Here is a 56,991-nt window from a genome sequence, read left to right as displayed (position 1 = left end):
GCGGCAGGAGGAGGACGACCGAGGAGTTCTGGCCCCACTTCTGCTCCGAGGAGGAGATGAACTCGTCGATGATCGTGGCCGCGCCGTTGACGAAGTCACCGAACTGGGCCTCCCACAGCACGAGCGCGTCGGGACGCTCGACGGAGTAGCCGTACTCGAAGCCGAGGGCCGCGAACTCCGACAGCAGCGAGTCGTACACCCAGAAGCGGGCCTGGTCGCCACCGAGGTAGTTCAGCGGCGTCCACTCCTCACCGGTGTTCTTGTCGATGAGGACGGCGTGACGCTGGACGAAGGTGCCGCGCCGCGAGTCCTGACCGGCCAGACGCACCGGGGTGCCGTCCATGAGGAGCGAGCCGTAGGCGATCATCTCGCCGGTGCCCCAGTCGATCCCGCCCTCGCTGACCGAGGCGGCGCGCTTCTGCATCGCCTGCTGCAGCTTCGGGTGGATCGTGAAGTCGGCCGGGGGGGAGTCGAAGACGTCACCGATGTGCTTGAGGTCGGTCTCCGAGATCGCCGTGTCGACCGCCGAGTGCCTCGTGCGGTCGCTCGTCTGCGCTGCGGGACGCTCCAGGCCGGCGTTGTCGGGGACGTCGCTCGACCCGGACCCGGCCTGGTCGGCGGGGGAGTCGGGGCCCTGCTTGAGGGCCTCCTTGGTCTCGACGAAGACCCGCTCGAGCTGGGCCTGGTAGTCGCGCAGCGCGGCGTCGGCCTCCTCCGGCGTGATGTCCTTGCGGCCGATGAGGTTCTCCGTGTACAGCTTGCGGACCGAGCGCTTGGACTCGATGAGCTTGTACATGAGCGGCTGGGTCATCGACGGGTCGTCGCCCTCGTTGTGGCCGCGGCGGCGGTAGCAGACGACGTCGATGACGACGTCCTTGTGGAACCTCTGCCGGAACTCGAAGGCGAGCTCGGCGACCCGCACGCAGGCCTCCGGGTCGTCACCGTTGACGTGGAAGATCGGCGCCTGGATCATCCGCGCGACGTCGGTCGAGTAGACCGAGGAGCGGCTCGCCGAGGGCGAGGTGGTGAAGCCGACCTGGTTGTTGACGACGACGTGGATCGTGCCGCCGGTGCGGTAGCCGCGCAGCTGGCTCTGCTGCAGGGTCTCCGCGACGACGCCCTGACCGGCGAAGGCCGCGTCACCGTGCATGAGGATCGGCAGCACGGGGAAGTCCTCGCCGCCGTGGTTGAGCCGGTCCTGCTTGGCGCGCACGATGCCCTCGAGGACCGGGTTGACCGCCTCGAGGTGGCTCGGGTTGGCCGCGAGGTAGACCTTGGTCGTCTCGCCGTCCTCGCCGGTGAACTCACCCTCGGTGCCGAGGTGGTACTTGACGTCACCGGAGCCCTGGACGGACCTGGGGTCGAGCTGGCCCTCGAACTCGCGGAAGATCTGCGCGTAGGACTTGCCGGCGATGTTGGCCAGCACGTTGAGGCGGCCGCGGTGCGGCATGCCGATGCAGACCTCGTCCATGCCCTCGCTCGCGGCGCGGGTGAGGATGCGGTCGAGCACCGCGATGACGGACTCGCCGCCCTCCAGGGAGAAGCGCTTCTGCCCGACGAACTTCGTCTGCAGGAAGGTCTCGAAGGCCTCGGCAGCGTTGAGGCGGCGCAGGATCCGCAGCTGCTCGTCGCTCGTGGTCTTGGCGTAGCCGACCTCGACGCGCTCCTGCATCCAGCGACGCTGGTCGGGGTCCTGGATGTGCATGTACTCGATGCCGGTGGTGCGGCAGTAGGAGTCCCGCAGGATGCCCAGGATGTGGCGCAGCTTGAGGAAGGGCTCGCCGCCGAAGCCGCCGGTGGCGAAGTGGCGGTCGAGGTCCCACAGCGTCAGGCCGTGGCTCGTGATGTCGAGGTCCTCGTGGCGACGCTGCTTGTACTCCAGCGGGTCGATGTCGGCCATGAGGTGGCCGCGGACCCGGTAGGAGTGGATGAGCTCCTGCACACGAGCGACCTTGTTGATGTCGTCGTCGTGGGTCGTGGAGATGTCCTGGACCCAGCGCACCGGCTCGTAGGGGATGCGCAGGCTGGCGAAGATCTCGTCGTAGAAGTCCTCCGCGCCGAGGAGCAGCTGGTGCACGACCCGCAGGAACTCACCGGACTGCGCGCCCTGGATGATGCGGTGGTCGTACGTCGAGGTGAGCGTCACCAGCTTGGAGACCGCGTTGCGGTTGAGCGTCTCGGTGCTCGCGCCCTGCCACTCGGCCGGGTAGTCGAGGGCGCCGACGCCGATGATGGCGCCCTGGCCCTTCATGAGGCGGGGGATCGAGTGGACCGTGCCGATGCCGCCGGGGTTGGTCAGCGACATCGTCGTGCCCTGGAAGTCCTCGACGGCCAGCTTGCCGTCGCGGGCCTTCTTGACGACGGCCTCGTAGGCCCGCCAGAAGCCGGTGAAGTCCATCGTCTCCGCGGGCTTGACCGCGGGGACCATGAGCTGGCGGGAGCCGTCGTCCTTCTGCAGGTCGATGGCGATGCCCAGGCCGATGTGCGCGGGCTGGACGACGACGGGCTTGCCCTTCTCGTTCGTCGTGTAGCCGACGTTCATCTCCGGCATCATCCGCAGCGCCTTGATGAGCGCGTAGCCGATGAGGTGGGTGAAGGAGACCTTGCCGCCACGGCTGCGCCCGAGGTGGTTGTTGATGACGATGCGGTTGTCGATGAGCAGCTTCGCGGGGATCGCGCGCACGCTCGTCGCGACCGGGACCTCGAGCGAGGCCTCCATGTTGGTGACGACCCGGGCGGCAGCACCACGAAGGGGGGTGTGCACGTCCTCGGCGACCGGCGCCTCCGCCTTCGCGGGCTTCTGCTCCTCGCGAGGGGTGGGCTCGGCCTTCTTCGCCTCGGCCGGCTTGGGCTCGGCCTTCTTGGGCTCGGTCTTGGCGGGCTCGGCCTGCTTGACCTCAGCCTTCTTGGGCTCGGCCTTCTTGGGCTCGGCCTTGGCGGCGGGCGCGCTCGCGGCGGGGGCCTCCCCCTTCGCCGTGGTGCCGTTGGAGCTCCCGCCAGCCTGTCCCGGCGTGTAGTTCTCGAAGAACTCCCACCACGCCTTGTCTACGCTGTTCCGATCCTGCGTGAACTGCTGGTAGAGCTCGTCCACCAGCCACTCGTTGGGGCCGAAGTCGTCCATGGACACGGAGCCATCCTGGGGGTCAGGCACGGCGCATACGCCTCTTTCGTCACAGTCGCGATCAGGGCCCGAAGTCAGCGCGGACCCACCGGGTCAGCCTAACGTGACGAACACCATGCCCGGCCACCGGGCACACCAGACGAGACTCGGGCGATGGCCGCAATCCGCGAGGGATACGAGCCACCACCCGAGTCTCGGTCAGGGCGAAGGGGGAACCCCCTCAGCTGATGTCCTTGCGGTTGCTCAGGAACGAGCCGACGACCGTGAGTGCGGCCGCGTACCCGATGAGGATGAGCGCGCACACCCACCAGGTGAAGTACGGGCTCTCCGCGCCTGCGGTCATCGTGCCGTTGGTCGGGTCGCCCGTGACGAGCATCCCCGTCGTGAGGTTGCCCGGGATGAACTTGCTCGCGGTGGTCCACCCCAGCAGGCCGAAGGCGATGTTGAGGATCAGCTGGCCGAGGAAGCCGAAGGCCACCGCGAGCAGCACGGCCGCGATCTGGTTGCGCACGAGCATGCCGAAGCCGAAGCCGATGAGCGTCCAGACGATCGTCGCGACGACCGAGGTGCCGAGCGAGGAGAGCACCTCGCTGTTGCCGAGGAGCAGGGGAGCGCCGTCCTTGAAGAGGGTCAGCACGAGCGCGCCGCCGCCGACCGAGGCGATGACGTGGACGAGCCCGAGGACGGCACCGACGACGACGACCGCGAGGGTCTTGGCCACGGCGACGACCCACCGGCGCGGGGTGGCCAGGTAGGTCGCGGTCGCGGTCTTGTGCCGGTACTCCGTCGTGATGAGCAGGACACCGAGGGCCAGCGGGAAGAGCGCCGAGAGGCTGCCGAAGTTCCCCAGCAGGCCGGCGGTGTAGATCATCTGGCCCAGCGCCGGGGTCATCTCGTCGAAGCCGGCGCTGGAGCCGTCGGGGTTGGTCAGGCCGAGGAAGGAGGCGCCGGCCATCGACAGGAGGAAGGCGGCGACCGCCATCCCGATGCCCATGCCCCACCAGAGCTTGGTCGTGAAGATCTTGCGGATCTCGGAGGTGATGGAACCCAACATCAGCCGTTCACCCCTTCCTTGCCCTCGATCGTGGCGGCCGTGGCCGGGGCGGAGGGCCCCCCGGTGGCGAGATTGCGGTTGGTGCCCTCGGTGAGGGAGAAGAACAGCTGCTCGAGGTCGGCGCCGAGGGAGCGCAGCTCGTGCACCGGGACGCCGGCGCGCAGCGCGACGTCGCCGATGAGGCGCAGGTCCTCGGTCTGGGCGACGATGCCGCCGTCCTCCTGGCGGGAGGCGACGACGTCGGCGACCCGAAGGGCGCCGAGCAGGGAATCGGGGTCGGTCGTGCGCACGAGGGTGGTCGCGCCGCCGCGCAGGTCGTCGACCGTGCCCTCCTTCACGAGCTTGCCGTTGGCGAGGATGACGACGTCGTCGACGGTCTGCTCGATCTCCTGCAGCATGTGGCTGGAGATGAGGATCGTGCGCCCCTCGACGTCGGCGAGGTGGCGCAGGAACCCCCGCAGCCACCGGATGCCCTCGGGGTCGAGACCGTTGGCCGGCTCGTCGAGGACGAGCAGCCGGGGGTCGCCGAGCAGGGCCGCGGCCAGCCCGAGGCGTTGGCGCATGCCCATGCTGTAGCCGCCCGCGTTCTTGCGGGCGGCGGCCGGGATGCCGGTGAGCTCGAGGAGCTCGTCGACACGGCTGTTCGGCGCACCGATCGTCGCGGCGAGCACCCGCAGGTGGTCGCGGCCCGAGCGGCCGGGGTGGAAGTTGGTCGCCTCCAGCGCGGCACCGACGACCCGCAGCGGCTGGTCGAGCTCGCGGTAGGTCTTGCCGTCGATGGTCGCCGTGCCGTGGTTCTGGCGCACGAGGCCGAGCAGCATGCGCAGGGTCGTCGTCTTGCCGGCGCCGTTCGGGCCGAGGAAGCCGGTGACCCGGCCAGGCTCGACCGAGAAGGTCAGGTCGTCGACAGCGGTGAAGCTGCCGAACCTCTTGGTCAGGTTGCGCACCTCTACGCGCGCGCCCTCTTTCGTCATGGGGTCCCCCTTCGTCTGGAAATGCTGGCCCCATGCAACCACGCGGGCCGTGGTGCCCCCCAATAGGTTTCGTCCGCGTCCCCTCCCCACCGCTCCCTGAGGAGGTCGCAACCCCACCGCTCCCTGAGGAGGTCGCAACCCCACCGCTCCCTGAGGAGGTCGCGCAGCGACCGTCTCGAAGGGCGCCCACCCCACCGCTCCCTGAGGAGGCCCCACCCCACCGCTCCCTGAGGAGGTCGCGCAGCGACCGTCTCGAAGGGGGCCACCCCCACCGCTCCCTGAGGAGGTCGCGCAGCGACCGTCTCGAAGGGGGGCCACCCCCACCGCTCCCTGAGGAGGTCGCGCAGCGACCGTCTCGAAGGGCGCGCCGCCGCCGACAACTGTGGATAACTCCCTTCGTCCCCTCGCCGACCCTGCTGGGATCGAGCGATGGCACACGTCTACATGCTCAGGTGCGCCGACGGGAGCTACTACGTCGGCAGCACGCACCACCTGGAGTCGCGCTTGCGCCAGCACAGCGCAGGCAGGGGAGCGCAGTACACGAGTACCCGCACACCCGTGGAGCTCGTCTGGTCGCTGGAGACCGAGCGCGTCGTCGAGGCGTATGCGCTGGAGCGGAAGCTGCACGGCTGGTCGCGCGCGAAGAAGGAGGCGCTCATCCGGGGGGACTTCGGCGCGATCCAGGCGGCGGCCAGGCGGCGGAGCTGAGGTGGGCGCCCCCTTCGAGACGGTCGCTGCGCGACCTCCTCAGGGAGCGGTGGGGCGGGCGCCCCCTTCGAGACGGTCGCTGCGCGACCTCCTCAGGGAGCGGTGGGTGGAGCGTGCGCGGGGCCGGCGCCCCCTTCGAGACGGTCGCTGCGCGACCTCCTCAGGGAGCGCTGGGCGGGGAGTCTCAGGGAGCGGTGGGGGACGCCCCGTAGAATCCGACGGACCATGACCATCGGTCTCCTCGTCCTCGCCCTCGTCCTGACCCTCGGTACCGCCCTCTTCGTCGCCGCCGAGTTCTCGCTCGTGGCCCTCGACCGCCCCTCCGTGCAGCGGGCCGTCGACAACGGGGACACCGCGGCCAAGCCGGTCCTCACCTCCCTTCGCACCCTCTCCACGCTGCTGTCCGCGTGCCAGATCGGCATCACGGTCACCACGCTCGCCCTCGGTTTCATCGCGAACCCGGCGATCGGCGCGCTCATCTCGCCCGGGCTGGAGGCGGCCGGCATGTCCGAGGCCGTCGCCGGCTCCACGGCGTCCGGGCTCGCGCTGGTCATCGCCACCGCGTTCTCGATGATCCTCGGCGAGATGGTGCCCAAGACCCTCGCCGTCTCGGCGCCGCTCGCCACGGCCAAGGTCGTCGCGCTGCCGATGCGCATCATCGGTGTGCTCTTCAAGCCGCTGATCTTCATCCTCAACGGCAGCGCCAACTGGGTGCTCCACCGCCTGGGCGTCGAGCCGCAGGAGGAGCTGTCCGCCGCCCGCAGCCCCGCCGAGCTCGCCTCGCTCGTGCGCACCTCTGTCGAGGCCGGCACGCTCGACTCCGGGACGGCGCGCCTGGTGACCCGCTCGCTCGGCTTCGGCGACCAGACCGCCGCCGACGTCATGACTCCGCGCAACCGTGCCACCTCGATCGACCGCACCGCCTCCGCCGAGGACCTCGTCGCGCTCGCGCGCAGCACGGGCCACTCGCGCTTCCCCGTCACGGGTGAGGACTGGGACGACATCGACGGCGTCGTCCACGTCAAGCGCGCCATCGCTGTGCCGCACGAGCGTCGCGCGTCCGTGCCGATCTCCGCGCTGATGATCGACCCCGTCGTCGTCCCCGAGACCCTGCGCCTGGACCCGCTGCTCATCCAGCTGCGCGACTCGGGCCTGCAGATGGGCGTCGTCGTCGACGAGTACGGCGGCACCGCGGGCGTGGTGACGCTCGAGGACCTCGTCGAGGAGATCGTCGGCGAGGTCAACGACGAGCACGACAAGGCGCAGACGACCGGCCGCGCGCTCGGCGACGGTGTCTGGACCGTGCCCGGGCTGTGGCGCCCCGACGAGGTGCGTGACCGCATCGGCGCGCCCGTGCCCGAAGGCTCGTCCTACGAGACCGTCGGCGGCTGGGTCATGGCCGAGCTGGGCCGGGTGCCCGAGGTCGGCGACGTCGTCGAGCTCGAGGGCTGGCAGGTCACGGTGGCCGACATGGACACCCGTCGTGTGGACCGGTTGCGGTTCGTCGAGACGGACGCCACGAGCGACGAAGGGGGTGAGCCGGCATGACCACCGTGCTCATCACCGCGGCGCTCCTGCTGGCCAATGCCTTCTTCGTGGGCGCCGAGTTCGCCGCGATGTCCGCGCGGCGCTCGCAGCTCGAACCCCTCGCCGACGCCGGCAACAAGCGGGCGGCCATCGCCGTCGAGGCCCTGCAGCACACCGGCGTCCTGCTGGCCACCTGCCAGCTCGGCATCACCATCTGCTCGGTGCTCCTGGGTGCCATCTCCGAGGCGGCGCTGCACCACGCGCTGCACCCCGTCATGGAGCGCATCGGTGTGCCGGACGCCTTCACCGACGCGACCTCGCTCGTCCTGGCGATCCTCGTCGTCGTCTACCTGCACGTCGTGGTCGGCGAGATGGTCCCCAAGAACCTCGCGATCGCCGGCCCGGAGAAGTCGGCGACGATCCTCGTGCCCCCGCTCATGCAGGTCATGAAGGTCGCCAAGCCGATCATCCTCGCGATGGACTGGGTGTCCAAGGCCTTCGTCCGGGCGATGGGCATCGACCCCAAGGACGAGGTCGGTGCGGCCTTCACCGCCGAGGAGGTCCAGCACATCGTCAGGGAGTCCCACCGGGAGGGGCTCGTCGAGACCGAGAAGTACGGGCTCGTCGGCGCCGCCCTCGAGTTCTCCGACAAGGACGCCGCCGACGTGGGCGTGCCGGTCGCCGACCTCGTGACCGTCCCGCGCGACGCCACCCCGGACGACATCGAGCGGCTCGTCGCCAAGCACGGGTTCTCGCGCTACCCGACGGTCGACGAAGGGGGAGAGCTCACCGGCTACCTCCACCTCAAGGACGTCCTCTACGCCGACGAGACCGAGCGCAGCGAGCCGGTGCCCCGCAAACGCCTGCGCCGCATGGCCACGGTCCGCCCGAGCGACGAGGTCGAGGACGTGCTCGCGACCATGCAGCGCACGGGCACCCACCTGGCCCGGGTCAGCGACGAAGAGGGTGTCGTCCTCGGCGTCGTCTTCCTCGAGGACGTCATCGAGGAGCTCGTGGGAGAGGTGACGGACTCCACGCAGCGGGGGTGACCCCCTTCGCCCGCGCCCCGCGGACCCACCCCAACCCCGGTAGAGGGTCACGTCATGCACCAAGATCACGTTTTTTGTGCACGACGTGACCCTCTACGCGATGGGGGAAGGGGGGATGTGGAGAACTCAGCGGCCGCACCCCGTGAACTCGGCACCCTGTGGGGATGCCCAGACCCCTCGACCTGCCCGAGCCGTACACGGCCGGGACCTTCGCGGTGGCGGCCGCCACCCGTGACGGCGCCAAGATGAGCAGCCTGCGGGCGCTCCCCAACCCCTACCGCGGGGTGCGCAGCCACGTCCTGCCGACCACGCTGACGGAGCGGGCCGAGGCGCTGAGGCTCGTGCGCTCGGACGGGTTCGCGCTGTCGCACTGCTCGGCCGCGGTGCTGCACGGCCTGCCGGTGCCGCTGCAGTGCGGGCACGACGAGATCCACGTCATGAGCGCAGGGTCCAGGGTGCGCAGACCGGGACTGATCGGTCATCGCGGGCTCGAGCTGCGGGAGACCACCGAGGTCGGCGGACAGCGGGCCACCACCCTCGTCGACACCTGGCTCGACCTCGCCCCGCTCCTCACCCTCGACGAGCTGGTCGTCGTGGGGGACGCGGTGGCGCGACGACTCGAGTCGGTGGCGCCGCTGGTCGCGGGGTCGCCCCGGGCCAGGACCCACCGCCAACGGGTGCGTGAGGCCCTGCGCTGGGTCCGGGTCGGCTCGGCCTCGCCGATGGAGACGCGCTCGCGGGTCCTCTTCGTGCGTGGCGGGCTGCCGGAGCCGGAGCTCAATGTCCCGATCTTCGACGCCCGGGGCGGGTGGCTCGCCGAGGGTGACCTCGTGTGGCGCGAGGCCAGGACCGTGGGGGAGTACCAGGGGGCCGTCCACTTCCAGGGGTACCGGCGCGGCGACAAGGACCTCGTCCGCCGTCGCTCGCTCGAGGCGGAGGGCTGGGTGTACGTCGACTTCACCAAGGACGACTACTACCGCCGGGCCCGCCGCGTCCGGCTCGTCGAACGCATGGCTGCAGCCGTGGGGGTCCAGCCGACACGGGCGCAGCTGGCCGAGGTCGCGCGGGCGCCCGGGCTGTTGGGGCCCGCTCCCTCACGGTGCGCGACCGCCCGAGGTGGGTCACCTGATGCACCATGACCGAGGTTTTGCTGCACGACGTGACCCACCACGCAGGAGCGGGCCAGATAGGGGGACAGCACCGGGGTCCTGCGTCCCCTGCGGATGGGCCCCCGGTGCTGCTCCCACCAGCATCCGTCGTCGCGGCCCGGCACGCATCTGCTCGAGGAGGCGAAGGGGGGCCAGGCGATTAGCACGACGTGACAGGGGCGGTGGGATTCGTCATCGCGGATAATCAGCGCACCCGGTCACCCGGCCGGTGGAGGGCGTGAGGGAGGCGCGAGGGGATGGGCCAGGTCGACGAGCGGGTGCAGGGCACCGGCGAGCTGCTCGATCTCGTGGGTCTGGTGGACCTGGGGGAGCTCACGAGTGTGCTCATCGAACGGGTCGGTGAGGAGCTCGGCATCCACCCGCTGCCGGCGCGCCACCAGTGGCCCGGCGACGTGCACGAGCTCGCCCGCCGGTTCCTGCAGTACGTGGCGCAGGGACAGGTCGCGCGGATCAGCGAGCCGGGCAGCATCTGGGTGGGCGTCGGCGCCGAGTGCGCCCGGGCCGGTCTGGACTTCGAGACCCTGGCCGCGGGCATCCGCCTGTCGACGCGCCTGACGCACGGCCACGTGCACCGCTCGCTGCTCGCCCAGGGCCCGGGCGTGGACCACGAGGCCCTGCTCGACCTCCTCGACCGCATCTTCGTCGGGGGCGAAGAGGTCGTCGCGGCCGCACGCGCCGGGTACGCGACCGCCGGCACCCCGCCGAGCGCGGAGGACGAGGCCGCCCGCCGGCTCGGGGGAGTGCTCCTCCACGGTGACGACGGCGCGCTCGTCCTGGCCCACGAGTGCGGGTGGGACGACGACGCGGTCGTGTGCGCGATCATCACCTCGCCCGAGTCCGCGGCGCAGATCCGCCGCGAGTCCGAGTGCCAGGTCGCCTACTACCCGCGCAGCCGCGACGTCGTGCTGCTCCACCCGGTGGCCGAGGACCAGCTGGCGACCACCCTTCGTCCCCTCCTGCGCGGGCACCGGTGCGCCGTCGGACCCGCCGTGCCGATGCTCGACGCGGCCGCCTCGCTCGACCTGGCCTTCCGGGCGCAGCAGCTGGGCCTGGGCTCGGCGGAGGCGACCTTCGCCGACGACCTGATGCTCGAGATCGCCTGCAGCGCCGACCAGGTCGTCTGCGACTCGCTGCGGCGGACCCACCTCAGCGAGCTCGACGACCTCCCGAGCGACCAGCGGGCCATGCTCCTGGCGACGCTCCTGTCATGGCTGCGGCACTGGGGCCATCGGCCGAGCGTCGCCGAGGCCCTCGGCGTGCACCCGCAGACCGTGAGCCACCGGATCAACCGGCTCAAGGACCTGCTCGCCGACGAGCTCGATGAGCCGCACGTGCGTGCCGAGCTGCTCGTCCTGCTGACCGCGATGTCCGTGAGCGAGGCCTGGCAGGTCCCCTGAGGCGCGATCGGCGTGGCGCCCGCCACATCTGGCCGCGATGCTGGAGCATGCTGGGGTTCTCCGCATCGACCAGGAGTGTGAGCATGTCCAGCACAGAGACCACAGAGGTGAAGCCCAGAGAGGGCTTCTCATCACGCAGGGTCTTCATCTTCGCCGCGATCGGATCAGCCGTCGGGCTGGGCAACATCTGGCGCTTCCCCTACGTGGCCTACGAAGGGGGCGGCGGCGCCTTCATCATCCCGTACCTGTGCGCGCTGCTCTTCGCAGGCATCCCGCTGCTCTACCTCGACTACGCGATCGGCCACCGCTTCCGCGGGTCGGCCCCCCTCTCCCTTCGCCGGCTGCACCGTGGCGCGGAGTGGCTCGGTTGGTGGCAGGTGCTCATCTGCACCGTCATCGCCGTCTACTACGCCGCGATCCTCGCCTGGGCCGCGAAGTACACGCTGCTGTCCTTCACCAAGGGCTGGGGCGCCGACCCGGAGGCCTACTTCTTCGGTGACTACCTCCAGGCCGCGCCCGAGCCCGGGCCGACCTTCGACTTCGTCCCCGGCATCCTCATCACGATGGTGCTCGTCTGGGTCGTGACGATCGGCGTCCTCGCGCTGGGTGTCCAGACCGGCATCGGCCGCACCGCCGTCATCTTCATCCCCGTGCTCATCCTCGCCTTCATCGTGCTCGTCGCCCAGGCGCTCACGCTCGACGGGGCCATGGACGGGCTCAACGCCTTCTTCACCCCCGACTGGGGCGCGCTGACGCACGGCAGCGTGTGGATCTCGGCCGTCGGGCAGATCTTCTTCAGCCTCTCCGTCGGCTTCGGCATCATGATCACGTACTCCAGCTACGTCGACCGCAAGACCGACATGACCGGCTCCGGCGCGGTCGTCGGCTTCTCCAACTCCGGCTTCGAGCTGCTCGCCGGCATCGGTGTCTTCGCCGCGCTGGGCTTCATGGCGCAGGCCGCGGGCAAGGAGGTCAGCGAGGTCGTCGCCAACGGCATCGGCCTGGCCTTCGTCGCCTTCCCGACGATCATCAACGAGGCGCCCGGTGGCCTCGTCATCGGCGTGCTCTTCTTCGGCGCACTGCTGCTGGCCGGCCTGACCTCGCTCATCTCGATCGTCGAGGTCGTCATCGGCGCCGTCCGCGACAAGGTCGGCATCTCGCGCCGGGCGGCGACCTTCGTCGTCGGTGTGCCGATGGCTGCCGTGAGCATCCTGATGTTCTCGACCACCGGCGGCATCTACGTGCTCGACACGATGGACGCCTTCGTCAACAGCTTCGGCATCATCGCCGTCGCGGCCGTGATGATGCTGGCCGTGACCTACGCCTTCCGCAAGCTCGGTCTGCTGCGCGCCCACCTCGACGCGCGCAGCTCGATCAAGCTCAAGGGCTGGTGGCCGGCCCTCATCGCCGTGGTCATCCCGCTGCTGCTCGTCGTCATGCTGTGGCAGGAGCTCACGGCGAAGCTCGACGCGCCCTACGAGAAGTACCCGGCCGACCTGCTGGGCGTCTTCGGCTGGGGCATGGTCATCGCCCTGCCGATCCTGGCGATCCTGCTCTCGCTGCTGCCGTGGCGGGGCGACGTGTCGCTCGACGACGCACCCGACGTCCTCGTCGACGGGGGTGAAAACCCATGACCACGACGGCCATCATCATGATGATCATCTCGATCCTCGTCATCTGGGGCGGCCTCGTCCTCGCGATCGTCAACCTGCTCAAGCGGGGTGACTCCGCGGTGGACGACATCCGCGAGTTCGAGATCCACCGCGACCTCTGACGAGACCTCCCCACGAGGGAGCGAAGGGGGGCCGGACGACACCACGTCGTCCGACCCCCCTTAGTCATGGCGCGCCCGGGCATGACGAAGGGCCGCCAGCTGGTGCTGGCGGCCCCTCGGAAGAACGCGCCCCCGGCAGGATTCGAACCTGCGGCCCCTGGTACCGGAAACCAGTGCTCTATCCCCTGAGCTACGGAGGCGGGATTGTGCCCGGTGAGGTTAGCACCGGGCAGGCCAGTCCCGAGAATCGACCGGCGCACCGGGCACGGACACCGCGCACCTAGACTGGGCGACCGTGACCCCCGAAGAGCTTTCCGCAGCGATCCGTGCCGCCCTGACCGCCGCCGTCGAGACCGGCGAGCTGAGCGTCGAGGTGCCCGCCGAGATCCGCGTGGAGCGACCCAAGCAGAAGGGCCACGGCGACTGGACGAGCAACCTGTCCATGCAGCTGGCCAAGCCCGCCGGCATGAAGCCCCGCGACGTCGCTGCGGTCCTCGCCGAGCGGCTGCGCGCCCACCCCGGCATCGCCGACCTCGAGATCGCCGGGCCGGGGTTCATCAACATCACCCTCGACGCGGCGTCCGCGGGGGAGCTCGCCCGCAGCATCGTCGAGGCCGGCGCGGTCTACGGGCACAACGAGGCCATGGCCGGGCACACGATCAACATCGAGTTCATCTCCGCCAACCCCACCGGCCCGCTGCACATCGGCCACACCCGCTGGGCCGCGCTCGGTGACGCGATGCGCCGGCTCCTCGCGGCCTCCGGGGCCGACGTCACCGCCGAGTACTACATCAACGACGCGGGCGCGCAGATGGACAACTTCGGCGCCTCGATCGTCGCTCGGGCGAAGGGGGAGCCCACCCCCGAGGGCGGGTACCCGGGTCCCTACGTCGACGACCTGGCGGCGACCGCCCTTCGTGCTCGTCCCGACCTGCTGCAGCTGCCCGCCGACGAGCAGCTGGCCACCGCCCGCCGGCTCGGCTACGAGGCCCAGCTCGCCGACATCCGCTCGACCCTCGAGGACTTCGGCGTGCACTTCGACGTCTGGTTCTCCGAGCAGACCCTGCACGAAGGGGGAGCGGTCGAGTCCGCGATCGCGCGGCTGCGCGAGCAGGGGCACGTCGACGACCGGGACGGCGCCGTGTGGCTGCGCACGACCGACTTCGGCGACGACAAGGACCGCGTGCTCATCCGGGCCGACGGGGTGCCGACCTACTTCGCCGCCGACGCCGCGTACTACCTGAGCAAGAAGGACCGCGGGTTCCCCGAGAAGATCTACCTGCTCGGCGCCGACCACCACGGCTACGTCAGCCGGCTCAAGGCGATCGCCGCCTGCGCCGGCGACGACCCGGCGACCAACATCGAGATCCGTATCGGCCAGCTGGTCAACCTGGGTGGGGCCAAGCTGTCCAAGCGCGCCGGCAACATCATCGAGCTGCGCGACCTCGTCTCCTGGATCGGCACCGACGCGGTGCGCTACTCGCTCGCCCGGTACCCCGCGGACTCGCCGCTCAGCCTGGACGGCGAGGAGCTGCGCAAGCAGACCAACGACAACCCGGTCTTCTACGTGCAGTACGCCCACGCCCGCACCTCCAACGTCGCCCGCCTCGCGGCCGAGGACGGCGTCGACCGCTCGGCCGGCTTCGACCCGAGCCTGCTGTCCGACCCGACCGAGGCGACGCTGCTCGCGGCGCTCGGCGACTTCCCCCGGGTCGTCGCGCACGCCGCCGAGCTGCGCGAGCCGCACCGGGTCGCGCGCTACCTCGAGGACCTCGCCGGCCACTTCCACAAGTGGTACGACACCTGCCGCGTGCGCCCGCGCTCGGACGAGGAGATCACGGACACCCACCGCACCCGCCTGTGGCTCAACGACGCGACCCGCCAGGTGCTCGCCAACGGCCTCGACCTGCTCGGCGTCTCCGCGCCCGAGCGGATGTGAGGTCGGCATGGCGACCAACATGAGGGCCCACGAGGCCGGCATCCTCCATGCCGAGGGCTACGGCGCGGCACCGCAGTGGCTGCCCTTCCCGCAGGACGTCATGGAGCTGCTCCCGCAGCTGTGGCCGGTCAACATCGGGCGCGACGGCAGCGGTGTGCTCACCGTCGCGGGCGTGCCCGTGACCGACCTCGCCCGGGACTTCGGCACCGCGGCGTACGTCGTCGACGAGGACGACTTCCGGGCGCGGGCCCGGGCCTTCCGCGACGACTTCACCGCCCCCTTCGAGGCCGTGGCCGGCGCGGACGTCTACTACGCCGGCAAGGCCTTCCTGTGCTCCGCGGTCGCCCGCTGGGTCATGGACGAGGGCCTGAACCTCGACACCTGCAGCGGCGGCGAGCTCGCCGTGGCGCAGCGCGTCGGCTTCCCGCCCGAGCGGATCGCGCTGCACGGCAACAACAAGAGCGTCGCCGAGCTGCGCCGCGCGCTCGAGTACGGCGTCGGTCGCATCGTCGTCGACTCCTTCGAGGAGATCGACCGGGTCGCGGCGCTCGCCGCCGAGCTCGGTGTCGTCGCCCCGGTCATGGTGCGCGTCACCGTCGGCGTCGAGGCGCACACCCACGAGTTCATCGCCACCGCCCACGAGGACCAGAAGTTCGGCTTCTCCCTCGCCGGCGGCCAGGCCCGGGCCGCGATCGACGCGATCGTGGCGAAGGGGGAGCACCTGCGCCTCCTCGGCCTGCACAGTCACATCGGCAGCCAGATCTTCGACGTCTCCGGCTTCGAGATCGCCGCCCGCCGCCTCGTCGCCCTGCACACCGAGGTCGCCGACGAGCACGGCATCGCGATGCCGGAGATGGACCTCGGCGGCGGCTACGGCATCGCCTACACCTCCGAGCACGAGCCGCTCACGCCCGGGCAGCTCGGCACCCAGATGGCCGAGCTCGTCGACCGCGAGCTCAAGGAGTTCCGCGACGGCCACCCCGACGCGGCGCTGCCCCGCATCTCCATCGAGCCCGGCCGCGCGATCGCCGGCCCGAGCGCCTTCACGCTCTACGAGGTCGGCACCGTCAAGGACGTCGAGCTCGGCCACGGCGCCGTGCGCTCCTACGTGAGCGTCGACGGCGGCATGAGCGACAACGTGCGCACGGCCCTCTACGGCGCCGACTACTCGTGCACGCTCGCCGGACGCTCCTCGAGCGCGCCGCCGCGGCTCGTGCGCGTCGTCGGGCGGCACTGCGAGAGCGGCGACATCGTGGTCATGGACGAGTACCTCCCGGCCGACATCGCCCCCGGCGACCTCATCGCCGTGCCCGGCACCGGCGCGTACTGCCGCAGCCTGTCCAACCAGTACAACCACACCCCGCGTCCACCGGTCCTCGCCGTGCGCGAGGGGCAGGCGCGGGTCATCGTGCGTCGCGAGACGATCGATGACCTGCTCGCCCTCGACGTCGACGAGCCCAGTCCGTCCCAGGAGGTCCGATGACCACCGCGCCCGCCCCCCTTCGTGTCGCTCTCCTCGGTGGAGGCGTCGTCGGCGGCGCCGTCGCCCGCCAGCTGGCGCTGCAGGCCGACGACCTGGCCCACCGGGTCGGCCGGCCGCTCGAGCTCGTCGGCATCGCGGTGCGCCGCCCCGGCCGCGACCGCTCCGAGCTCGGCGTCGACCCGGCGCTCTTCACGACCGACGCCGAGGAGCTGGTGACCCGCGCCGACATCGTCGTCGAGGTCATCGGCGGCATCGAGCCGGCCCGCAGCCTGATCCTGTCGGCCATGGAGCACGGCGCGTCCGTCGTCACGGCCAACAAGGCCCTGCTCGCCGAGGACGGCCCGACGCTCTACGCCGCGGCGGCCGCGCACGGCGTCGACCTGTACTACGAGGCGGCCGTCGCCGGCGCGATCCCGATCCTGCGGCCGATCCGCGACTCGCTCGCGGGCGACTCCATCCGCCGCGTCATCGGCATCGTCAACGGCACGACCAACTTCGTCCTCGACGCGATGGACACCAGCGGCGCCGGGTTCACCGAGACGGTCGAGCGCGCCCAGGCGCTCGGCTACGCCGAGGCCGACCCGACGGCCGACGTCGAGGGCTTCGACGCGGCCGCCAAGGCCGCGATCCTGTCCTCGCTCGCCTTCCACACGCGGGTCTCCAGCGCGGACGTGCACCGCGAGGGCATCACCGAGGTGAGCGCCCGCGACATCGCCGCTGCCCGCGAGATGGGCTGCGTCGTCAAGCTGCTCGCGATCTGCGAGCGGGTCGACGGCCCGGACGGGCCGGGCATCTCGGCCCGCGTCCACCCCGCGCTCATCCCGCTCTCGCACCCGCTCGCCTCGGTGCGCGAGGCGTACAACGCCGTCTTCGTCGAGGCGGAGGGTGCCGGTGACCTGATGTTCTACGGCCAGGGCGCCGGTGGCGACCCGACCGCCAGCGCGGTCCTCGGCGACATCGTCGCCGTCGCCCGCACGCGGGTCCTCGGCGGTCGCGGGCCGGGGGAGAGCGCCTACGCGGAGCTGCCCGTCCTGCCCATCGGCCAGGCGATCACGCGCTACCACGTGAGCCTCGAGGTCGCCGACAAGCCGGGCGTGCTCGCCGCCGTGGCCACCGTCTTCGCCCGCCAGGGCGTGTCCATCGAGACCGTCCGCCAGCAGGTCGTCACCGACGACCAGGACGTATCGCGGGCGATGCTCATCATCGTCACGCACGCGGCGACCGACGCCGCGCTCTCCGCGACCGTCGACGAGCTCGCCGGGCTCGACACGGTCAACGAGGTCACCTCCGTCATGCGTGTTGAAGGGAACTGATCCATGGCAGCCCACCAGTGGCGCGGCGTCATCACCGAGTACGCGGACCGGCTCCCCATGCTGGCCGGGGCCCCGGTCATCACCCTGCGCGAAGGGGGGACCCCCCTCATCCCCGCCGAGCACCTCAGCGAGCTCGTCGGCGCGCAGGTGCACGTCAAGTACGAGGGCCTGAACCCGACCGGCTCCTTCAAGGACCGCGGGATGACGGCCGCGATGACGATGGCGGCGGGCAAGGGCGCCAAGGCGGTCATCTGCGCCTCGACCGGCAACACCTCTGCCTCGGCCGCGGCCTACGCCACCAAGGCCGGCATGACCTGCGCCGTCCTCGTCCCCGAGGGCAAGATCGCGATGGGCAAGCTCTCGCAGGCCATCGCCCACGGCGCGACCCTGCTGCAGGTCGACGGCAACTTCGACCACTGCCTCGACGTCGCCCGCAAGCTCGCCGAGGCCTACCCGGTCGAGCTGGTCAACTCGGTCAACCCGGCGCGGATCGAGGGGCAGAAGACCGCCTCCTTCGAGATCGTCGACGCCCTGGGCGATGCCCCGGACATCCACTGCCTGCCGGTCGGCAACGCCGGCAACATCACCGCGTACTGGCGCGGCTACCGCGAGTACGCGAGCGAGACCGAAGGGGTGTCCGGCCTGCTCGCGCCCGTCGCGACGCGTCTGCCGCAGATGTGGGGCTTCCAGGCCGCCGGCTCCGCGCCGATCGTCCTCGGTCACCCGGTCGACGAGCCCGACACGATCGCCACCGCGATCCGCATCGGCAACCCGGCCTCGTGGCAGCAGGCCGTCGAGGCCCGCGACGACTCCGGCGGCCGCATCGAGGCGGTCACCGACGAGGAGATCCTGGCGGCGCACCGTCTCCTGTCCTCGCGCGAGGGGATCTTCGTCGAGCCGGCCTCCGCGGCGTCCGTCGCCGGCCTGCTCAAGGCCTCGGCCACCGGCCTCGTCCCGGCCGACGCGACGATCGTCTGCACGGTGACCGGTCACGGACTGAAGGACCCGCAGTGGGCGCTGAAGAACGCCGACGGCAGCGACATCGCCCCGGTCAGCGTGCCGGCGGAGGCCTACGCGATCGCCAGCGAGCTCGGTCTGCAGGGCTGAGGGTGACGATCGCTCCGGGGACCGCGGTCAGCCTCAGGGTGCCCGCGTCCAGCGCCAACCTCGGACCGGGCTTCGACTGCGTCGGCATGGCGCTCGGCGTCTGGGACGAGTGCACCGTCACCGTCACGCAGGAGCCCGGGCTCGTCGTCGAGGTCGCCGGGTCGGGGTCCGAGTCGGTCCCACGCGACGAGAGCCACCTCGTCGTGCGCACGCTCATCACCGCGTGGCAGCACCTCGACGTGCCGGTCCCGGCCGGGCTGCGGCTGAGCGCGACCAACACCGTGCCGCACGGTCGCGGGCTCGGCTCGTCGGCGACCGCGATCGTCACCGGCGTCGCCGCGGCGCACGCGCTCGCGGTCCGCGGGGGCGCCCTCGCGGGGGAGGAGATCGACCTCGAGGTCGTCAACACCATCGCCGCCGCGCTCGAGGGCCACCCGGACAACAGCTCCGCCAGCGTCTACGGCGGTGCGACCCTCTCCGTGACCACCGCGGGCTCGCCGATGCCGCGGACCCGGACCGTCCCCCTTCGCCTGCACGAGGACATCGTCCCCGTCGTGCTCGTGCCGGACGCGACGCTCAGCACGCACACGGCCCGCTCGGTCCTGCCCGAGGTCGTGCCGCTCGGCACCGCCGCGGCGAACTCGGCGCGCACGGGCCTGCTCGTGCACGCGCTCACCGCCGCACCCGAGCTGCTCGTCGAGGCGACGACCGACCTGCTCCACCAGGAGGCGCGGCGCCCGAGCTACCCGACGAGCATGGCGCTCGTCGACGCGCTGCGCGGCGCCGGGTACGCCGCGACGATCTCCGGCGCCGGCCCCTCCGTCCTCGTCCTCACCACCCACGAGCGGGTCGACGGGGTGGCCCCGCTCGTCCCCGCCGGCTGGCAGGTCCTCACGCCCGGCGTCCCCACCGAGGGCGTCCACCTCGTCTGACGCGCCGCGCGATGCGGCTACAGGCAGGTGCAGTGATACATTGGCCATGCTCCTTCGAGGTCCGGTGCATCGACGAACCAGTCGAGTCGCACATGAGGGCCCGGAGCTCCCCCCACGTGAGTGCCCTCGGCCTCCGGGCCCGGCACGCAGCCGTGGGGATCTCACCACACATCCCGCTCTTGACGGGACTCATCAGGCCCGCCCTGTGCGGCTGGCCCTACGAGGGAAAGGGTCCTTCGTGACCGACACCACCACCGGCGCCAGCGCCGAGACCGCTGAGCAGCCCCGCCGCTCCGGCGCTCTCAGCGCGATGCGCCTCGCCCAGCTCCAGCAGCTCGCCTCGAGCATGGGGATCACCGGCACCGCCAAGATGCGCAAGAGCGACCTGCTCGCGGCCATCCGCGAGCGGCAGTCCGGCTCGTCCGCCCCGGCGCGCACGTCCGCCCCGGCCGGCGACGCCCCGCGCGCTGACAAGGCTCCCGCCGAGACGACGCGTGCCGCTGAGGTGCCCGTCGACACGGCCCCGGCGACCCAGGCGTCGGCCGCCCAGGCGCCCGCCGTCGAGGCCCCGGCCACCACGGCGCCTGCCGAGGCCCCGAGCGCCCGGCAGACCGACTCCGGGCAGCAGGAGGGCGAGCGCGAGCAGGCCGACCGCGGCCGCGAGCGCTCCGCCGACCGCGACCGCGGTGGTAACGACCGCCAGCAGGGCGAGCGCACCGACCGCCAGCAGGGTGGCAACCGCGACCGCAACCAGGGCGGCAACGACCGCCAGCAGGGCGGCAACGACCAGGGCGGCAACCGCGACCGCAACCAGGGCGACCGCAACCAGGGCGACCGCAACCAGGACGACCGCAACCAGCAGGGTCGCCACGACCAGGGTGGCGACGACGAGCGCGGCGGCCGTCGCAGCCGCAACCGCAACCGCAACCGCAACCGGGACAAGCGTCGCGGCGGCGGCCAGCAGTTCGACGAGACCGAGCCGCAGATCTCCGAGGACGACGTGCTCGTCCCCGTCGCGGGCATCCTCGACGTCCTCGACAACTACGCCTTCGTGCGCACCTCGGGGTACCTGCCCGGCCCGGGCGACGTCTACGTACCGCTCGGCATGGTCAAGCGCAACGGCCTGCGCAAGGGGGACGCCGTCACCGGTCAGGTCAAGGCGACCCGCGAGGGCGAGGAGCTGCAGCAGCCGACCGTCGGCACCAAGGGCAACCGCGGGAAGTACAACCCGCTGGCCAAGCTCGAGACGATCAACGGGATGACGCCCGAGGACGCGAAGCGTCGGGTGGAGTTCGGCAAGCTCACGCCGCTGTACCCACAGGAGCGGCTGCGCCTGGAGACCGAGTCCAACATCCTCACCACCCGGATGATCGACCTCGTCGCCCCCATCGGCAAGGGCCAGCGCGGCCTCATCGTCGCCCCGGCCAAGGCCGGCAAGACGATGGTCATGCAGTCGCTCGCCAACGCCATCACGACCAACAACCCGGAGTGCCACCTCATGGTCGTCCTCGTGGACGAGCGTCCCGAGGAGGTCACCGACATGCAGCGCGCGGTCAAGGGTGAGGTCATCGCCTCCACCTTCGACCGCCCGGCCGACGACCACACGACGGTCGCCGAGCTCGCGATCGAGCGCGCCAAGCGCCTCGTCGAGATGGGCCACGACGTCGTCGTGCTCCTCGACTCGATCACCAAGCTGGGTCGCGCCTACAACCTCGCCGCCCCGGCGAGCGGGCGCATCATGTCCGGTGGTGTCGACTCCGCGGCGCTCTACCCGCCGAAGAAGTTCTTCGGTGCCGCCCGCAACATCGAGAACGGCGGCTCGCTGACGATCCTGGCGACCGCACTCGTCGAGACCGGCTCGCGCATGGACGAGGTGATCTTCGAGGAGTTCAAGGGCACGGGCAACATGGAGCTCAAGCTCGACCGTGGCCTGGCGAACCGGCGCATCTTCCCGGCCGTCGACGTCAACGGCTCCGGCACCCGGCGTGAGGAGATCCTCCTCGCGCCCGAGGAGCTGCGGATCATGTGGAAGCTGCGTCGGGTCCTCGCGGCCCTCGACACCCAGCAGGGTGTCGAGCTGCTCCTGGACCGGCTGCGCAAGACCAAGACGAACTACGAGTTCCTCTCCCAGGTCGCGGCGACCAGCTCCATCAAGCTCGGCGACGAGGACGAGACCGCCTGACGGTCAACGCGATTCGTCGACCCGGCCGGCGTCCCTGAGGGGCGCCGGCCGAGTCGTGCCGCCACCACGCAGAGCCCCTAGGATGACGACCACCATGCCTCTCGACCTCTCCGACCCCATGCTGCGTGCGGCCCTGTGGCTCACCGTGGGACCGGTCGTCCTCGGCCTCGTCGTGTGGATCCTGCGACGGATCGCGACCCGCTGGGTGCGCCGTCGTGCCGACCGGGACGGCCGCTGAGCCTCAGTCCTCTGTCGCGGCCGGCCGCTCGACCCGTCGACGCATCTCGGGGAAGGGCGAGGGCTCGAAGCCGAAGTTCTCGTAGATGTCCCGCCCCGCCTCGGTGGCGTTGAGCGTGATGACCTCGACGTCGGTCTCCTCCTCGAACCACTCGAGCAGCGCCCCGAGGACGGCGTGGGTGAAGCCCAGCCGACGGTGGCGGGGGAAGGTCGCGATGTTGGTGACCAGGCCCCCTGCGCCGGCGCGGGTCGGCGAGGGCATCAGGTCGAGGACCTGGCCGATGGCGCACGAGACGACCGTGCCGTTGGCCTCGGCGACGACGACGTGGGTGCTCCCGTCGGCGAGGCGACGCTGCAGCCACCGGGAGGAGTCCTGCTGCCACCGGATGTCGGACACCTCCTCGGTGGAGGTGCCCATGGCCTCGAACATCAGGGCCCGCAGCGCCACGATCGTCGCGATGTCCCCGACGACCGCCGGGCGGATCACCGAGCCCTCGACGGGGCCGGGCGTGGACCCCCTTCGTCGATCGCGTGCGGGGCGACGGGGCAGGCGGGGGCGGGGTGGAGCCATGGGCCCATCCTGCCAGCGCGGCGACGGGCGGCCAGCGGGAACATCCGCGCCCACCCGCGTGTTTTGACCACCGTGCCACCACTGCGGCACAATTCATGGTTGGTCCGGTTCACGGCACGCGGCACAGAGCCCGCAGCTGTTCGGCCCCGAGCAGGGGCGCAGCGTCGACCCGGATGACATCGACCCGAGGAGCACCACGTGAAGAAGGACATCCACCCCACCTACGAGATGACGACCGTCTCGTGCACCTGCGGCAACACCTTCACCACCCGCAGCACCAAGGGCGACGGCCAGATCCGCGCCGAGGTCTGCAGCCAGTGCCACCCGTTCTACACGGGCAAGCAGAAGATCATGGACACCGGTGGTCGCGTGGCCCGCTTCCAGAAGCGCTACGGCCAGAAGGCTCCGGCCAACTGACCCGCACGATGCGCCGGCCAGCCCCTCGGGGGTGGCCGGCGCATTCGTGTCCCCACCTGCTGTCCCACCCGTGACCCGCCAGGAGGCACCGTGCTCGAGTCCGTCGAGGCACTGATCGCCGAGCACGCCGAGCTCGAGCGCTCGCTCGCCGACCCCGCGGTCATCGGTGACCCCGACCGGCTGCGCACCGTCAACCGCCGCTACGCGGAGCTCACGCCGGTCGTGACCGCTCAGCACGAGCTCGACCTGGCGACCGGGGACCTCGAGGCGGCGCGCGAGCTGGCCGCCGAGGACGCGGCCTTCGCCGTGGAGGTCCCGGCCCTGGAGGAGACGGTCACCGCCCTCGAGGACCGGCTGCGCCGGCTGCTCGTCCCGCGCGACCCCGACGACGACCGCGACGTGATCCTCGAGATCAAGGCGGGCGAAGGGGGAGAGGAGTCGGCCCTCTTCGCCGGCGACCTGCTGCGCATGTACCTGCGGCACGCGGAGAAGCGCGGGTGGAAGACCCAGATCCTCGACTCCACCGACTCCGACCTCGGTGGGTACAAGGACGTGCGCGTCGCGATCAGCGCCAAGGGCGCGGTCGAGCCGGGCAGCGCCCCGTGGGCCCGCCTCAAGTACGAAGGGGGAGTCCACCGCGTCCAGCGCGTCCCCGTCACCGAGAGCCAGGGCCGCATCCACACGTCCGCGGCGGGCGTCTGGGTCATGCCGGAGGTCGAGGAGGCGACCGACACGGACCTCCTGCACCCCAACGACCTGAAGATCGACGTCTACCGCAGCTCCGGCCCGGGCGGCCAGTCGGTCAACACGACCGACTCGGCCGTGCGGATCACCCACCTGCCGACCGGCACGGTCGTCAGCTGCCAGAACGAGAAGTCCCAGCTGCAGAACAAGGAGTCGGCGATGCGCGTCCTGCGCGCTCGGCTGCACCAGATGGCGATGGACGAGGCGGCCGCCGAGGCCAAGGAGGCGCGCGCCTCGCAGGTGCGCACCGTCGACCGGTCCGAGCGGATCCGCACGTACAACTTCCCGGAGAACCGGATCAGCGACCACCGGACCGGCTTCAAGGCCAACCGTCTCGACGCCGTCCTCGACGGCGACCTCGACGCCGTCGTCGACTCCGCCGTGCAGGCCGACGAGGACGCGCAGCTGGCGGCCCTCGCGGGGGACGGGGAGTGACGCTGCGCGGTGAGGTGGACCTGGCGGTCGCCTCGTTGGCGGAGGCGGGTGTCCCCTCGCCGCGCACCGACGCCCTGCTCCTCGCCGCCCACGCCCTCGGCTGCGACCGGGGTGAGGTGGAGCGCCGCCTGCTCATGGGGTGGGAGCCGGACGAGGGCTTCCTCCAGCGCTTCGGCGGCCTCGTCGAGGAGCGCGCCACCCGGCTGCCGCTGCAGCACCTCACCGGCACCGCCCCCTTCCGCCGCCTGGAGCTGCACGTCGGGCCGGGCGTCTTCGTCCCGCGACCCGAGACCGAGCAGGCCGTCGACCACGTGCTCGCGGCGCTCGTCGGGCTCGACGCCCCTCTCGTCGTCGACCTGTGCACCGGCTCGGGCGCGCTCGCGCTGGCCGTCGCCGACGAGGCGCCGACCGCGTCGGTGACCGCCGTCGAGGTGAGCGACCTCGCGCTGGCCTGGGCCGCGCGCAACATCGAGTCGACCGGCCTGCCGGTGGAGCTCGTCGCCGCCGATGCCACCGCCGACCCGGTCGGCGTCCCCGGGCTCGCGGACCTCGTCGGTCGGGTCGACGTGGTCGTGAGCAACCCTCCGTACATCCCGACGGGCATGGTGCCGCTCGAGCCGGAGGTCGCCGAGCACGACCCCGACATCGCGCTCTACGGGGGCAGCGAGGACGGTCTCGCGATCCCGCTGGCGGTCGCTGCCGCCGCTGCGCGGCTGCTGCGCCCCGGCGGGCTGCTCGTCATGGAGCACGCGGACAGCCAGGGGCGGTCGCTGCCGCGTGCGCTCGCGGCCACCGGTGCCTGGCTCGACGCGGTCGACCACGCCGATCTCGCCGGTCGGCCGCGCACGACGACGGCCCGGCGGGCCTGAGCGCCCCGGGCACGACGACGGGGCCCGGCCGGTCGGCCGAGCCCCGTCGTGTCCCGAGGGCTGTCAGAGGATGTAGATGAGCAGGGCGATGATCAGCAGCACGCCGACGATCGTCCAGATGAGACTGGATCCACGCATGTGTTCCTCCTTGTCGTGACGGGGTACATCAGGAGCCAACCTACCCAGCCCGTGGCCCGGACATGCGCGAACGCGCGAGGGGAGTGTCCGCCCGCGTCATAGGGTGGACCCATGAGTCCTGTCGTCGATGCCACCACCGCCGATCGCGAAGGGAGCATCGCCACCTGCGTCGATGCCGTCCGCCGGGGCGAGGTCGTCGTCATCCCCACCGACACGGTCTACGGGATCGGGGCGGACGCCTTCGACCCGGCGGCCGTCGCGAGCGTCCTCGCGGCGAAGGGGAGGGGCCGGGACATGCCGCCGCCCGTCCTCGTGCCCGACGTGCGCACGCTCGACGGGCTCGCCCGTGCCGTGCCCGAGTGGGCCCGACGGCTCGTCGACGAGCTGTGGCCCGGACCGCTGACCCTCGTCGTGTGGGCGCAGCCCTCCCTCCACTGGGACCTCGGCGAGACCGCCGGCACCGTCGCGCTGCGCATGCCGCACGACGAGATCGCCCTCGAGGTGCTGCGCGAGACCGGCCCCCTGGCCGTGACGAGCGCCAACCGCACCGGCGAGCCCGCCGCGACGACCGTCACCGAGGCCGCCGTCCAGCTGGGCCCCGCCGTGAGCGTCTACCTCGACGGCGGACCGCGGGCCACCCAGCAGGCCTCGACGATCATCGACTGCACCGGCGAGCACCCCGTCGTGCTGCGCGACGGCGCGGTCGACCGGGCCCGCCTCGAGGCGCTCCTCGGGCCAGGCTTCGACACCCCGGACCTCGTCGACCCGGCCGACCCGGCCGACCCGCAGGAGTGGGAGGATCTCCCTTCGGACGCCACGTCCACACCCGGACCCAGCACAGACACACCCCACACGGAGGCCCCGCGATGACCGACGACACCTTCTACGGCTCCGACTTCGGCGCCCTGAGCGCCTTCGACCCGGAGATCGCCGCCGTGCTCACCGGCGAGCTCGACCGCATCCGCGGTGGTCTGCAGCTCATCGCCAGCGAGAACATCTCCTCGCCCGAGGTGCTCACCCCGCTCGGCTCGACGCTGAGCAACAAGTACGCCGAGGGCTATCCCGGACGTCGGTACTACGGCGGGTGCTCCGAGGTCGACAAGGCGGAGAACCTCGCGATCGAGCGCGCCAAGAGCCTCCTCGACGCCGAGCACGCCAACGTCCAGGCGCACTCCGGGGCCAGCGCCAACCAGGCCGTCTACGGCGCCTTCCTGCAGCCGGGGGAGAAGATCCTCGCGATGTCGCTGCCGCACGGTGGCCACCTCACCCACGGCACCAAGGTCTCCTTCTCCGGCAAGTGGTTCGACGCCGTCCACTACGGGGTCCACCCCGAGACCGAGGACGTCGACTACGACGAGATGGAGCGCCTGGCCAAGGAGCACCGCCCCAAGGTCATCTGCTCCGGCGGGTCCGCGATCCCGCGCCTGATCGACTTCGAGCGCATCCGCGCCATCTGCGACGAGGTCGGCGCGATCATGTGGGTCGACGCCGCGCACTTCATCGGTCTCGTCGCCGGCAAGGCGATCCCGAGCCCGGTGCCGTACGCCGACGTCGTCACCTTCACGACGCACAAGGTGCTGCGCGGCCCCCGCTCCGGCGCGCTCGTGTGCAAGGAGGAGCACGCCAAGGCGCTCGACAAGGCGATCTTCCCGATGATGCAGGGCGGGCCGCAGATGCACACGATCGCGGCCAAGGCCGTGAACTTCAAGGAGTGCGCGACCCCCGAGTACCAGCAGTACGCCCGCGACGTCATCGCCAACTCCAAGGTGCTGGCCGAGGAGCTCCTGCAGCGCGGCATCCGCCCGACGACCGGCGGCACGGACACGCACCTCGCGCTGCTCGACCTCCAGGGCGTCGGCGTCACCGGCGTCGACGCCGAGGCCCGCTGCGACGCGGCCGGCATCACGCTCAACAAGAACGCCATCCCCAACGACCCGCAGAAGCCGTCGATCGCCTCGGGCATCCGCGTCGGCACGCCCTGCGTCACGACGCAGGGCATGGGCACCGACGAGATGGTCAAGATCGCCGAGCTCATCCACACCGCCGTGACGACCGGCGACGCGGACCCCGAGCACGAGGTCTCGCGCGAGGTCCGTGCGCAGGTGACCGACCTGGTCACCCGCTTCCCGGCCTACCCTCGCTGATCCGATCCGCGTCGGACGGGACGGAGGCGACGGGTGAGGGAGTACGTCTACGTCTTCCTCGTCGCCCTCGTCACGACGTACCTGCTCGTCCCGCTCATGCGGACCCTGGCGGCCCGCGTCGGTGCCTTCACCGAGGTCCGCGAGCGGGACGTGCACGTCGTGCCGATCCCGAGGCTCGGCGGCGTGGCGATGTTCCTCGGCTACGCAGCCGCGACCCTCGTGGCGTGGCGGATGCCCTTCCTGCGGCAGGTCTTCGAATCGGGTGAGCTGCTCGGCATCCTCCTGGGCGCCGGTGTCGTCTGCCTCGTCGGCGCGATCGACGACGTGCGCGAGCTCGACGCCCTGACCAAGCTCGCCGGACAGCTCGTGGCGGCGGCGATCATCGCCTTCTCCGGCGTGCAGTTCTTCTCGCTGCCGCTCGGCGTCGTCACCGTGCTGCCCGCACCGCTGCTCGTGCTCATGACGATCTTCATCGTCATCCTGTGCATCAACGCGGTGAACTTCATCGACGGGCTCGACGGGCTCGCCGCCGGCCTGGTGGCCATCGCGGCGGTGGCCTTCTTCATCTACAGCTACCTGATCTCCGCGAGCTACGCCCCGCCCAACGTCTTCTCCTCGGCGACCTTCGTCTCGGCGGCGCTCGCCGGGGCCTGCCTCGGCTTCCTCCCGCACAACGTCTTCCCCGCGCGCCTGTTCATGGGCGACTCCGGGGCGCTGACGCTCGGGCTGCTCCTCGCGGCCGCGACGATCCTCAACGTCGGGCAGATCGACCCCGCGCAGGTGAGCCGCAACCGGCTGGCCGCGACGATCCTGCCGCTGCTCATCCCGATCTCGATCATGCTGCTGCCGCTGCTCGACGTCGTGTGGGCCGTCGCGCGCCGCACCGCGCGCGGCCAGCGCCCGTGGCACGCGGACAGCCAGCACCTGCACCACCGCATGCTCCAGATCGGTCACGGCCACCGCCGCGCGGTGCTCCTGCTGTGGCTGTGGGCCCTCGTGGTCGCGATGGGCTCGGTGAGCTTCGTCTTCGTGCCGCCGCTGCTCGCCGCCGCCGGGGGAGTGGTCATGCTCGCCGTCGCAGCCGGCCTGACGGCGTGGCTCCCGAAGTTCTCCGCGCCGGGCCACCGGCCCAAGGAGTTCGACCGCCGCGGACGGCGTCTGGACGCCTGAGCAGCCGGTCGATTGTCGGCATCCGGGGCGCTTGTGTAAACTTTCACAAGCGCCCACGGACCGTTCGGTCCGACCCGTCGAGCACCTCGTGCTCCCGTCCCGAAGTGAGCCGATGCCGACGACTCCCCGCAGCCCCGTGCAGGGCATGCGTCGTGGTGTCCTCGTCTCCGGAGTCGTCGGGACCGTGCTGACCGTGCTCGTCGCCGCCATCGCGAAGGGGGTCGACGGCGCCCTGAGCGCGCTCGCCGGATCGCTCCTCGCCTTCTTCGTCGTCCTCACGGGGTTGCTCGCGATCACGCTCATCGTCGCCGGTGACGTGGGCACCTCCACGGCCGGCGCCGGGGTCGTCTACCTCGGGCAGCTGATCATCCTCGTCGCCGCGATCGCCGTGCTGCGCGAGATGCCCTGGCTCGACGGGCGCACCGCCGCACTGTCGGCCGTCGCCGCGACCGTCGTCCTCCAGGTCGGCGTGGTCGCGGGCTACGTCCGCGGCCGCCACCTGATCCACCCGTCCGGAGCCGGCGCATGAGCGCGCTCGCCCGACGGCCGAAGGGGGAGACCCCCCGACTCGTGACCAAGGCGCTCCCGAGCGTCGAGGAGTCCGCGGCCCAGACCGCGCGCTACCGGCATGACCCGACCGCGCCCCATCCCGTCGCAGCGTCGGACGCGATGGCGGCGACGGTCCTCGCACACCTGATCACCGGGCCCATCCTGTACGGCGCCATCGGCTGGCTGCTCGACCGATGGCTGGGGACCTCGTTCCTCGTCGTCATCGGAGTCCTCGGCGGCATGGCCCTGTCCCTGTACGTGATCTGGCTCCGGTACGGTACGTCCCAGGCACCCCACCCCGACAGCGTCACGACGTCGCTTGATGGTGCCCAGCCACACAACGAGGAGAACCAGTGATCCTGACTGCGCCCGCGCTGCCTGCTGCCGGTGGAGGAGAGGGCTTCGAGTCCCCCACGCCGGAGATCTTCTGGCAGCCGCTCTTCGAGGTCGGCGGCATCGTCGTCACCAACCAGATGGCGTGGGCCGCCATCGTCACCGCGGTCGTCTCGATCGTCCTGGTCGTGCTGAGCCGCAAGGCCGCGGTCGTCCCGAGCAAGGGCCAGTGGCTCCTCGAGGGCTTCTACAACTTCCCGCGCAACAGCGTGGCCCGCGACATGATCGGGACCAAGGAGTTCCGCCGGTTCGTGCCGCTCATCGTCACCCTCTTCACGATGGTGCTCTTCTACAACCTGATGGGCATCTTCCCCTTCGCGATGAACCCGGTCACGGGCAAGATCGGGTTCCCGATCGCCCTCGTCGCCGTCGTCTACGTGGTCTACCACTGGATCGGCTTCCAGAAGATGGGCTTCATCGGGTACTTCAAGCACATGATCCCGCCGGGCCTGCCGGGCTGGATCGTGCCGGTCGTCTTCCTGCTCGAGCTGATCACCTACTTCGTCACCCGCCCGCTGACGCTGGCCCTGCGACTCTTCGGCAACATGTTCGCCGGGCACATGGTGATCTTCCTGTTCGTCTCGGCCGGTGCCTACTTCCTGCTCGACGGCGGGGCCCTGCTGAAGCTGCTCTCCCTGCCGACCTTCCTCATGGCCGGCGTCATGGTCCTCTTCGAGGCCCTGGTCCAGTTCCTCCAGGCCTTCGTCTTCGTCCTGCTGACCTCCAGCTACATCGCAGGCGCCCTGGCCGACGACCACTGAGTCGGCCGCACGCACGTACAACTGAACATCGACCCAGCACTTCCTCAGGACACAAGTCCCGGGGTCTCACGAAACACACGAAAGAGGAATCATCGTGGAAGGCAACCTTTCGCTCGTTGGCTACGGCCTGTCCGCCATCGGCCCGGCCATCGCCGTCGGTCTGATCTTCGCCGCCTACATCAACGGTGTGGCCCGTCAGCCCGAGGCCCGTGGCCTCCTGCAGCCGATCGCGATCCTCGGCTTCGCCCTCGCCGAGGCCCTCGCCATCTTCGGTCTGGTGCTCTTCTTCCTCTGAGCCTGCCGGCAACGGCCATCCGTCATCGGCACCAGTAACTAGGAGTACCCGTGCACATCACCGCAACCGCCTCGTCGGTCGTGGGTCTCGCCGCGGCCACGGAAGAGAGCATGCCGCTCATCCCGCACATCCCGGAGCTCGTCTTCGGTCTCGTCATGTTCGCGATCCTCTACTTCGTCGTCGCGAAGTACGTCGTGCCGAACATCGAGAAGGCCTACGCCGAGCGCCACGCCGCGATCGAGGGTGGCATCGCCCAGGCAGAGAATGCCCAGGCCGAGGCCGAGGCCGCCAAGGCCCAGTACGAGGCCCAGCTCGCCGAGGCTCGTGCCGAGGCAGCCAAGATCCGCGAGGACGCCCGCGCCGAGGGCGCGGCCATCGTCGCGGAGATGCGCGGACAGGCGCAGGACGAGGCCACCCGGATCACCGACTCGGCGCACAAGCAGATCGAGGCGGAGCGCCAGCAGGCTGCTGTCTCGCTGCGCGGTGAGGTGGGTCGTCTCTCGACCGACCTGGCCGGTCGCATCGTCGGCCACGAGCTCCAGGACTCCTCGAGCCGTCAGGGCCTGATCGAGCGGTTCCTCGCGGAGCTGGAGTCGGGTCAGGTCCAGCCGGAGAAGGTCGGCTCGTCGGGGCGTGACGCCTGATGCGAGGCTCTTCCCGCGCCGCCGTGCTCGAGGGACACGCGTCCTTCGAGACGGCGCTGATGTCCGGGGACCCGGCCGTCATGGCGGACGAGCTCTTCGCCGTGGCGGAGCTGCTCGACGGCAACCCGACGCTGCGTCGCAGTGCCGCCGACCCCTCCCGTGAGGGCAAGGACAAGTCCGACCTCATCACCCGGCTGCTCCACGGCAAGGTGTCCAACGAGACCGTGGCCGTCGCCTCGGTGCTCGTCGGGCAGCGCTGGGCGCAGGATCGCGACCTCACCGACACCATCGAGCGGTTCGCCGTCGAGTCCCTCCTCAAGGGGGCCGAGGACGGCGGGGTGATCGACCAGGTCGAGGACGAGCTCTTCCGCTTCGAGCGCGTCGTGGCCGGCAACCCCGAGCTGCGCGACGCGCTGGGCAACCGTCTGGGTGACCCCGCCGGCAAGGCGGATCTCGTCGGTGGCCTGCTGCAGGGCAAGGCGCGACCCGAGACGATCCGCCTCGCCCGTCAGTCGGTGCTCGCACCGCGCGGTCGTCGCTTCGACCGGGCCATCGAGAGCTACCTCGACGTGGCCGCCGACCGACGGCAGCAGCTGACCGCCGTCGTCACCACCGCCGTCGACCTCACGGACGAGCAGCGCACCCGCCTCGCGGGCGCCCTGCAGCAGATCTACAGCAAGCCCGTGCTGCTGCAGGTCGTCCTCGACGAGGAGGTCATCGGCGGGATCCGTGTCCAGATCGGTGACGAGGTCGTCGACGGGACCGTCCTGCGACGCCTCGACGAGGCCAAGCGTCACCTGGCCGGCTGAGCCGTGCTCACCCACTTCATGCAGACCACCCACTCGGCCGTCACCGCGGCCGGCAACGAGGAGAAGACATCATGACGGAGCTTTCGATCCGTCCGGAGGAGATCCGGGACGCCCTGGATGGCTACGTCCGGTCGTACAACCCGGGCGCGGCCTCCCGCGAAGAGGTCGGTCGCGTGACCGACGCCGGTGACGGCATCGCCCACGTCGAGGGACTCCCTTCGGCCATGACCAACGAGTTGCTGGAGTTCGAGGACGGTACCCTCGGCCTCGCGCTCAACCTCGACGTCCACGAGATCGGTGTCGTCGTCCTCGGCGACTTCTCCAAGATCGAGGAGGGGCAGGAGGTCAAGCGCACCGGCGAGGTCCTCTCCGTCCCCGTGGGTGACAACTTCCTCGGCCGTGTCGTCAACCCGCTCGGTCAGCCGATCGACGGTCTCGGCGACATCGAGACCACCGAGCGCCGCGCGCTCGAGCTGCAGGCCCCGAGCGTCGTCGACCGCAAGTCGGTCCACGAGCCGCTCCAGACCGGTCTGAAGTCGGTCGACGCCATGACCCCGATCGGCCGGGGCCAGCGTCAGCTGATCATCGGTGACCGCCAGACCGGCAAGACCACGGTCGCGGTCGACACGATCATCAACCAGAAGCAGTTCTGGGAGACCGGCGACCCGCAGAAGCAGGTCCGCTGCATCTACGTCGCCATCGGCCAGAAGGGCTCGACGATCGCGGCCGTCAAGGGCACGCTCGAAGAGGCCGGCGCCATGGAGTACACGACGATCGTCGCGGCCCCCGCCTCCGACGCGGCGGGCTTCAAGTACCTCGCGCCCTTCACCGGCTCGGCCATCGGCCAGCACTGGATGTACCAGGGCAAGCACGTCCTCATCGTCTTCGACGACCTGAGCAAGCAGGCCGAGGCCTACCGCTCGATGTCGCTGCTGCTGCGCCGCCCGCCGGGCCGCGAGGCCTACCCGGGCGACGTCTTCTACCTGCACTCGCGCATGCTCGAGCGCTGCGCCAAGCTCTCCGACGAGCTGGGCGCCGGCTCGATGACCGGTCTGCCGATCATCGAGACCAAGGCCGGTGACGTCTCCGCGTACATCCCGACCAACGTCATCTCGATCACCGACGGCCAGATCTACCTGCAGGCCGACCTGTTCAACTCCGACGTCCGTCCGGCCATCGACGTGGGTGTCTCCGTCTCCCGCGTCGGCTCGGCTGCGCAGACCAAGGCGATGAAGTCGGTCTCCGGTCGACTCAAGCTGGACCTCGCGCAGTACCGCTCGCTCGAGGCCTTCGCGATGTTCGCCTCGGACCTGGACCCGGCGTCGAAGCAGCAGCTGGCGCGCGGCGCTCGCCTCGTCGAGGTCCTCAAGCAGAAGCAGGCCGACCCGTACCCCGTCCCGGAGCAGGTCGTCGCGATCTGGGCCGGCACGACCGGTGAGCTCGACCCGATCGCGGTCGAGGACGTCAAGCGGTTCGAGGCCGAGTTCCTCGACCACCTGCGTCGCAACAAGCAGGACCTCCTCGACGGCATCCAGGAGACCGGCAAGTTCGAGGACTCCACGATCTCGGCGCTCGAGACCGAGATCGCCTCCTTCCGTGACACCTTCGTCCCCTCCAACCAGGACAACGTCCCGGTCGGCAGCGCGGAGGAGTCCGGCGAGGACGCGCAGGAGTCCGAGCAGGTCCAGATCGTCAAGCAGAAGCGCTGAGCACCACGGTCGGGCGCCCTCAGCGGGCGTCCGGCCGGGACAGCACCACCCACGGCCACCGGTCGTGAGTCGACCACAGACCACAGGAGAGGCGGAAGCACATGGGAGCGCAGATCCGGGAGTACCGGCAGCGCATCCGGTCCGTCAGTGCGACCAAGAAGATCACGCGGGCCATGGAGCTCATGGCGGCCTCGCGTGTCGTCAAGGCCCAGCAGGCCGTGCGTGAGTCCACGCCGTACGCCCGTGCGCTGACGCGCGCGGCCTCGGCCGTCGCCACGTACTCGGACGAGGACCACCCGCTGACCACCGAGCCGGAGGACGTCAAGCGCGCCGCGCTCGTCGTCATCGCGGCCGACCGTGGGCTCGCCGGCGGGTACAACTCGAACGTCCTCAAGGAGGGGGAGCGTGTCGCTGCCGCCCTCCGCGACGAGGGCAAGGAGGTCGTGCCCTACCTCGTCGGACGTCGGGCCGTCTCCTTCTACTCCTTCCGCAAGCGGGAGTACGCGGCCGAGTGGACCGGCAGCTCGGAGAAGCCGACCTTCGAGAACGCCCGCGAGATCGGCGAGCGGCTCGTGGCCGACTTCGTCCGGGACACGCAGGACGGGGGCGTGGACGAGGTGCACATCGTCTTCACCCGCTTCATCTCCATGGTGGCCCAGGAGGCCGAGGTCATCCGGCTGCTGCCGCTCGAGGTCGTCGAGGGCGTCGAGGAGCCGGGTGAGGAGTCGGAGCTGTTCCCGCTCTACGAGTTCGAGCCGAACCCCGAGGAGCTGCTCGACACGCTGCTGCCGCGCTACGTCAACGCGCGCATCTTCAACTGCCTCCTCCAGGCGGCGGCCTCCGAGCTCGCGGCTCGTCAGCGCGCGATGAAGTCGGCGACCGACAACGCCGAGGAGCTCATCAAGAAGTACACCCGGCTGGCCAACCAGGCCCGCCAGGCCGAGATCACCCAGGAAATCTCCGAGATCGTCGGCGGCGCCAGCGCCCTCGCCGATTCCAAGTGAGAAGGTAGAGAGAACCCATGACTGCCACCGTCACCGAAGAGAACACCACCACTGCAGGCGGGGTCGGGCGCATCTCGCGCGTCATCGGCCCGGTCGTCGATGTCGAGTTCGGCGTCGACACCATGCCGGAGCAGTACAACCTGCTCACCACCGAGGTCACCCTCGACGACAACACCCGCACGCTGAACCTCGAGGTCGCCCAGCACATCGGCGACAACATGGTCCGCGCCATCTCGCTGCAGCCCACCGACGGCCTCGTCCGCGGCGCCGCGGTCCAGGACACCGGTGGCCCGATCACCGTCCCGGTCGGCGACGTCACCCTCGGCAAGGTCTTCAACGCGACCGGTGCCTGCCTCAACCTCGCGGAGGGCGAGACCCTCGAGGTCACCGAGCGCTGGGGCATCCACCGTCAGGCGCCCCCCTTCGACCAGCTCGAGTCCAAGACCGAGATGTTCGAGACGGGCATCAAGGTCATCGACCTCCTGACGCCCTACGTCCTCGGAGGCAAGATCGGCCTCTTCGGTGGCGCCGGTGTCGGCAAGACCGTGCTCATCCAGGAGATGATCGCGCGTGTCGCCCGCAACCACGGTGGTGTCTCCGTCTTCGCCGGTGTCGGCGAGCGCACCCGTGAGGGCAACGACCTCATGGTCGAGATGGAGGAGGCCGGAGTCCTCGGCCAGACCGCCCTCGTGTTCGGCCAGATGGACGAGCCGCCGGGCACGCGTCTGCGGGTCGCGCTGTCTGCTCTGACGATGGCGGAGTACTTCCGCGATGTGCAGAAGCAGGACGTGCTGCTCTTCATCGACAACATCTTCCGCTTCACGCAGGCCGGCTCCGAGGTCTCCACGCTGCTCGGCCGCATGCCCTCCGCCGTGGGGTACCAGCCGACCCTCGCCGACGAGATGGGCACCCTCCAGGAGCGCATCACCTCCACGCGTGGTCACTCCATCACCTCGATGCAGGCCATCTACGTCCCCGCCGACGACTACACCGACCCGGCCCCGGCGACGACCTTCGCCCACCTCGACGCGACGACCGAGCTCAACCGTGAGATCGCGTCGATGGGCATCTACCCGGCCGTGGACCCGCTGACCTCGACGAGCCGCATCCTCGACCGCCGCTACATCGCGGAGGACCACTACACCACCGCGGTACGCGTCAAGCAGATCCTCCAGAAGAACAAGGAGCTGCAGGACATCATCGCGATCCTCGGTATCGACGAGCTGTCCGAGGAGGACAAGATCCTCGTCAACCGCGCGCGGCGCATCCAGCGGTTCCTGTCGCAGAACACCTACGTCGCCAAGCAGTTCACCGGCATCGAGGGCTCGACGGTGTCCCTGGCGGACACCATCGAGGCCTTCACCAAGATCTGCGACGGCGAGTACGACCACGTCGCCGAGCAGGCCTTCTTCATGTGCGGTGGCCTCGACGACGTCGAGCGCCAGTGGGCGGAGATCCAGAAGAACCTCTGACCCGACCCACGGTCGACGTGACGGCCGCCCCCCTTCGTCCTGGCGAAGGGAGGCGGCCGTCCGCTGTCCCGGACCGGCTCCGGCACGCGCGCCGCAGGCACCTACACTGGCCGCATGACGACCCCCGGTGAGCAGTTCGACCAGTCCGGTCCCGGCGGACCCCCGTACCCGGGACCCCCCGCCCCGCAGGGTCCGCCCCCGCCGCCCCAGGGTTACCAGCCGCCGGCGCCCGGGTACGGCGCGCAGCCCCAGCTCGGTGCGGCCCCCGACGGCCGCTACCACCTCCACGTCATGGGGCAGGAGTACGGCCCGTACGGCCTCCAGGAGCTGCTCGGCATGGCGCTGGGCGGCCAGCTCAAGGGCGACTCGCCGGTGCGGGCCGAGGGCCAGCAGAGCTGGTTCCCGGCGTCGCAGGTCCCCGGCCTGTTCTCGAGCCGAGAGTGGATGACCACGCTGCTGCTGTCGATCTTCGTCGGCGCCTTCGGCGTGGACCGCTTCTACCTCGGCCAGATCGGCCTGGGCGTGCTCAAGCTCGTCACCTGCGGCGGCATGGGCATCTGGTCGCTGATCGACATCATCCTCGTCGTCATGCGCAAGCTGACCGACGTCGACGGTCGGCCGCTGCGATGACCCACCCGGTGAGCCCGGCGGGCCGGACCGTGTACCTCTCGAAGGGGGTGCGTGTCACCGAGCGCATGATCGTGCCCGTCCTCGCGGCGATCAGCTTCGTCGGGCTCGTCGTGGCGCGGCTGTGGCCGGTGCCGTCCGTCGTCGGCGGCCAACCGACGTGCATCCTGCGGATCCTCACGGGCATGCCCTGCCCCGGCTGCGGCATGACCCGCTCGTGGGTGCACCTCGCGCACGGCGACGTCGTGACCGCCTTCGAGTACAACCTCTTCGGGCCGATCGGGATGGCGGCGGCCGCGGGCCTCGTCGTCTACACGGCCGTCTCCCTCGTGCGCCGACGACCACCCCAGCGGCTGCTCGACCAGCTCAACCCGCGCTTCCTCATGGTGCTGATCGGCGTGTGGCTCGCGTACTCCGCGGTGCGCATCGTGAGCCTGTCCCTGGGACAGGACTACTTCGCCCTCGTCGTCGCCTGAGGCGACGTCGGACCATCTCCCACCGCGGGCTAGGATGAACCCCTCAGCCGCACCGACACGAAGGACCCCCCACGTGAGCTCCCTCAACGTTGAACTCGTCGCCGCGGACCGCAAGGTCTGGTCCGGTGAGGCCACCATGGTGCGCGCGCGCAGCACCGAGGGCGAGATCGGCATCATGCCCGGCCACACCCCACTGCTCGGTGTGCTCGTCGAGGGCGACGTCGTCATCCACACCGAGGGCGGCGACCAGACCGCGACCGTCGACGGGGGCTTCCTGTCGGTCGACCACGACAACGTGACGATCGTCGCCGAGACCGTCCAGGCCCCGGCCAAGGCCTGAGCCTGTGACGACCCTGCAGGTGGTGGAGGTCCTCCTCCTCGCAGGGTGTCTCCTCGTCGCGCTGTGGCTGGTCCTCCTCTGGCTGCGGCGACGCTCCATCGCCGCGCACGGACCGGTGAGCCCGTGCGCCATCCGTCTGCCCGAGTCGCACCGCTGGCGGCTCGGGTTGCTGCGCATGGGGTCCGTGGACCTCGAGTGGTTCAGCGTCGGTGGCCTCACGACGACCCCCACCATGGCCTGGGTCCGGGAGGGCCTGGAGATCTCCACCCCCGACTCCGACGTGGTCTCCGTGCCCGGTCTCGTCGACGCCGTCTCGGTGACGCTCACCGGGCCCGAGGGCCGGCCGCTGGTCCACCTCGCCCTCGAGCAGAAGATCTATCCGGCGGTGCGCTCCTGGCTGGAGTCGGCGCCCCCGGGGCGGGGCGTCAACGTCACCTGACCGGGCGCTCCTCGCGGCCGCCGCCCGGCTGCCACAGGACGTCGCCGCCGATCGGCAGGTTGGCCACGCGGGCGAGGATGAAGAGCAGGTCGGACAGACGGTTGAGGTAGGTCGCCGTGAGCGGGTTGACGCCGCCGCTCCCACGCTCCTGCGCCGTGTCGGTGCCGTACTGCTCGATCGCCGCCCAGGCCGAGCGCTCGGCGCGGCGCACGACGGTGGTCGCGTGGTGCAGGTGGGCCGAGCCCGCCGTGCCGCCGGGAAGGATGAAGGAGCGCAGCTTCTCCACGCGTTCCAGGTAGGTGTCGCAGTCGGCCTCGAGCTCGTCGATCCAGACCTGCTTGACCCGCAGGGGCGGGTACTCCGGCGCCTCCTGCAGCGGCGTCGACAGGTCGGCGCCGAGGTCGAAGAGGTCGTTCTGCACCCGCGTCAGCGTCGTGACGACCTCCTCCTCGAGCCCGCCGGTCGCGACGGCGACCCCGATGACCGCGTTCGCCTCGTTGGCGTCGGCGTAGGCCTGCAGGCGGGGGTCGGTCTTGCTGGTGCGACTGAAGTCCCCGAGCGCGGTCGTGCCGCCGTCGCCGGTGCGGGTGTAGATCTTCGTCAGGTTCACCATGGCCCCATGGTGACAGAGCCCCGTGACCGGCGAGCGGGGAGCACCTGACCAGACGCTGGTGTGCGCGTGATCACATCGTTGCCCGAGGGTGCGATCCCCGGCGCGGGTCGCGCGGCACACTGGGTGCACGGTCTCAGCAGGGGAAGGCAGGTGCCGTGATGAGCGCAATGGTCGCGCTGACGCCCGTGGGTGGCGAGAGCAGCACCCGGGTCCGGGTCGTCGTGCCCTTCGATCTGCGTCACAGCGCGGATCTGCGGCAGGGCTTCGTCCAGGCGATCCGGGTCGGGGGAGATCCGATCATCGTCGACCTCGCCGGGTCGACCGTCGTCGACCAGGTGGGCTTCGCGACGCTCCTGGGTGCGCATGCCCGCGCGGCCCGGGCGGGACGCCGGCTGCGCTTCACCAACGCCGACCAGCGCACCGAGCGGCTGCTGCGCCGGGCCGGGCTCGTCCGGCTGCTCGACGACGTGCCCGCGCCACGGGTCGCCGTCCGCCGCCGCGCCGCCGTCTGACCTCCCCTTCGTCCCCTGCGGGCTGCACCCGCCCGGTGTGGCGTCATTCACCGTCGCCGGGCCTGTGGTGAGCCGTGGGGCGCGGGTACCTTGCCCTCATGGCCGACCGCACTGATGCCCCGACCCCTGCCGCCGAGGCTGCGCGCCCCGAGCGCGACCGCCCCTGGGTGATGCGCACCTACGCCGGGCACTCCAGTGCCGCGGCGTCCAACGAGCTCTACCGCCGCAACCTCGCCAAGGGCCAGACCGGGCTGTCGGTCGCCTTCGACCTGCCGACGCAGACGGGCTACGACCCCGACCACGTGCTCAGCCGCGGCGAGGTCGGCAAGGTCGGTGTGCCGATCAGCCACATCGGCGACATGCGTCGCCTGTTCGACCAGATCCCCCTCGGCGAGATGAACACGTCGATGACGATCAACGCCGTCGCGATGTACATGCTGGCGATGTACCAGGTCGCCGCCGAGGAGCAGGCCGAGGCGGCCGGGCAGGACCCCGCCGAGGTCCGGGCGCGCCTGTCCGGCACGACGCAGAACGACATCATCAAGGAGTACCTGAGCCGCGGGACGTACGTCTTCCCGCCCGGCCCCTCGATGCGCCTGATCACCGACATGGTGACGTACACCGTCGGCGAGATCCCCAGGTGGAACCCGATCAACATCTGCAGCTACCACCTGCAGGAGGCCGGGGCCACCCCCGTGCAGGAGATCGCCTACTCGATGTCGACCGCCCTCGCCGTGCTCGACGCCGTGCGCGAGTCGGGCCGCGTGCCCGAGGAGGAGTTCGGCACGGTCGTCGCCCGCATCTCCTTCTTCGTCAACGCCGGCGTGCGCTTCGTCGAGGAGATGTGCAAGATGCGCGCCTTCGTCCAGCTGTGGGACGAGATCACCCGCGAGCGCTACGGCGTCACCGACGCCAAGCAGCGCCGCTTCCGCTACGGCGTCCAGGTCAACTCCCTGGGCCTGACGGAGGCGCAGCCGGAGAACAACGTCCAGCGCATCGTCCTCGAGATGCTCGCGGTCACGCTGAGCAAGGACGCGCGCGCCCGGGCGGTGCAGCTGCCGGCGTGGAACGAGGCCCTCGGCCTGCCGCGTCCGTGGGACCAGCAGTGGGCGCTGCGCCTGCAGCAGGTCCTCGCCTTCGAGTCCGACCTGCTCGAGTACGACGACCTCTTCGCCGGCTCGCCCGTCGTCGAGGCCAAGGTCGCGGAGCTCGTGACCGGGGCGAAGGCCGAGATCGAGCGCATCCAGGCGATGGGCGGCGCCGTGCCGGCCGTCGAGTCGGGCTACATGAAGTCCGCCCTCGTCGCGAGCCACTCCCTGCGCCGTCAGCGGATCGAGGCGGGCGAGGACATCGTCGTGGGCGTCAACAAGTTCGAGACCACCGAGCCCAACCCGCTGACCGCCGACCTCGACACCGCGATCCAGACCGTCGACGCCGACGTCGAGGCCAAGGCGATCGAGGCCGTGCGCGCCTGGCGCACCGAGCGCGACGCCGACCCGCAGCAGGCCGAGTCGGCCAGGGCGGCGCTGGCCACCCTGCAGGAGACCGCGAGGACGAGCGACAACCTCATGGAGGCCTCGCTCGACTGCGCCCGGGCCGGGGTGACGGTCGGGGAGTGGGCCCAGGCCCTGCGCGAGGTCTTCGGCGAGTTCCGTGCCCCCACCGGCGTCTCGGGCTCTGTGGGCATCGCCGACGCCGGGTCCGCCGACCTGCTCGCCGTGCGCGACCGAGTGCGTGCCACGAGCGAGGAGCTCGGCGAGCAGCTGCGCGTCCTCGTCGGCAAGCCCGGCCTCGACGGCCACTCCAACGGGGCGGAGCAGATCGCCGTGCGGGCGCGCGACGCGGGCTTCGAGGTCGTCTACCAGGGCATCCGCCTCACGCCCGAGCAGATCGTGTCCGCGGCCGTGGCCGAGGACGTCGACCTCGTGGGTGTCTCGATCCTCTCCGGCTCGCACATGGAGCTCGTCCCCGACGTGCTCGAGGGCCTGCGGGCGGAGGGCGCCGGTGACATCCCCGTGGTGGTCGGCGGGATCATCCCCGAGTCGGACGCGGCGAGGCTGCGCGAGCTGGGCGTCGCGGCCGTCTTCACCCCCAAGGACTTCGGCCTCAACGAGATCATGGGTCGCTTCCTCGACATCATCCGAGAGAGTCGCGGCCTGTCGGCCGTGCAGGCCGAGGACGCGACCTCGTAGGTCTAGCCTTCGAGGTATGTCCTTGCACTGCCCGGCGACACTCCTCGTCACCGCACCGCCCACGGACGAAGAGGGTCTGGCCCACCTCGTCGGGGCGCTGCGCGGCGTGGGGATCCTCGCCGTCGTCACGGGGTCGGAGGACGGCGTCGGTGCGCGCCTGGCCGACGCGCTGGACGTGCCGCTCGAGGTCGACGCGGCCCTGTCGGGCGCCGAGGGCGACCCGCTGGCCGGGGTCGCCGACCTGCACCGCGGCGAGACCGTGGCCGTGCTCCTGCCGTCCGCCGCACAGGGGGTGGAGCGGCTCGAGCTCGGCGACTAGAAGAGGCGATGCATGCTCGTGTCGATGCCCTTGAGCTCGTCGTAGTCGAGGGTGACACAGCGGATGCCTCGGTCCTCGGCGAGGGTGCGGGCCTGCGGCCTGATGACCTGGGCGGCGAAGACCCCCGTGACCGGGCGCAGCGCGGGGTCGCGGTTCATCAGCTCGAGGTAGCGGGTCAGCTGCTCGACACCGTCGATCTCGCCGCGGCGCTTGATCTCGATGGCGACGGAGACCCCCTTCGCGTCCCTGGCGAGGATGTCGACGGGACCGATCGCCGTCATGTACTCGCGACGCACGAGCGTGTAGCCGTCGCCGAGGGTCTGGATGTGCTCGGCGAGCAGCCGCTGCAGATGGGCCTCGACGCCGTCCTTGACCAGGCCGGGGTCGAGGCCCAGCTCGTGCGCCGAGTCGTGGTGCACCTCGTGCAGCCTGACCCGCAGCCGGTCCTCGGTCTTGGCGTGCTGGACGTTCCAGACGGCGGTCACCCCCTCTGTGGCCTCGGTCTCGTCCGGCTCGACCTCCGCCATCGAGCACGGGGGAGCCATCCAGTTCAGCGGCTTGTAGGAGCCGCCGTCGCTGTGGACGAGCACCGACCCGTCCGCCTTGACGATGAGCAGACGGGTCGCCAGGGGCAGGTGGGCGTTGAGCCGCCCCTCGTAGTCGACGCTGCAGGTCGCAATCACCACTCGCACGGCGACGACCCTACGCGCACAAGGTTTCCCCTGTGCGGACCGTCACGCCGCGGGCCCCTGTCCCGGGGTCACCACGGCTGCGATAGTGCCACTCATGTCAGACTCCCGCGCTCTTGCAGACGCCCTGGTCTTCCCGTACCTGAACCACGCCGCCTCGATGTTCGAGGAGCAGTACGCCTCCCGTGAGGACGTCGACAACGGCATGCGCTTCGGTTGCGGCCTGCCCGCCGGCCCCCTCGCGGTCCTCGACGAGATCGGTCTCGAGACCGTCCGGGACGCACTCGCCGCGCGCTTCGCCGAGAGCGGGGACCCGCGCCACCGGCCGGACCCTGCCATCGAGCGGCTGATCGCCGAGGGGCGCACGGGCAAGGCGGCCGGCAAGGGCTTCTACACCTACGACGGGGACGAGGTCGTCGCCGACGAGCTCACCCCCTCCCAGGTCGGCCAGGGGGCGGCTCGCCCGGTCAAGACCGTCGGCGTCGTCGGCTCCGGCACGATGGCCAGCGGCATCGTCGAGGTCTTCGCGGTGAACGGGTTCCCCGTCACCTACGTGGCCCGCACCGGCGACAAGGTCGACGCGGTGCGCGCGCAGATCGCCAAGAACCTGGCCCGTCAGGTCGACAAGGGTCGGATCGACCAGGGTCAGGCGGACGCCGTCCTCGGCCGCCTCACCGGCGCGACCGAGCGCGAGGCCCTCGGTGACGTCGACATCGTGGTCGAGGCGATCGCCGAGGAGATCGGCATCAAGAACCAGCTCTTCGCCGACCTGGACCGCATCTGCAAGCCGGGCGCCGTCCTGGCGACGACCACCTCGTCGCTGTCCATCGCCGACCTCGCCGCGCAGACCAGGCGTCCGCAGGACGTCGTCGGGATGCACTTCTTCAACCCGGCCCCGGTCATGAAGCTGGTCGAGGTCATCAACCACGCGACGACCGGCCAGGACGTGCTCGACACCGTCCAGGACCTGTGCCGGAGCACCCGCAAGGTCGCCGTCAGCTGCGCCGACCGCTCCGGCTTCATCGTCAACGCGCTGCTCTTCCCGTACCTCAACGACGCCATCAGGGTGCACGAGGAGGGTGCTGAGCTCGACGCCGTCGACGGGGCGATCACCGAGCACTACGGCTACCCGATGGGCCCCTTCGCGCTCCTCGACGTCGTCGGCAACGACGTGGCCCTGGCGATCGAGGAGGAGCTGCTCGCCGAGTTCGAGCACGAGTCGCTCACCCCGGCCCCGCTCCTGCGCGAGCTCGTCGGCGCCGGCAAGCTCGGGCGCAAGACCGGTGAGGGCTTCCGCACGTACTGAGCCCGAACACACGAGGTCGTCCTGGTGCATCTGGTGGCGGATCCAGCCACTTCGTGCACCAGGACGACCTTTTGTGTCCGCTCGCGTCACGGGAGACCATGAGCCCATGCCCCGCAGCAACCGCCGCCGCCGTGACGAGCACCGTCCGCTCGCGCTCGGGGGTTCGCCGCAGACGCGGGAGACGTGGATGGGCCGCGCCTGGATCGTTCGTCGGCTGAGCGGGCAGACCTCGACGCGGGTGTACACCTGCCCGGGCTGCACCCACGAGATCCAGCCGGGCACGCCGCACGTCGTCGTCTGGCCGGACGACGGGCTCGGGGGAGCGGACGACCGCCGGCACTGGCACTCCGCCTGCTGGAAGGCCCGCAACCACGGGCGCTACGGGCGCTGACCGCAGGACAGCCCGGTTGGTGGAGTACCTGCACGGTGCAACAATCGTCGGGTGCTCCTCCGCCTCGTCCGCCGCCACCTGGACGGCACGGGCGGCCGGGTCGCGACGCTGCTGCTCCTCCAGCTCGCCGCCACCCTCGCCTCCCTCTACCTGCCCAGCCTCAACGGCGAGATCATCGACAACGGCGTGGCCACGGGCGACACCGGCTACATCGTCCGCCACGGCGGGCTGATGCTGGCCGTCTCGGTGCTGCAGATCGTCGCGACGATCGCGGCGACGTGGCTCGGCGCGGGCCTGTCGGCGACGATGGCCGCCCGGCTGCGGGCCGCGGTCTTCTCGCGTGTCGGCAGCTTCAGCGCCCAGGAGGTCGCGCGCTTCGGCGCTCCGACGCTCATCTCGCGCACGACCAACGACGTCACGCAGGTCCAGACCGTCACCAACATGGCGCTGACGATGATGGTCACCGCGCCCCTGATGATGGTCGGCGGCGTGGTCATGGCGCTGCGCGAGGACGTCGGGCTGTCGTGGCTCGTGGCCGTCGCCGTTCCGCTGCTCGCGGTCTCGGTGGGCCTGGTGATCCGCCAGATGGTCCCCAGCTTCCGCCGGATGCAGACGAGCGTCGACACGGTCAACCGCATCCTGCGCGAGCAGATCACCGGCGTGCGTGTGGTCCGGGCCTTCGTGCGCGAAGGGAGCGAGCGCGAGCGGTTCGAGGTGGCCAACACCGAGTACACCGGGTCGGCGATCGCGGTCGGGCGGCTGATGGCGCTCGCCTTCCCGATCGTCATGGTCATCCTCAACGCGTCGACGGTGGCGGTGCTGTGGTTCGGCGCCCAGCGCGTGGGGAGCGGTGAGATGCAGATCGGTGCCCTCACCGCGTTCATGACCTACCTGATGCAGATCCTCATGTCGGTGATGATGGCGACCTTCATGTCGATGATGCTCCCCCGCGCAGCCGTCTCCGCCGGACGCATCGACGAGGTCCTCTCGACCGAGTCCTCCGTGGTGCCGGCGCTCGCGCCGCGCCCGATGACACAGGCCCGGCCCTCCGTCGTGCTCGACGCCGTCGAGTTCGCCTACCCCGGCGCCGACGCGCCCGTCCTCTGCGACGTCAGCCTGCGCGCCGAGCCGGGTCGCACGACGGCGATCATCGGCTCGACCGGCGCCGGCAAGACCACGCTGCTCGACCTCGTGGCGCGCCTGCACGACGCGACCGGTGGGCGGGTCCTCGTCGGAGGCACCGACGTGCGCGAGCTCGAACCGGCGGAGCTGTGGAGCCACCTGGCCGTCGTGCCGCAGCGCGCCTTCCTCTTCAGCGGGACGATCGCCAGCAACCTGCGCCAGGCCAAGCCCGACGCCACCGACGAGGAGCTCTGGGAGGCCCTGCGCATCGCCCAGGCCGAGGACTTCGTGCGCGACCTCGAGCAGGGGCTCGGGGCACCGGTCGCGCAGGGAGGGACCAACCTCTCGGGCGGCCAGCGCCAGCGGGTGTCGATCGCCCGGGCGCTCGTGCGCCGACCCGACATCTACCTCTTCGACGACGCCTTCTCCGCGCTCGACCTGACGACCGACGCGCGACTGCGCGCCGCCCTTCGTCCCGTCGTCGCCGACAGCGTCGTCCTCGTCGTCGCCCAGCGCGTCTCCTCGATCGTCGACGCCGACCACATCGTCGTCCTCGACGACGGCCGGGTCGTCGGCGACGGGACCCACGATGAGCTGCTCGCGGGCTGCCCGACCTACGTCGAGATCGTCGAGAGCCAGGCGGCGCGGGAGGAGGCGGCGTGAGCGAGGTCCCCACCGCTGAGGAGAAGGCCGCCCAGGCGCGCCGCGGGCCCGGGTCCGTCATGCGCCGTGGCCCGATGCAGATGGGCACGCCGGGGGAGAGGTCGAAGAACTTCCTGCCCTCGGCGCGGCGTCTCGTGGGGCGGCTGCGACCGCAGCGCGCCCGGGTGCTCACGGCCATCTCCCTGACGGTGGTCTCCGTCGGCATGAGCGCCCTCGGGCCGCTCATCCTCGCGCGGGCCACCGACCACATCTTCGCCGGGTGGATCGGCTCGAAGCTGCCCGCCGGCGTCCCGCTCGAGTCCGTCGTCGAGCAGCTGCGCGCGTCGGGCGAAGGGCGCCGGGCCGACATGATCGAGGCGATGCCCTACCTCGTGCCGGGGCAGGCCATGGACCTCGGCGCGATCGGGCGCATCCTCCTGCTCGCGCTCGCGCTGTACGTCGTCGCCGCCGTCCTCTCGTGGCTCCAGGGGAGCGTCATCGTCCATGCGGTCAACCAGGTCGTCTTCGACCTGCGTGCCCAGGTCGAGGCCAAGCTGCACCGGCTGCCGCTGCCGTACTTCGACCAGCAGCCGCGCGGAGAGCTGCTCAGCCGCGTCACCAACGACATCGACAACGTCGCGCAGTCGCTGCAGCAGACGCTCAGCCAGCTGCTCACCAGCCTCATCACGGTCGTCGCGATGGTCTCGATGATGGTGTGGGTCTCGCCGCTCCTCTCGCTCATCGCGCTCGTGACGATCCCGATCTCCATCGTGCTCACCGGGGTGATCGGCAAGCGCTCGCAGCGGCACTTCATCCAGCAGTGGAAGTCCACCGGCGAGCTCAGCGCGGTCGTCGAGGAGACGTACACCGGCCACTCGCTCGTCAAGGTCTTCGGCCGGCAGGCGGAGGTCGACGCGGCCTTCGCCGAGCGCAACGAGGAGCTGCGCGGGGCGGGCTTCGGGGCGCAGTTCGTCAGCGGCATCATCATGCCGGCGATGATGTTCGTCGGGAACCTCAACTACGTCGTCATCGCCGTCGTCGGGGGCCTGCGGGTCGCCTCCGGCCAGATGACGCTCGGCGACGTGCAGGCCTTCATCCAGTACTCGCGCCAGTTCACCCAGCCGCTGACGCAGGTCGCCTCGATGGCCAACCTCATGCAGTCCGGTGTCGCCTCCGCGGAGCGCGTCTTCGACGTGCTCGACGCGCCGGAGCAGGTCGAGGACCCGAGCACGCCGGTGGCGCGCGGCGACGGCCACGGGCGGGTGGCCTTCGAGGGAGTGGGCTTCAGCTACGACCCGACCCGGCCGCTCATCGAGGACCTCGACCTCGTCGTCGAGCCGGGCCAGACGGTCGCGATCGTCGGCCCGACCGGCGCCGGCAAGACGACGCTCGTCAACCTCGTCATGCGCTTCTACGAGCTCGACTCGGGACGGATCACCATCGACGGCATCGACATCACCGACATGTCGCGCGCCGAGCTGCGCTCGCGCACCGGCATGGTCCTGCAGGACACGTGGCTCTTCTCCGGGACGATCGGCGACAACATCGCCTACGGGCGCCCGGGTGCCACCCGCGAGGAGGTCCGGGCGGCGGCCGAGGCGACCTACGTCGACCGCTTCGTCCACTCCCTTCCTCAGGGGTACGACACGCACCTCGACGACGAAGGGGGGAACATCTCGGCCGGCGAGAAGCAGCTGGTGACGATCGCCCGCGCCTTCCTCGCCGACCCGAGCCTGCTCATCCTCGACGAGGCGACGAGCTCGGTCGACACCCGTACCGAGCGGCTCGTGCAGCAGGCGATGGCGGCGCTGCGCGGGGACCGGACGAGCTTCGTCATCGCCCACCGGCTCTCGACGATCCGCGACGCCGACCTCATCGTCGTCATGGAGGAGGGGCACATCGTCGAGCAGGGCACGCACGAGAGCCTGCTCGCCGCCGATAGTGCCTACGCGCGCCTCTACCGCAGCCAGTTCGCGGCCGCGGTGACGGAGCTGGACACCTCGGTCAACCTGGCCTGAGCCCCCTTCGCCCCACCGGGCAGGCACCCGCTCAACAAGAGAAACCTCGCCTTCGCAAGGGTTTGAAACCCTTGCGAAGGCGAGGTTTCTCGGGTCACCCGAGAATCTTGGGGCAGGAGGCGGGCTCAGACCGCCTGGAAGCGGTTGATCTCCTTCTCGAACTTCGCGCGCTTGTCGGTGTCGGTGACACCCAGGCCCGGCTCGGGGGCGAGGGTGAGCACGCCGACCTTGCCCTGGTGCTTGTTGTGGTGCACGTCGAGGGTGGCCTGGCCGACCTCCTCGAGCGTGTAGGTCCGGCTGAGGGTCGGGTGGACGAGACCGCGGTTGATGAGCTCGTTGGCCTCCCAGGACTCGCGGTAGTTCGCGAAGTGGCTGGAGATGATGCTCTTGAGGTTCATCCACAGGTACCGGTTGTCGTACTCGTGCATGTAGCCCGAGGTCGACGCGCAGGTGACGATCTTGCCGCCCTTGCGGGTGACGTAGACCGAGGCGCCGAAGGTCTCGCGGCCGGGGTGCTCGAAGACGATGTCGACGTCGTGGCCGCCGGTGAGCTCACGGATCTTCTTGCCCAGGCGCTGCCACTCCTTGGGGTTCTGCTCCGTGTTGTCCTCGTTCCAGAACCTGTAGCCCTCGGCGTTGCGGTCGATGATCAGCTCGGCGCCCATGTCGCGGCAGATCTGCGCCTTCTCGGGGGAGGAGACGACGCAGATCGGGGTCGCCCCGGCGGCGAGCGCCATCTGGGTCGCGTAGGAGCCGAGGCCGCCGGAGGCGCCCCAGATCAGGACGCGGTCACCGAGCTTCAGCGCGGCGCCGTTCTTGGAGATCAGCTGCCGGTATGCGGTGGAGTTGACCAGACCGGGGGAGGCGGACTCCTCCCAGGTGAGGTGGCCGGGCTTCGGCATGAGCTGGTTGGCCTTGACGATGGCCAACTCGGCGAGACCGCCGAAGTTGGTCTCGAAGCCCCAGATGCGCTGCTGCGGGTCCATCATCGTGTCGTCGTGGCCGTCGGCGTCCTCGAGCTCGACGGACAGGCAGTGGGCGACGACCTCGGTGCCGGGCTTCCACTTCGAGACGTGCTCGCCGACGCGCAGGACGACGCCGGAGAGGTCGGAGCCGACGATGTGGTACGGCAGGTCGTGGCGCTTGGAGTACTTGTTCAGGCGGCCGTAGCGCTCGAGGAAGCCGAAGGTCGAGACGGGCTCGAAGATCGAGGTCCACACGGTGTTGAAGTTGATCGCGCTGGCCATGACGGCGACGAGCGCCTCGTCGGGGGCCAGCTCCGGGATCGGCACGTCGTCGATGTGCAGCGACTTGCGCGGGTCCTTGTCGCGGCTCTTCAGGCCCTTGAACATCTCCACCTCGTCCTTGTGGACGGTCGCGGCACGGTAGGTGTCGGGCAGGGGGAGGTTGGCGTAGGTCTCTTCGCTGCGGTCACCGGAGAGGATCGCGTCGCGGATCTGGTCGATTGCCATGAGTGGGGGCTCCTCGGCCTCAGGGGGAATGGTCGGGGGTCGTGCGTTGCGTGAAACCTAGGTGGTCGCGGCGGCCGCGGGTATGGGGTCATGACCCAGTTCACACGCGGATCCGTGTCGTCCCGATCGGTCTCGGCGGGACGAAGGGGTGGGCTCAGTGGGCGTCGGCCGCCTGCTCGACGAGCTCGACGAGGATGCCGCCGGCGTCCTTGGGGTGGATGAAGTTGACGCGGGAGTTGCTCGTGCCCCGCTTCGGGGTGTCGTAGAGCAGGCGGAGGCCGCGCTCGCGCAGGGTCGCGCCCACGGCATCGATGTCCTCGACGCGGTAGGCGAGCTGCTGGATGCCCTGGCCGTTGCGGTCGAGGAACTTCGCGATCGTGGACTCGGGGGAGAGTGGCGCGAGCAGCTGGATGCACGAGCCGGACTCGCCGACGCGCATCATCGCCTCGCGCACGCCCTGCTCCTCGTTGGTCTCCTCGTGGGCGAGCTCCATGCCGTAGGTGTCACGGTAGAAGGCGATGGCCTCGTCGAGGTCGGGCACGGCGACACCGACGTGGTCGATGGCAGTGAAGAGATCGTTCATGTGCGGCAGCCTAGCCCCGGTCATTCATGACGATGGCCGCGGCGGTGTCGGGGCGGCGTGATCGAGTGTGCTGGGGTCGAGGGCATGACGGCGGGCCGGCTGGCGCTGCCGGTCTGCGGTTCTCCAGGTTCCTCTGTCGTGGCGGATGTTCGGTCAGGCTGGTTGTGGGATGGCGGCGATGTTCGCGAACACGGCGACGATCGCTGCCGCCCACGGCCAGGTCTTGGGGACCTGCAGTCGTCGTCGGCGGGCCCCGTGGGTCAGTCGGGCGGGGACGTGAAGGAAGCGGTAGCGCAGAGCTTTCGGTTCGCAGTCAGCCAGGGGCTGCGCGTCGCCGGTCATCGCGAGCAGCCGCGTCCACGCAGTCAGGTCGGCCGCGATCTGCACGAGTGTCAGCCAGGTTTGGTTGATGGTGAACTCGCGGGAGGGAAACCGTCGCAGGCCGGAGTCTTTGGCGTGACGGATGCGGTCTTCGACGCGGGCATGGGCGCGGTGGCGAGCTTCAAGGAACGCCAGTTGGCCTGTCGCGGTGTTGGTGACGAACGTTTGATAGCGGTAGCCATCGGCTTCTTCGAACAGTGACAGTTGTGCGCCCGGGTGTGGTCGTTCGCGCCGGACGATGACGCGCATCCCGGTCGGCCATTTCGCGCGCATGGCCGGGTCGATCAGCCCGGTCAGTTCGGCGACGTCACCGCCCACGCGGACACTGCCGTCGGCCTCGGAAGCAGGCGTCCACACCTTCGCGGGAACCAGCGCGATGGCTGCGCGGATCCTCTCGGTGACGCTGAATCCGATCGAGTACTCCACGCTGCGGCCACGGACTCGGCCTTGCTCGGTCAGCCAGTCCAGCAGCCCGTGGGACGCGCCCGCCCCGTCGGAGCGGATGAGCAGCTTCTTGCGGTGCGAACCGGGGACCTGGGCGATCGCATCGGCTAGGACTTCGATGTGATCGCTGGTGGTGTTCGACCCGGCGTTGCCGGCGCGCAGCTTCGCCGCCAGGAACTCGCTCGTGTTGTCGCACCACACGCCGATCGGGTGGTACCCGAAGGTGCGCTTGAACGTGGCTGCAGCGTTCTCCTTCTCGCTGTGGGCGATCACGACCGTGGCATCCACGTCCAACACGATCACGTCAGCCAGGTCGCTGCCCGCGACCTTCGAGGCCGGCACGCCTTGGGGCAGTTGCGCCCACACGCGCCGACGTGCCCGTGCCCGCGCGGTCGTGATCTTGCGCGACCCTCCGGGCGTGACCTCGTCCAAGGCCCGCCACACCGTCGGCGGCGACGCGACCGGCCCGAGGACGCCGCTTTGGTGGCGCAGCACATCGATGTCACTGATTGCCTCGCCGCCATCGGCGAGCATCACCGCAACGTCGACCAACACCCGGCCGCGGTCATGCCCGGGCACGAAGCCGCGGCGGGACATCGCCGTGGACAAGTCGGCTGTCAGGCCCGTGCGGTCGGCCAAGAGCCGGGTCGCGACGCTCCCCGCGTGGGCGACCACGCCGACACCGTCTGCGGTCACGGACAAACCTGTAGACCACGAAGTACGCTTCACCTGCGGAGTGCCTTCCAGCTTGAGAATCTTGAGACGTCGTAATCCCAAGTTTCCCTTGCAGGACAGGCACTTTCGCGCGTTCAGGCCCCCGACGCGCCGATCAATCGTGAACGATCCGGGCTAGGGACGCGAAGGGGGGCGGCGCGCCCCCTTCGCGTGTGGTCTGGCCCACCGTCCCGGGGCTCGTGGCACGGGTCACCGGTCGTTCCCCTCGGCACCCCGCCCGCCGCTGCGTAGAGTCGACCCATCCACGCACCCACTGCACCCGGAGGCCAACGCATGTCCACCGACCCCACTGTCATCGTCGCGGGGGCCCGCACCCCGATGGGCCGCATGAGCGGCTCGCTCAAGGGCTTCTCCGGCTCCGACCTCGGCGGCTTCGCCATCAAGGGCGCCCTCGAGAAGGCCGGCGTCAAGGGCGAGGACGTCGACTACGTCATCATGGGCCAGGTCCTCACCGCGGGCGAGGGCCAGATCCCCGCCCGCCAGGCCGCGATCAAGGGCGGGATCCCGAAGAACGTCCCCGCCCTCACGGTCAACAAGGTCTGCCTCTCGGGCATCGACGCGATCGCCCTCGCCGACCAGCTGATCCGCGCCGGCGAGTTCGAGATCGTCGTCGCCGGGGGCCAGGAGTCGATGACCAACGCGCCGCACCTGCTCCCCAAGAGCCGCGAGGGCATCAAGTACGGCGACACCAAGCTCAAGGACTCGATGGCCTACGACGGCCTGCACGACATCATCACCGACCAGGCGATGGGCGCGCTCACCGAGGCCAAGAACGCGGAGAACTCCGACTTCACCCGTGAGCAGCAGGACGAGTTCGCGGCCGCGAGCCACCAGAAGGCTGCCAGGGCCTGGGCCGAGGGCACCTTCGCCGACGAGGTCGTGCCGGTCGAGATCCCGCAGCGCAAGGGCGACCCGGTCCTCTTCGACACCGACGAGGGCGTGCGTGCCGACACGACCGTCGAGTCCCTGGGCAAGCTGCGTCCGGCCTTCGCCAAGGACGGCACCATCACCGCCGGCTCTGCCTCGCAGATCTCCGACGGCGCGGCCGCGGTCGTCGTCATGAAGAAGTCCAAGGCCGAGGAGCTGGGCCTGTCCTGGCTCGCCGAGATCGGCGCCCACGGTGTCGTCGCCGGTCCTGACTCGACCCTGCAGTCGCAGCCGGCCAACGCCATCGAGGTCGCCGTCGCCAAGGAGGGCATCGCGGTCTCCGACCTCGACGTCGTCGAGATCAACGAGGCCTTCGCGGCCGTCGGCCTGGCCTCGGCCCAGCAGCTCGGCCTCAAGGACGAGCAGGTCAACCCCAACGGCGGCGCGATCGCCATGGGCCACCCGCTCGGCATGTCCGGCGCGCGCATCACCCTCGCGCTCGCCCACGAGCTCAAGCGCCGCGGCGGCGGTGTCGGCGCGGCCGCCCTCTGCGGCGGTGGCGGTCAGGGTGACGCCCTGATCATCCGCGTCCCGAACGCCTGAGCTTGAGCCGCAGCATCGACGTCCCCGTCCTGGTCGAGGAGGCCAGGGCGGGGACGACCCGCGCCGTCGGGCGGCTCATCTCGCTCGTCGACGACCAGCACCCCGCGCTGCCGGAGGCGATGGCGCTGCTCGCGCCGCACACGGGTCGGGCCCACGTCATCGGCCTGACCGGCGCCCCCGGCGTCGGCAAGTCCACGACGACCGACGCCCTCGTCCGCGCGCTGCGCGAGCAGGGCGCGCGGGTCGGCGTCCTCGCGATCGACCCCTCCTCGCCCTTCAGCGGCGGCGCGCTCCTGGGTGACCGCATCCGCATGAGCGCGTCCGCGAGCGACCCGGGCGTCTACATCCGTTCGCTCGCCAGCCGCGGCCACCTGGGCGGCCTGTCGGTCTCGACTCCCCAGGCCATCCGCGTGCTCGACGCCTCCGGGTTCGACGTCGTGCTCGTCGAGACCGTCGGCGTCGGTCAGTCCGAGGTCGAGATCGCCGGCGCCGCGGACACGACCCTCGTCCTCCTGGCGCCCGGCATGGGCGACGGGATACAGGCGGCCAAGGCGGGGATCCTCGAGGTGGGCGACGTCTTCGTCGTCAACAAGGCCGACCGCGAGGGTGCGGACGCGACCGTCCGCGACCTGCGGCACATGATCCAGCTCGGTGAGGGGACGCGGCCCGGGGGTTGGCGACGCCCGGTCGTCAAGGCCTCCGCGACCGACGGTACAGGCGTGGGCGACATCGTCACCGCGATCGGGGACCACCTCTCGTGGCTGGCCGCGAGCGGCACCCTGCGCCGGCGCCGCACCGGGCGCGCCCGTGCCGAGATCACCGCTCTCGCGCTGGCCCGGCTGCAGGCCCGCATGGGTGACCTCGGTTCCGGCGGCACGCTCGACGGGCTCGCCGAGCGGGTCGTCGACGGGGCCACGGACCCGCACGCGGCGGCCGACGAGCTGCTCGTCGGGCTCGGCGCGGACTGAGCCGGGTCAGAAACCCTCGCCCACGCGGATCTCGTCGTGGTCGTCGATGTCGAAGATCGCCGACACGCACGTGGGGGCGGCGTCGGTCGCGCCGGCGTCGAGGAAGTCGGTGTTGCAGGTGACGTCGTCGATGACGTTGCCGTCCTTCATGAAGTAGAAGGTCAGGAAGAACGAGTTGCTGCTGCCGCTGTCGTTGCGCACACTCAGGCCGGAGATGTCGTCGGTCGAGGTCAGCACCGACCAGCCGGGCTGGATGGCGGCACCGTCCACGGTGACCGAGGAGCCCTCGGAGACGGGCGTGGCGCCGGCCGCGTCGGCGTTCTTGGACGAGTTGGCCGAGGAGCTGTAGCTCGAGATCCCTTCGCTCGCCTCGTTGGCGACGAAGATGAAGAACCCGGCGACACCGCAGCAGCACAGGAGGATGACGCCGCCGATGATGCCGAGGATCCACCAGAGGGTGTTGTCCTTCTTGGGGGCGCTGCCGGGGGGCGGGTAGGCGCCCGGGGTGCCGTAGGCCGGGGCCTGGTACGGGTTCGGGTTGCCGGAGCCTCCGGGCGGTGGCGGCGCTGGGTAGGACACGGTGATTTCCCCCTGATACTTCGTGGCGTGCGACGCGGACGACGTCCGCGGCGGCAGTCTACGTGCCGGTAGCCGAGCCCGAGCACTACGCTGGCCCGGACATGACTGACGACACGACGCCCGAGCTGATCGGCGGCCGCTACGAGACCGTGCGACCCATCGGTCGCGGTGGGATGGGGACCGTCTGGCTCGCCCGCGACACCGTCCTCGGCCGCCAGGTCGCGGCCAAGCAGATCGGCGACTTCCCCGGGGAGAGCGAAGGGGAGACCCGCCGGGCTATGCGCGAGGCCCGGGCGGCGGCCGCGCTCAACCACCCCAACGTCGTCGCGGTCTACGACGTCACCGAGCACCACGGCACCCCGTGGCTCGTCATGGAGTACGTGGCCGGCCCGACGCTCGCCTCGGCCATCCGCGAGCGCGGTCCGATGACGCCGAAGGGGGCTGCCGACCTCGGCGCACAGCTCGCGGGAGCGCTCGCCGCGGCGCACCGTGCCGGCATCGTCCACCGCGACGTCAAGCCTGCCAACGTCCTCATCGGCGGCGGTCGACCCAAGCTGGGCGACTTCGGCATCGCCCGCTCCGGTGCCGACGACCAGCTGACCCAGACCGGTCTGGTGACCGGCACCCCGAGCTACATGGCCCCGGAGGTCGCCATCGGTGGCGACCACGGCCCTGCGGCCGACGTGTGGGCGCTCGGCGCGACGATCTACTTCGCGGTCGAGGGCACCGACGCCTACCCCTCGCAGGGCAACGCCCTGGCCACCCTGCGCAGCATCTCCTCGCAGCCGCCGCGGCGACCCGAGCGGGCAGGACCGCTGGAGCCGGTGCTCGCCGACATGCTCTCGCGCGACCCGGCGCGACGCGGGACGATGGACGAGGTGCTCCGTCGCCTCGAGAGCGTCGCCGCGGGCGGCTCGGGTGGCGCCTCCCGCGCGGGCGAGGCCTTCGCGCCCACGCCGACGCCCACGCCGACGCCGCCGCGACGCCGAGGCGGCTGGCCGTGGATCCTCCTCCTCGCCGGGCTGGCCGTGCTGCTCGCGGCCGGGATCGCCTGGGCCGCGTCGCGCGACGACGAGCCGACCACAGGGTCCTCGACGAGCTCGACGAGCACCTCGTCGAGCACCACCTCGACGGCCACGAGCAGCGAGCCCCAGCCGCCCGTGACGACCACGACGACGGCCACGGTGACCTCCAGCCCGAGCGAGACGTCGACGAGCAGCTCCACGTCGAGCTCCAGCTCGAGCTCGTCCTCGCGTGGCATGCAGGACATCACGCAGGCCGAGGCCACGACCTTCATCACCGACTACTTCTCGACGGTGACCAGCGACCGCGACGCCGCCTGGGCGATGCTCGCTCCCTCCCGGCAGAAGGACCGGGGCGGCTTCGACGGGTTCTGGTCGGGGATCGAGTCCGTCGACACCCAGGTGCTCTCCTTCGACACCAGGACCGACACCGTGACGGTGCGCCTCACCTACCACCCCAAGGACCGCGCGGAAGAGGTCGAGGAGCACGAGTACCGGCTGCGGCGCATCGACGGCGTCGTCCGGATGACCCAGTAACCCACCAGCTCCCGACCCCGGAGGTCCCCGTGCTGCTTGCGTTCTCCATCGCCCCGTCCTCCCCGGACGCCGACGGCTCCTACGCCGAGGCGGTCGCCGCCGCGCTGCGGGTCGTGCGCGACAGCGGGCTGCCGCACGACCTCGGCTCGATGTTCACGACGATCGAGGGGGAGTGGGACGAGGTCATGGCCGTCGTCAAGGCCTGCGTCGATGCCATGGAGCCCTTCGGCGACCGCGTCGGGCTGGTCATGAAGGCCGACATCCGGGCCGGTCGCACCGGCCAGATGAGCGCGAAGGTCGAGCGCGTGGCGGGCCTCCTCGCCGAGGACTGAGCCGTCCCGGCTCCGTGACCGATTTGTGACCTTCTGCAGGATTTGTCATGGTTGATCGTCCGCCCGAGCGGCAGACGTCCCCTGAACCCTGACCGAAAGCACCCACGTGAGCACGCTCATCCAGCGCGTCGCCGGCGTCGTCCTGGCACTCGCCGGCCTCGTCGCCGCGATTGTCGGGGGTTGGTTCCTCGCCAACCTCGGCACCTCCGGCACGGCCACCTTCACCGCCGACCCCGGCCAGCGGGTCGTCGTCCTCGACCCCGACGTGCTCAACCGCGTCGACCACCCCGTCGAGGTCACCGCCGCCGGCTCCGGCGAGCTGTGGGCCGGCACCGCCCGGCCCTCCGACGCCGAGGCCGTCCTGGGTGACGCCACGCGCGCCGAGGTCTCGGGCGTCGCGGTGTCGGACTGGGCGCTCACGAGCGCCGAGGTCGGGTCCACGGACCCCGTCGACCCCGCGGGCCTCGACGTGTGGCAGGAGTCCGGCACCGCGTCCGGCGAGATCAGCCGCACGATCGAGCAGTCGCAGGCGCCGCAGACCCTCGTGGTCGCCGCTGCCGACGGCGCCGAGATCGACTCCGTGACCATGACCGTCGAGGACAGCGGCTGGGGGACCATGGCCGTCGTCACCCTCGTCGTCGGTCTCGTCCTCCTCCTCGCCGGGGTGGCCCTGCTCGTCCGCAGCGGGCTCG

General features: G+C 70.8%; 55 protein-coding genes and 1 tRNA gene (2 of these 56 running past the window's edge). 45 read left to right on the top strand and 11 right to left on the bottom strand.

Annotated features, from left to right (window positions below; all coding sequences use genetic code 11):
- The 3 genes from JT1_RS09330 to JT1_RS09320 all read right to left on the bottom strand — a co-directional run.
- Positions 1-3,121, bottom strand: partial view of a multifunctional oxoglutarate decarboxylase/oxoglutarate dehydrogenase thiamine pyrophosphate-binding subunit/dihydrolipoyllysine-residue succinyltransferase subunit gene (locus tag JT1_RS09330; protein ID WP_068325320.1) — the 5' portion only. 647 nt of this gene lie to the left of the window's left edge; 3,121 of the gene's 3,768 nt are visible here — the first part of the coding sequence; the start codon lies at positions 3,119-3,121; its stop codon lies off the left edge, out of view.
- Between the two features lie 220 nt (positions 3,122-3,341).
- Positions 3,342-4,175 (bottom strand): ABC transporter permease, encoded by an 834-nt coding sequence (locus tag JT1_RS09325; RefSeq protein ID WP_068325318.1) that lies wholly within the window; start codon positions 4,173-4,175, stop codon positions 3,342-3,344.
- Positions 4,175-5,149 (bottom strand): ABC transporter ATP-binding protein, encoded by a 975-nt coding sequence (locus tag JT1_RS09320; RefSeq protein ID WP_068325315.1) that lies wholly within the window; start codon positions 5,147-5,149, stop codon positions 4,175-4,177. Before JT1_RS09320 ends, JT1_RS09325 begins: the two co-directional genes overlap by 1 nt.
- A 429-nt stretch (positions 5,150-5,578) precedes the next feature.
- Here JT1_RS09320 and JT1_RS09315 point away from each other — a divergent pair, with 429 nt between their 5' ends.
- From JT1_RS09315 to JT1_RS17810, 7 genes are all read left to right on the top strand, one after another.
- The gene (locus JT1_RS09315) at positions 5,579-5,857 is read left to right on the top strand and encodes a GIY-YIG nuclease family protein (protein ID WP_068325314.1); all 279 of its coding nucleotides are present in this window, start codon (positions 5,579-5,581) and stop codon (positions 5,855-5,857) included.
- A 225-nt stretch (positions 5,858-6,082) separates the two neighbouring features.
- A complete protein-coding gene (locus tag JT1_RS09310; protein WP_068325312.1) occupies positions 6,083-7,405 on the top strand; it encodes a hemolysin family protein in 1,323 nt (440 codons plus the stop codon).
- On the top strand, positions 7,402-8,433 hold the full coding sequence (locus JT1_RS09305) for a hemolysin family protein (RefSeq protein WP_068325310.1): 1,032 nt from the start codon (positions 7,402-7,404) through the stop codon (positions 8,431-8,433). Before JT1_RS09310 ends, JT1_RS09305 begins: the two co-directional genes overlap by 4 nt.
- Positions 8,434-8,597: 164 nt before the next feature.
- Positions 8,598-9,572 carry a hypothetical protein gene (locus tag JT1_RS09300; protein WP_068325308.1) on the top strand — a complete coding sequence of 325 codons (975 nt, stop codon included), beginning with the start codon at positions 8,598-8,600 and terminating at the stop codon, positions 9,570-9,572.
- Positions 9,573-9,838: 266 nt separating this feature from the next.
- The gene (locus tag JT1_RS09295; RefSeq protein ID WP_068325306.1) at positions 9,839-10,999 is read left to right on the top strand and encodes a PucR family transcriptional regulator; all 1,161 of its coding nucleotides are present in this window, start codon (positions 9,839-9,841) and stop codon (positions 10,997-10,999) included.
- Positions 11,000-11,082: 83 nt separating this feature from the next.
- Positions 11,083-12,633 carry a sodium-dependent transporter gene (locus JT1_RS09290; RefSeq protein ID WP_068325304.1) on the top strand — a complete coding sequence of 517 codons (1,551 nt, stop codon included), beginning with the start codon at positions 11,083-11,085 and terminating at the stop codon, positions 12,631-12,633.
- Positions 12,630-12,773: a methionine/alanine import family NSS transporter small subunit gene (locus JT1_RS17810; protein ID WP_082807564.1), complete on the top strand. Its 144-nt coding sequence runs from the start codon at positions 12,630-12,632 to the stop codon at positions 12,771-12,773. Before JT1_RS09290 ends, JT1_RS17810 begins: the two co-directional genes overlap by 4 nt.
- Before the next feature lie 127 nt (positions 12,774-12,900).
- Here the strand turns inward: JT1_RS17810 and JT1_RS09285 are convergent.
- Positions 12,901-12,973, bottom strand: a tRNA-Arg gene (locus tag JT1_RS09285).
- Positions 12,974-13,068: 95 nt separating this feature from the next.
- On the opposite strand from JT1_RS09285, the gene argS reads away from it, so the two are divergent.
- The 7 genes from argS to JT1_RS18375 all read left to right on the top strand — a co-directional run bounded on the left by argS (position 13,069) and on the right by JT1_RS18375 (position 21,967).
- Positions 13,069-14,712, top strand: a complete 1,644-nt coding sequence (gene argS / locus JT1_RS09280; protein ID WP_068325302.1) for an arginine--tRNA ligase — start codon at positions 13,069-13,071, stop codon at positions 14,710-14,712.
- A gap of 19 nt (positions 14,713-14,731) precedes the next feature.
- A complete protein-coding gene (lysA, locus tag JT1_RS09275) occupies positions 14,732-16,195 on the top strand; it encodes a diaminopimelate decarboxylase (RefSeq protein ID WP_068325532.1) in 1,464 nt (487 codons plus the stop codon).
- Positions 16,192-17,508, top strand: a complete 1,317-nt coding sequence (locus JT1_RS09270; protein ID WP_068325300.1) for a homoserine dehydrogenase — start codon at positions 16,192-16,194, stop codon at positions 17,506-17,508. The genes lysA and JT1_RS09270 overlap by 4 nt, the downstream gene beginning before the upstream one ends.
- Positions 17,509-17,511: 3 nt before the next feature.
- Positions 17,512-18,615, top strand: a complete 1,104-nt coding sequence (gene thrC, locus JT1_RS09265) for a threonine synthase (protein WP_068325298.1) — start codon at positions 17,512-17,514, stop codon at positions 18,613-18,615.
- Positions 18,616-18,617: 2 nt separating this feature from the next.
- A complete protein-coding gene (gene thrB, locus JT1_RS09260) occupies positions 18,618-19,547 on the top strand; it encodes a homoserine kinase (protein WP_068325296.1) in 930 nt (309 codons plus the stop codon).
- Positions 19,548-19,785: 238 nt separating this feature from the next.
- Positions 19,786-21,729 carry a transcription termination factor Rho gene (rho, locus tag JT1_RS09255; protein ID WP_068325294.1) on the top strand — a complete coding sequence of 648 codons (1,944 nt, stop codon included), beginning with the start codon at positions 19,786-19,788 and terminating at the stop codon, positions 21,727-21,729.
- 94 nt (positions 21,730-21,823) lie between these two features.
- Positions 21,824-21,967 carry a hypothetical protein gene (locus tag JT1_RS18375; protein ID WP_169701929.1) on the top strand — a complete coding sequence of 48 codons (144 nt, stop codon included), beginning with the start codon at positions 21,824-21,826 and terminating at the stop codon, positions 21,965-21,967.
- 3 nt (positions 21,968-21,970) lie between these two features.
- Here JT1_RS18375 and JT1_RS09250 read toward each other — a convergent pair whose 3' ends face one another.
- Complete coding sequence (locus tag JT1_RS09250) at positions 21,971-22,537, bottom strand: GNAT family N-acetyltransferase (protein ID WP_082807563.1); 567 nt, start codon at positions 22,535-22,537, stop codon at positions 21,971-21,973.
- A gap of 198 nt (positions 22,538-22,735) precedes the next feature.
- Here JT1_RS09250 and rpmE point away from each other — a divergent pair, with 198 nt between their 5' ends.
- From rpmE to JT1_RS09155, 19 genes are all read left to right on the top strand, one after another.
- Positions 22,736-22,954 carry a 50S ribosomal protein L31 gene (gene rpmE, locus JT1_RS09245; RefSeq protein WP_068325290.1) on the top strand — a complete coding sequence of 73 codons (219 nt, stop codon included), beginning with the start codon at positions 22,736-22,738 and terminating at the stop codon, positions 22,952-22,954.
- 90 nt (positions 22,955-23,044) lie between these two features.
- Complete coding sequence (prfA, locus tag JT1_RS09240) at positions 23,045-24,133, top strand: peptide chain release factor 1 (protein ID WP_068325288.1); 1,089 nt, start codon at positions 23,045-23,047, stop codon at positions 24,131-24,133.
- Positions 24,130-25,002, top strand: a complete 873-nt coding sequence (gene prmC / locus JT1_RS09235; RefSeq protein ID WP_068325286.1) for a peptide chain release factor N(5)-glutamine methyltransferase — start codon at positions 24,130-24,132, stop codon at positions 25,000-25,002. The genes prfA and prmC overlap by 4 nt, the downstream gene beginning before the upstream one ends.
- Positions 25,003-25,251: 249 nt before the next feature.
- Positions 25,252-26,010: an L-threonylcarbamoyladenylate synthase gene (locus JT1_RS09230; protein ID WP_068325284.1), complete on the top strand. Its 759-nt coding sequence runs from the start codon at positions 25,252-25,254 to the stop codon at positions 26,008-26,010.
- Positions 26,007-27,284 (top strand): serine hydroxymethyltransferase, encoded by a 1,278-nt coding sequence (glyA, locus tag JT1_RS09225; RefSeq protein WP_068325282.1) that lies wholly within the window; start codon positions 26,007-26,009, stop codon positions 27,282-27,284. Before JT1_RS09230 ends, glyA begins: the two co-directional genes overlap by 4 nt.
- A 33-nt stretch (positions 27,285-27,317) precedes the next feature.
- Positions 27,318-28,454: an MraY family glycosyltransferase gene (locus tag JT1_RS09220; protein ID WP_068325280.1), complete on the top strand. Its 1,137-nt coding sequence runs from the start codon at positions 27,318-27,320 to the stop codon at positions 28,452-28,454.
- Positions 28,455-28,566: 112 nt separating this feature from the next.
- Positions 28,567-28,983 carry a hypothetical protein gene (locus JT1_RS09215; protein ID WP_169701928.1) on the top strand — a complete coding sequence of 139 codons (417 nt, stop codon included), beginning with the start codon at positions 28,567-28,569 and terminating at the stop codon, positions 28,981-28,983.
- A complete protein-coding gene (locus JT1_RS09210; RefSeq protein WP_068325276.1) occupies positions 28,980-29,360 on the top strand; it encodes an AtpZ/AtpI family protein in 381 nt (126 codons plus the stop codon). Before JT1_RS09215 ends, JT1_RS09210 begins: the two co-directional genes overlap by 4 nt.
- Positions 29,357-30,157 (top strand): F0F1 ATP synthase subunit A, encoded by an 801-nt coding sequence (atpB, locus tag JT1_RS09205; RefSeq protein ID WP_068325274.1) that lies wholly within the window; start codon positions 29,357-29,359, stop codon positions 30,155-30,157. The genes JT1_RS09210 and atpB overlap by 4 nt, the downstream gene beginning before the upstream one ends.
- 94 nt (positions 30,158-30,251) lie before the next feature.
- Positions 30,252-30,452, top strand: coding sequence for an ATP synthase subunit C-like protein (locus JT1_RS09200; protein ID WP_068325273.1), 201 nt, complete (start codon positions 30,252-30,254; stop codon positions 30,450-30,452).
- A gap of 50 nt (positions 30,453-30,502) precedes the next feature.
- Positions 30,503-31,096, top strand: a complete 594-nt coding sequence (locus JT1_RS09195; protein WP_082807562.1) for a F0F1 ATP synthase subunit B — start codon at positions 30,503-30,505, stop codon at positions 31,094-31,096.
- Entirely contained in the window at positions 31,096-31,905 is an 810-nt protein-coding gene (locus JT1_RS09190) for a F0F1 ATP synthase subunit delta (RefSeq protein ID WP_068325271.1), read from the top strand. The genes JT1_RS09195 and JT1_RS09190 overlap by 1 nt, the downstream gene beginning before the upstream one ends.
- 71 nt (positions 31,906-31,976) lie before the next feature.
- Positions 31,977-33,614: a F0F1 ATP synthase subunit alpha gene (atpA, locus tag JT1_RS09185; RefSeq protein ID WP_068325269.1), complete on the top strand. Its 1,638-nt coding sequence runs from the start codon at positions 31,977-31,979 to the stop codon at positions 33,612-33,614.
- Between the two features lie 101 nt (positions 33,615-33,715).
- Positions 33,716-34,618 carry a F0F1 ATP synthase subunit gamma gene (locus tag JT1_RS09180; protein WP_068325267.1) on the top strand — a complete coding sequence of 301 codons (903 nt, stop codon included), beginning with the start codon at positions 33,716-33,718 and terminating at the stop codon, positions 34,616-34,618.
- A 17-nt stretch (positions 34,619-34,635) separates the two neighbouring features.
- Positions 34,636-36,090: a F0F1 ATP synthase subunit beta gene (gene atpD / locus JT1_RS09175; RefSeq protein ID WP_068325266.1), complete on the top strand. Its 1,455-nt coding sequence runs from the start codon at positions 34,636-34,638 to the stop codon at positions 36,088-36,090.
- A gap of 114 nt (positions 36,091-36,204) precedes the next feature.
- Positions 36,205-36,720, top strand: a complete 516-nt coding sequence (locus tag JT1_RS09170) for an NINE protein (protein WP_082807561.1) — start codon at positions 36,205-36,207, stop codon at positions 36,718-36,720.
- Entirely contained in the window at positions 36,717-37,193 is a 477-nt protein-coding gene (locus JT1_RS09165; RefSeq protein ID WP_068325265.1) for a DUF2752 domain-containing protein, read from the top strand. Before JT1_RS09170 ends, JT1_RS09165 begins: the two co-directional genes overlap by 4 nt.
- A gap of 73 nt (positions 37,194-37,266) precedes the next feature.
- On the top strand, positions 37,267-37,533 hold the full coding sequence (locus tag JT1_RS09160; protein ID WP_068325264.1) for a F0F1 ATP synthase subunit epsilon: 267 nt from the start codon (positions 37,267-37,269) through the stop codon (positions 37,531-37,533).
- A 4-nt stretch (positions 37,534-37,537) separates the two neighbouring features.
- Complete coding sequence (locus tag JT1_RS09155; protein ID WP_068325263.1) at positions 37,538-37,972, top strand: DUF2550 family protein; 435 nt, start codon at positions 37,538-37,540, stop codon at positions 37,970-37,972.
- On the opposite strand, the gene JT1_RS09150 is transcribed toward JT1_RS09155, so the two are convergent.
- On the bottom strand, positions 37,965-38,585 hold the full coding sequence (locus JT1_RS09150) for a cob(I)yrinic acid a,c-diamide adenosyltransferase (RefSeq protein WP_068325262.1): 621 nt from the start codon (positions 38,583-38,585) through the stop codon (positions 37,965-37,967). The two genes, JT1_RS09155 and JT1_RS09150, sit on opposite strands and share 8 nt — an antisense overlap.
- Positions 38,586-38,743: 158 nt before the next feature.
- Here JT1_RS09150 and JT1_RS09145 point away from each other — a divergent pair, with 158 nt between their 5' ends.
- The 3 genes from JT1_RS09145 (at position 38,744) to JT1_RS09135 (ending at position 41,608) form a co-directional block, all read left to right on the top strand.
- Positions 38,744-39,097 carry an STAS domain-containing protein gene (locus tag JT1_RS09145; protein ID WP_082807560.1) on the top strand — a complete coding sequence of 118 codons (354 nt, stop codon included), beginning with the start codon at positions 38,744-38,746 and terminating at the stop codon, positions 39,095-39,097.
- Positions 39,098-39,195: 98 nt separating this feature from the next.
- Positions 39,196-41,289 (top strand): protein meaA, encoded by a 2,094-nt coding sequence (locus JT1_RS09140; RefSeq protein ID WP_082807559.1) that lies wholly within the window; start codon positions 39,196-39,198, stop codon positions 41,287-41,289.
- Between the two features lie 16 nt (positions 41,290-41,305).
- A complete protein-coding gene (locus tag JT1_RS09135; RefSeq protein WP_068325260.1) occupies positions 41,306-41,608 on the top strand; it encodes a hypothetical protein in 303 nt (100 codons plus the stop codon).
- Here JT1_RS09135 and nucS read toward each other — a convergent pair.
- Positions 41,605-42,300 carry an endonuclease NucS gene (gene nucS, locus JT1_RS09130; RefSeq protein ID WP_068325259.1) on the bottom strand — a complete coding sequence of 232 codons (696 nt, stop codon included), beginning with the start codon at positions 42,298-42,300 and terminating at the stop codon, positions 41,605-41,607. The genes JT1_RS09135 and nucS overlap by 4 nt on opposite strands.
- Before the next feature lie 94 nt (positions 42,301-42,394).
- Between nucS and JT1_RS09125 the strand changes: the two genes are divergently transcribed.
- The 4 genes from JT1_RS09125 to JT1_RS09110 all read left to right on the top strand — a co-directional run bounded on the left by JT1_RS09125 (position 42,395) and on the right by JT1_RS09110 (position 47,776).
- Positions 42,395-43,603 carry a 3-hydroxyacyl-CoA dehydrogenase family protein gene (locus JT1_RS09125; protein ID WP_068325258.1) on the top strand — a complete coding sequence of 403 codons (1,209 nt, stop codon included), beginning with the start codon at positions 42,395-42,397 and terminating at the stop codon, positions 43,601-43,603.
- Between the two features lie 106 nt (positions 43,604-43,709).
- Entirely contained in the window at positions 43,710-43,994 is a 285-nt protein-coding gene (locus tag JT1_RS09120) for an Rv1322 family protein (protein WP_068325257.1), read from the top strand.
- Positions 43,995-44,045: 51 nt separating this feature from the next.
- Positions 44,046-45,779 (top strand): ABC transporter ATP-binding protein, encoded by a 1,734-nt coding sequence (locus JT1_RS09115; protein ID WP_068325256.1) that lies wholly within the window; start codon positions 44,046-44,048, stop codon positions 45,777-45,779.
- Positions 45,776-47,776 (top strand): ABC transporter ATP-binding protein, encoded by a 2,001-nt coding sequence (locus tag JT1_RS09110; protein ID WP_068325255.1) that lies wholly within the window; start codon positions 45,776-45,778, stop codon positions 47,774-47,776. Before JT1_RS09115 ends, JT1_RS09110 begins: the two co-directional genes overlap by 4 nt.
- Before the next feature lie 125 nt (positions 47,777-47,901).
- Here JT1_RS09110 and ccrA read toward each other — a convergent pair whose 3' ends face one another.
- The 3 genes from ccrA to JT1_RS09095 form a co-directional block, all read right to left on the bottom strand.
- Complete coding sequence (gene ccrA / locus JT1_RS09105; RefSeq protein WP_068325523.1) at positions 47,902-49,242, bottom strand: crotonyl-CoA carboxylase/reductase; 1,341 nt, start codon at positions 49,240-49,242, stop codon at positions 47,902-47,904.
- A gap of 160 nt (positions 49,243-49,402) precedes the next feature.
- Positions 49,403-49,831 (bottom strand): methylmalonyl-CoA epimerase, encoded by a 429-nt coding sequence (mce, locus tag JT1_RS09100; protein WP_218005571.1) that lies wholly within the window; start codon positions 49,829-49,831, stop codon positions 49,403-49,405.
- 153 nt (positions 49,832-49,984) lie between these two features.
- Positions 49,985-51,412, bottom strand: a complete 1,428-nt coding sequence (locus JT1_RS09095; RefSeq protein WP_439645747.1) for an IS1380 family transposase — start codon at positions 51,410-51,412, stop codon at positions 49,985-49,987.
- A gap of 252 nt (positions 51,413-51,664) precedes the next feature.
- On the opposite strand from JT1_RS09095, the gene JT1_RS09090 reads away from it, so the two are divergent.
- Both JT1_RS09090 and meaB read left to right on the top strand, forming a co-directional pair.
- Positions 51,665-52,861, top strand: coding sequence for an acetyl-CoA C-acetyltransferase (locus JT1_RS09090; RefSeq protein ID WP_068325252.1), 1,197 nt, complete (start codon positions 51,665-51,667; stop codon positions 52,859-52,861).
- Between the two features lie 2 nt (positions 52,862-52,863).
- Positions 52,864-53,829: a methylmalonyl Co-A mutase-associated GTPase MeaB gene (gene meaB, locus JT1_RS09085; RefSeq protein WP_082807558.1), complete on the top strand. Its 966-nt coding sequence runs from the start codon at positions 52,864-52,866 to the stop codon at positions 53,827-53,829.
- Between the two features lie 6 nt (positions 53,830-53,835).
- Here meaB and JT1_RS09080 read toward each other — a convergent pair whose 3' ends face one another.
- Positions 53,836-54,408: a hypothetical protein gene (locus tag JT1_RS09080; protein WP_068325251.1), complete on the bottom strand. Its 573-nt coding sequence runs from the start codon at positions 54,406-54,408 to the stop codon at positions 53,836-53,838.
- Positions 54,409-54,509: 101 nt separating this feature from the next.
- On the opposite strand from JT1_RS09080, the gene JT1_RS09075 reads away from it, so the two are divergent.
- The 3 genes from JT1_RS09075 to JT1_RS09065 all read left to right on the top strand — a co-directional run.
- Positions 54,510-55,967, top strand: coding sequence for a serine/threonine-protein kinase (locus tag JT1_RS09075; RefSeq protein WP_169701927.1), 1,458 nt, complete (start codon positions 54,510-54,512; stop codon positions 55,965-55,967).
- Between the two features lie 29 nt (positions 55,968-55,996).
- Positions 55,997-56,299 (top strand): thiamine-binding protein, encoded by a 303-nt coding sequence (locus tag JT1_RS09070; RefSeq protein WP_068325249.1) that lies wholly within the window; start codon positions 55,997-55,999, stop codon positions 56,297-56,299.
- Positions 56,300-56,405: 106 nt separating this feature from the next.
- Positions 56,406-56,991: the 5' portion of a hypothetical protein gene (locus JT1_RS09065; protein WP_068325248.1), read on the top strand. Its footprint extends 53 nt past the window's final position; 586 of the gene's 639 nt are visible here — the first part of the coding sequence; it begins with the start codon at positions 56,406-56,408; the stop codon falls past the right edge of the window.

It is taken from the genome of Janibacter terrae NBRC 107853 (genome assembly GCF_001591405.1).
GTDB classification, from domain to species: domain Bacteria; phylum Actinomycetota; class Actinomycetes; order Actinomycetales; family Dermatophilaceae; genus Janibacter; species Janibacter terrae.
Note: the sequence above shows the minus strand (reverse complement) of the source record. Positions and strands in the feature narration are given on the sequence as shown.

Coding starts and splice junctions, on each gene's coding strand:
- JT1_RS09135 (WP_068325260.1), top strand. CDS start 41,306: ATGTCCTTGCACTGCCCGGCGACACTCCTCGTCACCGCACCGCCCACG.
- JT1_RS09315 (WP_068325314.1), top strand. CDS start 5,579: ATGGCACACGTCTACATGCTCAGGTGCGCCGACGGGAGCTACTACGTC.
- JT1_RS09300 (WP_068325308.1), top strand. CDS start 8,598: ATGCCCAGACCCCTCGACCTGCCCGAGCCGTACACGGCCGGGACCTTC.
- JT1_RS09190 (WP_068325271.1), top strand. CDS start 31,096: ATGCGAGGCTCTTCCCGCGCCGCCGTGCTCGAGGGACACGCGTCCTTC.
- JT1_RS09120 (WP_068325257.1), top strand. CDS start 43,710: ATGCCCCGCAGCAACCGCCGCCGCCGTGACGAGCACCGTCCGCTCGCG.
- JT1_RS09180 (WP_068325267.1), top strand. CDS start 33,716: ATGGGAGCGCAGATCCGGGAGTACCGGCAGCGCATCCGGTCCGTCAGT.
- JT1_RS09215 (WP_169701928.1), top strand. CDS start 28,567: ATGCCGACGACTCCCCGCAGCCCCGTGCAGGGCATGCGTCGTGGTGTC.
- JT1_RS09165 (WP_068325265.1), top strand. CDS start 36,717: ATGACCCACCCGGTGAGCCCGGCGGGCCGGACCGTGTACCTCTCGAAG.
- JT1_RS09075 (WP_169701927.1), top strand. CDS start 54,510: ATGACTGACGACACGACGCCCGAGCTGATCGGCGGCCGCTACGAGACC.
- JT1_RS09145 (WP_082807560.1), top strand. CDS start 38,744: ATGAGCGCAATGGTCGCGCTGACGCCCGTGGGTGGCGAGAGCAGCACC.
- mce (WP_218005571.1), bottom strand. CDS start 49,831: ATGAACGATCTCTTCACTGCCATCGACCACGTCGGTGTCGCCGTGCCC.
- JT1_RS09250 (WP_082807563.1), bottom strand. CDS start 22,537: ATGGCTCCACCCCGCCCCCGCCTGCCCCGTCGCCCCGCACGCGATCGA.
- glyA (WP_068325282.1), top strand. CDS start 26,007: ATGACCGACGACACCTTCTACGGCTCCGACTTCGGCGCCCTGAGCGCC.
- JT1_RS09140 (WP_082807559.1), top strand. CDS start 39,196: ATGGCCGACCGCACTGATGCCCCGACCCCTGCCGCCGAGGCTGCGCGC.
- JT1_RS09125 (WP_068325258.1), top strand. CDS start 42,395: ATGTCAGACTCCCGCGCTCTTGCAGACGCCCTGGTCTTCCCGTACCTG.
- JT1_RS09170 (WP_082807561.1), top strand. CDS start 36,205: ATGACGACCCCCGGTGAGCAGTTCGACCAGTCCGGTCCCGGCGGACCC.
- JT1_RS09305 (WP_068325310.1), top strand. CDS start 7,402: ATGACCACCGTGCTCATCACCGCGGCGCTCCTGCTGGCCAATGCCTTC.
- JT1_RS17810 (WP_082807564.1), top strand. CDS start 12,630: ATGACCACGACGGCCATCATCATGATGATCATCTCGATCCTCGTCATC.
- JT1_RS09320 (WP_068325315.1), bottom strand. CDS start 5,149: ATGACGAAAGAGGGCGCGCGCGTAGAGGTGCGCAACCTGACCAAGAGG.
- JT1_RS09290 (WP_068325304.1), top strand. CDS start 11,083: ATGTCCAGCACAGAGACCACAGAGGTGAAGCCCAGAGAGGGCTTCTCA.
- JT1_RS09230 (WP_068325284.1), top strand. CDS start 25,252: ATGAGTCCTGTCGTCGATGCCACCACCGCCGATCGCGAAGGGAGCATC.
- JT1_RS18375 (WP_169701929.1), top strand. CDS start 21,824: ATGCCTCTCGACCTCTCCGACCCCATGCTGCGTGCGGCCCTGTGGCTC.
- JT1_RS09210 (WP_068325276.1), top strand. CDS start 28,980: ATGAGCGCGCTCGCCCGACGGCCGAAGGGGGAGACCCCCCGACTCGTG.
- thrC (WP_068325298.1), top strand. CDS start 17,512: ATGGCAGCCCACCAGTGGCGCGGCGTCATCACCGAGTACGCGGACCGG.
- JT1_RS09310 (WP_068325312.1), top strand. CDS start 6,083: ATGACCATCGGTCTCCTCGTCCTCGCCCTCGTCCTGACCCTCGGTACC.
- JT1_RS09090 (WP_068325252.1), top strand. CDS start 51,665: ATGTCCACCGACCCCACTGTCATCGTCGCGGGGGCCCGCACCCCGATG.
- JT1_RS09150 (WP_068325262.1), bottom strand. CDS start 38,585: ATGGTGAACCTGACGAAGATCTACACCCGCACCGGCGACGGCGGCACG.
- JT1_RS09295 (WP_068325306.1), top strand. CDS start 9,839: ATGGGCCAGGTCGACGAGCGGGTGCAGGGCACCGGCGAGCTGCTCGAT.
- JT1_RS09270 (WP_068325300.1), top strand. CDS start 16,192: ATGACCACCGCGCCCGCCCCCCTTCGTGTCGCTCTCCTCGGTGGAGGC.
- atpD (WP_068325266.1), top strand. CDS start 34,636: ATGACTGCCACCGTCACCGAAGAGAACACCACCACTGCAGGCGGGGTC.
- lysA (WP_068325532.1), top strand. CDS start 14,732: ATGAGGGCCCACGAGGCCGGCATCCTCCATGCCGAGGGCTACGGCGCG.
- atpA (WP_068325269.1), top strand. CDS start 31,977: ATGACGGAGCTTTCGATCCGTCCGGAGGAGATCCGGGACGCCCTGGAT.
- JT1_RS09325 (WP_068325318.1), bottom strand. CDS start 4,175: ATGTTGGGTTCCATCACCTCCGAGATCCGCAAGATCTTCACGACCAAG.